The organism is Paenibacillus glucanolyticus, assembly GCF_037333485.1.
GTDB lineage: Bacteria > Bacillota > Bacilli > Paenibacillales > Paenibacillaceae > Paenibacillus_AQ > Paenibacillus_AQ glucanolyticus.
On sequence record NZ_CP147845.1, the window covers coordinates 6,211,541 to 6,269,211 of the forward strand.

At 51.5% G+C, this 57,671-nt stretch carries 47 protein-coding genes and 2 pseudogenes (2 of these 49 running past the window's edge); 21 read left to right on the forward strand and 28 right to left on the reverse strand.

Going from position 1 to position 57,671, the window contains the following annotated elements; all coding sequences use genetic code 11:
- From WDY75_RS28635 to WDY75_RS28665, 8 genes and pseudogenes are all read right to left on the reverse strand, one after another.
- Positions 1-122, reverse strand: the 5' end (the start) of a protein-coding gene (locus tag WDY75_RS28635; RefSeq protein ID WP_331000338.1) for a metallophosphoesterase. Its footprint begins 802 nt before the window's first position; only the first 122 of its 924 coding nucleotides appear in the window; its start codon is at positions 120-122; its stop codon lies beyond the left edge, outside the window.
- A gap of 234 nt (positions 123-356) precedes the next feature.
- A complete protein-coding gene (locus tag WDY75_RS28640) occupies positions 357-1,778 on the reverse strand; it encodes a sensor histidine kinase (RefSeq protein WP_063478392.1) in 1,422 nt (473 codons plus the stop codon).
- A pseudogene (locus WDY75_RS30840) lies at positions 1,775-1,981 on the reverse strand (helix-turn-helix domain-containing protein); the annotation flags it as partial. The gene WDY75_RS28640 and the pseudogene WDY75_RS30840, both read right to left, overlap by 4 nt.
- A 92-nt stretch (positions 1,982-2,073) precedes the next feature.
- Positions 2,074-2,419 (reverse strand): annotated as a pseudogene (locus WDY75_RS30845) (response regulator transcription factor); the annotation flags it as partial.
- Positions 2,420-2,491: 72 nt separating this feature from the next.
- Positions 2,492-3,811, reverse strand: a complete 1,320-nt coding sequence (locus tag WDY75_RS28650) for an FtsW/RodA/SpoVE family cell cycle protein (RefSeq protein WP_063478390.1) — start codon at positions 3,809-3,811, stop codon at positions 2,492-2,494.
- A gap of 252 nt (positions 3,812-4,063) precedes the next feature.
- Positions 4,064-5,386 carry an FtsW/RodA/SpoVE family cell cycle protein gene (locus WDY75_RS28655; RefSeq protein WP_063478389.1) on the reverse strand — a complete coding sequence of 441 codons (1,323 nt, stop codon included), beginning with the start codon at positions 5,384-5,386 and terminating at the stop codon, positions 4,064-4,066.
- Between the two features lies 1 nt (position 5,387).
- Entirely contained in the window at positions 5,388-5,717 is a 330-nt protein-coding gene (locus tag WDY75_RS28660) for a PadR family transcriptional regulator (RefSeq protein ID WP_063478388.1), read from the reverse strand.
- A gap of 458 nt (positions 5,718-6,175) precedes the next feature.
- Complete coding sequence (locus tag WDY75_RS28665; RefSeq protein WP_063478387.1) at positions 6,176-6,712, reverse strand: NAD(P)H-dependent oxidoreductase; 537 nt, start codon at positions 6,710-6,712, stop codon at positions 6,176-6,178.
- A gap of 168 nt (positions 6,713-6,880) precedes the next feature.
- On the opposite strand from WDY75_RS28665, the gene WDY75_RS28670 reads away from it, so the two are divergent.
- The 8 genes from WDY75_RS28670 (at position 6,881) to WDY75_RS28705 (ending at position 15,617) form a co-directional block, all read left to right on the forward strand.
- Positions 6,881-7,582, forward strand: coding sequence for a dihydroorotate dehydrogenase electron transfer subunit (locus WDY75_RS28670; RefSeq protein ID WP_063478386.1), 702 nt, complete (start codon positions 6,881-6,883; stop codon positions 7,580-7,582).
- Positions 7,563-8,495, forward strand: coding sequence for a dihydroorotate dehydrogenase (locus tag WDY75_RS28675; protein WP_063478385.1), 933 nt, complete (start codon positions 7,563-7,565; stop codon positions 8,493-8,495). The genes WDY75_RS28670 and WDY75_RS28675 overlap by 20 nt, the downstream gene beginning before the upstream one ends.
- Positions 8,496-8,653: 158 nt before the next feature.
- A complete protein-coding gene (locus tag WDY75_RS28680; protein ID WP_063478384.1) occupies positions 8,654-9,565 on the forward strand; it encodes an FMN-binding protein in 912 nt (303 codons plus the stop codon).
- Positions 9,566-9,615: 50 nt separating this feature from the next.
- Positions 9,616-11,490 carry an FAD-dependent oxidoreductase gene (locus WDY75_RS28685; protein ID WP_063478383.1) on the forward strand — a complete coding sequence of 625 codons (1,875 nt, stop codon included), beginning with the start codon at positions 9,616-9,618 and terminating at the stop codon, positions 11,488-11,490.
- A 251-nt stretch (positions 11,491-11,741) separates the two neighbouring features.
- Positions 11,742-12,182 carry a hypothetical protein gene (locus WDY75_RS28690; RefSeq protein ID WP_006207770.1) on the forward strand — a complete coding sequence of 147 codons (441 nt, stop codon included), beginning with the start codon at positions 11,742-11,744 and terminating at the stop codon, positions 12,180-12,182.
- A gap of 34 nt (positions 12,183-12,216) precedes the next feature.
- The gene (locus WDY75_RS28695; protein WP_063478382.1) at positions 12,217-13,221 is read left to right on the forward strand and encodes a polyprenyl synthetase family protein; all 1,005 of its coding nucleotides are present in this window, start codon (positions 12,217-12,219) and stop codon (positions 13,219-13,221) included.
- An 85-nt stretch (positions 13,222-13,306) separates the two neighbouring features.
- Positions 13,307-14,491 (forward strand): PCYCGC motif-containing (lipo)protein, encoded by a 1,185-nt coding sequence (locus tag WDY75_RS28700; protein ID WP_006207767.1) that lies wholly within the window; start codon positions 13,307-13,309, stop codon positions 14,489-14,491.
- A 193-nt stretch (positions 14,492-14,684) separates the two neighbouring features.
- Positions 14,685-15,617 (forward strand): hypothetical protein, encoded by a 933-nt coding sequence (locus tag WDY75_RS28705; RefSeq protein ID WP_063478381.1) that lies wholly within the window; start codon positions 14,685-14,687, stop codon positions 15,615-15,617.
- Positions 15,618-15,667: 50 nt separating this feature from the next.
- Here WDY75_RS28705 and WDY75_RS28710 read toward each other — a convergent pair whose 3' ends face one another.
- From WDY75_RS28710 to WDY75_RS28730, 5 genes are read right to left on the reverse strand one after another with little or no spacing between them, the layout of a single operon-like run.
- Entirely contained in the window at positions 15,668-16,459 is a 792-nt protein-coding gene (locus WDY75_RS28710) for an energy-coupling factor transporter transmembrane component T family protein (protein ID WP_063478380.1), read from the reverse strand.
- Between the two features lie 24 nt (positions 16,460-16,483).
- Positions 16,484-17,347: an ATP-binding cassette domain-containing protein gene (locus WDY75_RS28715; RefSeq protein WP_036644104.1), complete on the reverse strand. Its 864-nt coding sequence runs from the start codon at positions 17,345-17,347 to the stop codon at positions 16,484-16,486.
- Positions 17,296-18,168 (reverse strand): ATP-binding cassette domain-containing protein, encoded by an 873-nt coding sequence (locus WDY75_RS28720; RefSeq protein ID WP_063478379.1) that lies wholly within the window; start codon positions 18,166-18,168, stop codon positions 17,296-17,298. Before WDY75_RS28720 ends, WDY75_RS28715 begins: the two co-directional genes overlap by 52 nt.
- A gap of 16 nt (positions 18,169-18,184) precedes the next feature.
- Entirely contained in the window at positions 18,185-18,730 is a 546-nt protein-coding gene (locus WDY75_RS28725) for a Gx transporter family protein (protein ID WP_006207762.1), read from the reverse strand.
- The gene (locus WDY75_RS28730) at positions 18,714-19,094 is read right to left on the reverse strand and encodes a NusG domain II-containing protein (protein WP_063478378.1); all 381 of its coding nucleotides are present in this window, start codon (positions 19,092-19,094) and stop codon (positions 18,714-18,716) included. Before WDY75_RS28730 ends, WDY75_RS28725 begins: the two co-directional genes overlap by 17 nt.
- A gap of 137 nt (positions 19,095-19,231) precedes the next feature.
- Between WDY75_RS28730 and WDY75_RS28735 the strand changes: the two genes are divergently transcribed.
- From WDY75_RS28735 to WDY75_RS28770, 8 genes are all read left to right on the forward strand, one after another.
- The gene (locus tag WDY75_RS28735) at positions 19,232-20,299 is read left to right on the forward strand and encodes an FAD:protein FMN transferase (RefSeq protein WP_063478377.1); all 1,068 of its coding nucleotides are present in this window, start codon (positions 19,232-19,234) and stop codon (positions 20,297-20,299) included.
- Between the two features lie 22 nt (positions 20,300-20,321).
- The gene (locus WDY75_RS28740; RefSeq protein WP_006207759.1) at positions 20,322-21,071 is read left to right on the forward strand and encodes a Crp/Fnr family transcriptional regulator; all 750 of its coding nucleotides are present in this window, start codon (positions 20,322-20,324) and stop codon (positions 21,069-21,071) included.
- Between the two features lie 1,979 nt (positions 21,072-23,050).
- Positions 23,051-28,615, forward strand: a complete 5,565-nt coding sequence (locus WDY75_RS28745) for a hypothetical protein (protein WP_409348312.1) — start codon at positions 23,051-23,053, stop codon at positions 28,613-28,615.
- Between the two features lie 43 nt (positions 28,616-28,658).
- On the forward strand, positions 28,659-29,465 hold the full coding sequence (locus WDY75_RS28750; RefSeq protein WP_231887980.1) for a glycoside hydrolase family 3 C-terminal domain-containing protein: 807 nt from the start codon (positions 28,659-28,661) through the stop codon (positions 29,463-29,465).
- Positions 29,419-29,946, forward strand: coding sequence for a carbohydrate-binding protein (locus tag WDY75_RS28755; protein ID WP_231887979.1), 528 nt, complete (start codon positions 29,419-29,421; stop codon positions 29,944-29,946). Before WDY75_RS28750 ends, WDY75_RS28755 begins: the two co-directional genes overlap by 47 nt.
- A 237-nt stretch (positions 29,947-30,183) precedes the next feature.
- Entirely contained in the window at positions 30,184-30,717 is a 534-nt protein-coding gene (locus WDY75_RS28760; RefSeq protein WP_036636487.1) for an RNA polymerase sigma factor, read from the forward strand.
- Positions 30,704-32,353 (forward strand): DUF4179 domain-containing protein, encoded by a 1,650-nt coding sequence (locus WDY75_RS28765; RefSeq protein ID WP_063478376.1) that lies wholly within the window; start codon positions 30,704-30,706, stop codon positions 32,351-32,353. Before WDY75_RS28760 ends, WDY75_RS28765 begins: the two co-directional genes overlap by 14 nt.
- Before the next feature lie 234 nt (positions 32,354-32,587).
- Complete coding sequence (locus WDY75_RS28770; RefSeq protein ID WP_006207754.1) at positions 32,588-33,034, forward strand: carboxymuconolactone decarboxylase family protein; 447 nt, start codon at positions 32,588-32,590, stop codon at positions 33,032-33,034.
- Here the strand turns inward: WDY75_RS28770 and WDY75_RS28775 are convergent.
- Complete coding sequence (locus WDY75_RS28775; RefSeq protein ID WP_063478375.1) at positions 33,003-33,902, reverse strand: sigma-70 family RNA polymerase sigma factor; 900 nt, start codon at positions 33,900-33,902, stop codon at positions 33,003-33,005. The genes WDY75_RS28770 and WDY75_RS28775 overlap by 32 nt on opposite strands.
- Positions 33,903-34,354: 452 nt before the next feature.
- On the opposite strand from WDY75_RS28775, the gene WDY75_RS28780 reads away from it, so the two are divergent.
- Both WDY75_RS28780 and WDY75_RS28785 read left to right on the forward strand, forming a co-directional pair.
- On the forward strand, positions 34,355-35,230 hold the full coding sequence (locus WDY75_RS28780) for a GGDEF domain-containing protein (protein WP_006207752.1): 876 nt from the start codon (positions 34,355-34,357) through the stop codon (positions 35,228-35,230).
- Between the two features lie 174 nt (positions 35,231-35,404).
- The gene (locus WDY75_RS28785) at positions 35,405-36,700 is read left to right on the forward strand and encodes a glycosyltransferase family 2 protein (protein WP_006207750.1); all 1,296 of its coding nucleotides are present in this window, start codon (positions 35,405-35,407) and stop codon (positions 36,698-36,700) included.
- A gap of 98 nt (positions 36,701-36,798) precedes the next feature.
- On the opposite strand, the gene WDY75_RS28790 is transcribed toward WDY75_RS28785, so the two are convergent.
- The 3 genes from WDY75_RS28790 to WDY75_RS28800 all read right to left on the reverse strand — a co-directional run bounded on the left by WDY75_RS28790 (position 36,799) and on the right by WDY75_RS28800 (position 38,906).
- On the reverse strand, positions 36,799-37,881 hold the full coding sequence (locus WDY75_RS28790) for a DUF4179 domain-containing protein (RefSeq protein WP_063478374.1): 1,083 nt from the start codon (positions 37,879-37,881) through the stop codon (positions 36,799-36,801).
- Entirely contained in the window at positions 37,878-38,411 is a 534-nt protein-coding gene (locus WDY75_RS28795; protein ID WP_006207748.1) for a sigma-70 family RNA polymerase sigma factor, read from the reverse strand. Before WDY75_RS28795 ends, WDY75_RS28790 begins: the two co-directional genes overlap by 4 nt.
- 267 nt (positions 38,412-38,678) lie before the next feature.
- Positions 38,679-38,906 carry a DUF896 domain-containing protein gene (locus WDY75_RS28800; protein WP_063478373.1) on the reverse strand — a complete coding sequence of 76 codons (228 nt, stop codon included), beginning with the start codon at positions 38,904-38,906 and terminating at the stop codon, positions 38,679-38,681.
- 328 nt (positions 38,907-39,234) lie between these two features.
- On the opposite strand from WDY75_RS28800, the gene WDY75_RS28805 reads away from it, so the two are divergent.
- Positions 39,235-40,587 (forward strand): sodium-dependent transporter, encoded by a 1,353-nt coding sequence (locus tag WDY75_RS28805; RefSeq protein ID WP_063478372.1) that lies wholly within the window; start codon positions 39,235-39,237, stop codon positions 40,585-40,587.
- A gap of 161 nt (positions 40,588-40,748) precedes the next feature.
- The gene (locus WDY75_RS28810; protein ID WP_006207745.1) at positions 40,749-41,996 is read left to right on the forward strand and encodes a glycosyltransferase family 2 protein; all 1,248 of its coding nucleotides are present in this window, start codon (positions 40,749-40,751) and stop codon (positions 41,994-41,996) included.
- Positions 41,997-42,373: 377 nt separating this feature from the next.
- Here WDY75_RS28810 and WDY75_RS28815 read toward each other — a convergent pair whose 3' ends face one another.
- The 9 genes from WDY75_RS28815 to WDY75_RS28855 all read right to left on the reverse strand — a co-directional run bounded on the left by WDY75_RS28815 (position 42,374) and on the right by WDY75_RS28855 (position 53,810).
- Entirely contained in the window at positions 42,374-43,027 is a 654-nt protein-coding gene (locus tag WDY75_RS28815; protein WP_063478371.1) for a response regulator, read from the reverse strand.
- Positions 43,006-43,731, reverse strand: a complete 726-nt coding sequence (locus WDY75_RS28820; protein ID WP_063478370.1) for a sensor histidine kinase — start codon at positions 43,729-43,731, stop codon at positions 43,006-43,008. Before WDY75_RS28820 ends, WDY75_RS28815 begins: the two co-directional genes overlap by 22 nt.
- Positions 43,728-43,859: a GAF domain-containing protein gene (locus tag WDY75_RS28825; RefSeq protein ID WP_338841472.1), complete on the reverse strand. Its 132-nt coding sequence runs from the start codon at positions 43,857-43,859 to the stop codon at positions 43,728-43,730. Before WDY75_RS28825 ends, WDY75_RS28820 begins: the two co-directional genes overlap by 4 nt.
- Before the next feature lie 1,081 nt (positions 43,860-44,940).
- Complete coding sequence (locus WDY75_RS28830) at positions 44,941-47,172, reverse strand: family 78 glycoside hydrolase catalytic domain (protein WP_063478369.1); 2,232 nt, start codon at positions 47,170-47,172, stop codon at positions 44,941-44,943.
- Between the two features lie 26 nt (positions 47,173-47,198).
- Positions 47,199-48,038, reverse strand: coding sequence for a carbohydrate ABC transporter permease (locus tag WDY75_RS28835; protein WP_006207740.1), 840 nt, complete (start codon positions 48,036-48,038; stop codon positions 47,199-47,201).
- Between the two features lie 14 nt (positions 48,039-48,052).
- Complete coding sequence (locus tag WDY75_RS28840) at positions 48,053-48,949, reverse strand: carbohydrate ABC transporter permease (RefSeq protein ID WP_100086460.1); 897 nt, start codon at positions 48,947-48,949, stop codon at positions 48,053-48,055.
- 57 nt (positions 48,950-49,006) lie between these two features.
- Positions 49,007-50,302 carry an ABC transporter substrate-binding protein gene (locus tag WDY75_RS28845; protein ID WP_063478368.1) on the reverse strand — a complete coding sequence of 432 codons (1,296 nt, stop codon included), beginning with the start codon at positions 50,300-50,302 and terminating at the stop codon, positions 49,007-49,009.
- Positions 50,303-50,322: 20 nt separating this feature from the next.
- Complete coding sequence (locus WDY75_RS28850) at positions 50,323-52,653, reverse strand: glycoside hydrolase family 65 protein (protein WP_063478367.1); 2,331 nt, start codon at positions 52,651-52,653, stop codon at positions 50,323-50,325.
- Positions 52,654-52,799: 146 nt separating this feature from the next.
- Positions 52,800-53,810, reverse strand: a complete 1,011-nt coding sequence (locus WDY75_RS28855) for a LacI family DNA-binding transcriptional regulator (RefSeq protein ID WP_006207736.1) — start codon at positions 53,808-53,810, stop codon at positions 52,800-52,802.
- Between the two features lie 215 nt (positions 53,811-54,025).
- Between WDY75_RS28855 and splB the strand changes: the two genes are divergently transcribed.
- Positions 54,026-55,051 (forward strand): spore photoproduct lyase, encoded by a 1,026-nt coding sequence (gene splB / locus WDY75_RS28860; RefSeq protein ID WP_082834282.1) that lies wholly within the window; start codon positions 54,026-54,028, stop codon positions 55,049-55,051.
- Between the two features lie 126 nt (positions 55,052-55,177).
- On the opposite strand, the gene WDY75_RS28865 is transcribed toward splB, so the two are convergent.
- Entirely contained in the window at positions 55,178-57,199 is a 2,022-nt protein-coding gene (locus WDY75_RS28865; protein WP_063478365.1) for a bifunctional diguanylate cyclase/phosphodiesterase, read from the reverse strand.
- Between the two features lie 372 nt (positions 57,200-57,571).
- Positions 57,572-57,671, reverse strand: the final stretch of a protein-coding gene (locus WDY75_RS28870) for a winged helix-turn-helix transcriptional regulator (protein ID WP_051449079.1). The gene runs 209 nt beyond the window's last position; the window shows 100 of its 309 coding nt (coding positions 210-309); its start codon lies off the right edge, out of view; it ends in the stop codon at positions 57,572-57,574.

Sequence of the window (57,671 nt, forward strand, 5' to 3'; positions counted from 1 at the left end):
CCGGCAGTCAGCAGGAGCATTCCGATTACAATCCAAACGATGACACGGAGTGGGCGAGGTGATTTGCCCATTCCCGCTGCAGCAGCTTTTGCCTGCACTCCGTCGTGATCCAGCATTCTCATATCAGCCTCTTCCTCTCTTTATCCCAGAACTCGGTGCCCCACATACAGCAGCAGCACCACTAGCAGGAAAAACAGGCTCAGCAGCAGACTCGGCAGTTTATGAATCATGGGTGTCATCCCTTTCTCTCGGTGATGACTACATCTTAGGTCCCCTCTGTTACATCAATGTGACAGCAGCAAAAAAAGCCAATACAACAGCCTCACGGCTGATGCATTGGCTCTAATCGATCCTCCTCACGAACGAACGATTTCAGGATCGCTATGATGATCCATGAACGGCAGGGAAAAATAGAAGGTCACCTCATCTGCGTCAGGACGGACCCCATAGATGGCATGATGCTTCTCCAGAATCGTCCGTACAATCGACAGGCCTAGGCCTGTGCCGCTGTATAACTTGCTGCGCGAGGATTCCATCACATAAAACGGCTCCCATACGTGATCCCAATCGACTGGAGATCTTGCAGACGGTCCTACTGCGTTGGTGATTTCGAAATGAAAAACACCCACCCTGCGCTCTGCCCTAACCCGGATGGTTTCATCCGCGGTATACTTCATGGCATTTGTCAGCAGATTGTGAAACACCGAGGCCAGCTTGGCCTCGTCGGCCATCACCATGCCGCCCTCTGGCGGCAGCAAATCCTCAAACTGCACGCTTAAACCCTGCTGTTCAAAGGATAAGCGGTACGTATCCAATATCCCGGTTAGCAGCTGACGAATCTCAACAGGAGCATGCGTATACGGCTCGACCTGCAGCTTGGAGAATAACAGGAGACGATCAACCATCTCCGTCATGTCATCGGTTTTGTTTCGTATAATTTCCGTATAGGTTCCGTCGTCAAGTCCATCCTGAATGCCTGTCGCATACGCCTTGATCAAGGCTAACGGTGTCCTTAGCTCATGTGAAATATCGGCAATAAACCTGCGCAGCTCCTCATTCTTCCCCTCAAGTGTCACATGGGCACTCTCCAGCTTGGTACTCATTGAGTTAATCCGCTCGGCCAGCTCCTCCACCTCATCACCGGTGCGAATGTCCGCTTTTGTAAAGGTCAGGTTGGAAATCGCTTCGGCGGTTTCATTCAGCTTCGCCAGCGGCTTGACGATTCGCGTCGTAAACAGCACGGACAGCAGGATCAGCACCACCAGGGCCCCGCTCCAAATATACACATTAAACTGATTAACCATCGAGATGGTGTCAGACGTATACGGAATGGACTCTCCAACGGCAACAACATTCCCTTCCATTGGCAAAAAATTGACGAGGAAGTTCGATTTTAATTTGGGTTGGTCGTATATTTTGTTAACCCTTCCGCCTTCCCGCAACGTATCGATGTTGTCCGTAGTCAGCCAAAAGCGGCTGAGCGTAATCCGCTTCTCATTCAGCCGCGTCTTGAGGCGGTCATTCAACTGATCTTCGCTCTCCGCCAGATCCGCATAAACGATCGTAACCCGGTAGGTCTGCTCCAGCTCCGCTATTTCCTCCAAGAGCCGCTTCTTTTCCATCGACAGCACATGGGAGCTCACTTCCGCGAGCTTCTGCTTCTGTTGGTATAACACGTATTTCGGGAGAAAATACGTATTTAAGGCAAGAGACACGATGAATACGGCGGAGAGCACCAGCGTAATGCGGATGATCAGCTTTTTGCTTAATTTGCTCATAGGCGATCATCCAGACTGTATCCCATCCCGCGGTGGGTCTGAATGCATGACTCGCCGATCTTTTCCCTAAGCCGCCGGATGTGGGTATCCACGGTGCGCTCATCGCCAAAATAATCAAAGCCCCATACGTGATCCAGCAGCATTTTTCTCGACAGAATCCGGCCTTTGTTCGCCAGAAAATATTTCATGAGTTCGAACTCTTTATGCGTAGCCATCACGTCCTGTTCCCCGCGGTAAATCCGCTGCTCCTCCAAATCCACGGTCACGTTCCCGATCACGACCTTGGCGTTCAAATGCAGCAGCTTCTTGGCACGCAGCAGCAGAATACGGGGATCAAACGGCTTCCGTACATAATCATCCGCACCGGACTGCAAAGCCGCAAACTCATCGTCCGCCTCGCCTTTAGCGGTTAACAGCAGAACTTTCGTATGGCCAAGCTGTTTAATGGTTCTGCATACTTCAATCCCGCTCCGCTTGGGCATCATCCAATCGAGAATGACCAGATCCATCTTATGATGATAAAAGAGGTCGACCGCCTCTTCCCCGTCCCGGGCAAGAAAGACAGTAAACCCCTCTTTTTCGAAATAAGCTTTCAAAATATGAAGCATGTGCTGTTCGTCATCTGCTATTAACAGGTTCATATACGTCTCCTTTTAACCTCATCGTGAGTATATATGCCCATCAGTATAACAAAAGACGATCTTCCACAGCAATTACGCCGCCTTCACAGAAGGCGCATCCCCCGCTTCGCTTGGAATCATGTTCTTCCGTCTGTAGATGGAGAGAAGCAGGCCGACCGCAGCGAGGTCCATGATTTGGTTCATCCCGCTATAGGAGATGAATGGCGGTTCTAATGTAACTTTTGGAAAAACACCCAATCCCATTAACATAGGCCAGAGCAAGCGGAATCCAAAAACAACGATCAGTAACGAAGAGATGTGTTTAGCATAAATGTCTTGGTGGACCGCAGAAATGTTCCATATCCTCATGAGGAATAGAAGAATCAGCACTCCTGTCGCAATCCCGAACATCCACCCGAAACAATAGATCAGATAAGGAAACACGTTTTCATACAGGACATAAGGGATCTTCGGTGTAACTTCACCAAATCCTTGTCCAAACCAGCCCGCTGCCTGGATCGTCTCAGCGTTATTCCCCATGTACCACAATTCCTTGGCTGACGGATTCACGAACTCTCTCCACCTGAGCAGTAAATGATCCATGCGAGTGAAGAGAAAAATGGATAACCCCGCAAGAGGCATCACAGAAATCAAGGCAAATTGTTTTCGGCTTCTGCTCGTTCTCCAAGTTAATACAAGAAACCCGACCGTATAAATGTACGTGTATATAATCGAGCTGCTTATGCTGTACAGAACTACTGGCAGAACCCCGCGATACAAGATGTTCAGTACCGTCTCCCACCGTCCCCACTGGCTGGCAGGCTTCATGCCTGCTAAGGCGATCAGAAGCGGCAGCAGCGAGAACGTGATGATATTGACGCCGATGAAACCTATATTGATATAAGGAGTTCTCATATCGTATAACTGCCCATATAACAGCGAGAAGGCTAATAGAAGGACGACGAAGAAAAACACAGGTGCCGAGTACTTTCTCAATTGCCGATAATCCAGAAAATAAAAAACGGTCATACATAGAACACCGATTCCGAGGTAGAGCAACTTTCTCTCTGCAAGGACGATGGAATACCTTTCGTCTCCGTAATACACACTCAACATGCCAACCAGCCCTATAATCAAAAGAAGCCCCAGCATCACCAGCAGCTTCCAATCCATCTGGGGCCGATGGGCCATGTGCAGGCTCTTGCCGATATCCTCCGGGACCCCCATCTGTTTTACCGCATCCTCCACGGCCGATTCTTCCGTATTCCCCTCCCGCATCAAAAACTCGACCCGATCTTCGATATGACTGAGCAGTTCCTCCCGAATCTCTATATGCATTTGTCTTGTGCGAACTTGTTTGCACACACGGTCCAAAAATTGCCGAACAATCTGATACTCCTCCATTTGCCGCATGTGGTTCCTCCTTGACAGAATATAATTCAGCATTAGCTTCCAGAAGTTTAATGACATCACGCCATAATAATCTTGCATATATAGGCAGGTTACATTAGCTAAATGATGAATACTTTTACAATAGTTAATTTAAAAAAAGATAACTCTCCCTAAACTTCGAAAAGAGTTATCTAATCATGATGGGCTAAAACAGTAGAAGTTGTACGATAAACCTGTTCGATATAACATAAGCTGGCTACATCAGCATTGCAATTACGCCGCCCTCATAGGAGGCGCATCCCCCGCTTCGCTTGGAATCATGTTCTTCCGTCTGTAGATGGAGAGAAGCATACCGACCGCAGCGAGGTCCAGCATGTTGTTTGTGCCGCCATAAGAGATGAATGGAAAATCCAGACTCACAACCGGTACCACGCCAAGTCCCATAATGATCGGCATGAGCAGGCGCAGGCCCAACACGACAATGACACCGGTCACGATATTTTTCCCGTAGGAATCGTGAAGTACATTGGATATGCTCCACATTCTGGCGAGGAACAAAAGAACGACCATCCCGACCACAATGCCAAACATCCAGCCGAAGCAATAGATCAGATAGGGATATATGGAGTCGCTGTAAACGAACGGGATCCCCGGATTCGGCGTTGCAAAACCTTGACCAAACCAGCCGGCAGAAGAAACGGCATCGGCGATGGTCCGCATGAAGTAGCCCCCGGCTCCTTCTCGATCTGCAACCCCCTCCAGTCTCCACATGAGATAATTCCTTTTTGTAAACAGGACAACCGCCAATCCAGCAAACGGCAGCAGGGTCAATACTGCAAATTGTTTACTATTCTTTTTGGTAGTCCAAGTCAGTACCAGGAACGCCAGCAAGTAGATGAACATATACACCATGGATCCACTCAGACTGTACAGCACGATAGGCAGCACACCCCGATACAGGATGTGAAATACCCCCTCCCATGGTCCCCATTGGCTAGCAGGCTTCATGCCTGCCGCAGCAAATAGGAGAAGGAAGACGGAAACCGTTCCCAGCATGGGAATCACAATAGGCCCGAAGTGAAGATATAGGTTTGCCCCATTCACATTTGAGCCGAAAAATTCCGTCATCGCCATGAGGCACAGCGTGATGAAAAATAAAAATCCTGAATATTTTTTAAGCTTTTTGTAATCCAGGAAATAGAGGGCGATGAGAAGGATGAATCCTATACTCAGAAACAGGGCTTTTCTTGCGAATATATCTGTGACGTGTTCCGTACCGGCATAGTCCACGCTCAGCGCGCCGAACAGTCCAATAATCGAGAGCAGGGCCAGCAGGACCAGCAGCTTCCAATCCATCTGAGGCCGATGGGCCAGATGCAGGCTCTTGCCGATATCCTCCGGGACCCCCATCTGTTTTACCGCATCCTCCACCGCAGGCCCTTCGGCATTCCCCTCCAGCATCAGCAGCTCCGTACGCTCCTCAATATGCCCGAGCAGCTCTTCGCGGATTTCCGGATGCATGGCTCTGGCACGCACCTGCCTGCACACGCGGCCCAGAAAATCTTGCACCACCTTGTATTCTTCGATCGGTCGCATGCTAACCACCCTCCCCGATCACGGTGTCTACCGCCGTGCGGAACCTGACCCATTCCTTGGTCTTCTCACGGAGCTGGTCCTTCCCAAGCTCGGTAATCCGGTAATATTTACGCTTTCGGCCATCATGCTGACTCCAAGAGGATTCAAGCCACCCTTCCGCTTCAAGCGTGTGCAGAATCGGATATAACGTGCCTTCCTTCATCAGGAATACCCCCTCCGAGCTTTGCTCGATCTCCTTGATCAGCTCATAACCGTACATTTCCCGCTTGTTCAGCACGGTAAGCAATAAAATGACGGTGCTGCCCTTAAGCAGCTCTTTGTTAATGCTCATTCTCTTATCACTCCAATACCTAGATAATCTATGTATCGTAAATCTATGTATACGAGTATAAAATAAGCTTCCCCATATTGCAACGGTAACTTCTCAAGTAATTAGATGCTCCATGTCCTTGTCGATCACAAATGATTCGTGCCTGCGCATCTGTGCCCCACGCTAAAAATAAAATCACAGCAGCTCCAGTAAAGCCTCTCCTTACCGCACGCTGTATGACTCCACAGCGAATAGCCCGGAAGCTTCAGCTGTCCGGCTATTCCAACAGTTTTCAATTATTCAAACAGCTATTCCATCCATTAATTAAACAGCTCTTCATTTCTTCCTATCCAAACGGCCACGGAACCTCAACAGGCCGTAGTTTCAAGTATGGGCAACGACCATTTGGCCTTCCTCGCTGTTCGTAAAACCGTAAAAGATCGCTACGCAGGAATCCGCACGCTTTTTGTGTACCTTCCTTATCGGGACCGCACCACATTTGTTACATGCTGGGCAAAATCCTCCGCATAACGCCGCAGCTCTTCATCCGTCAGCTGCATGGCATTATGGACGGTAAATACCGGCAAGTACGCCGCGCCTACCAGACTGGCCGTCACTTCATACGGCCGTGTCAGCTCCTCCACCGTATAACGGTTGTATCCCCCGCTGCCATACGCTTCTTCGGCTCCGCCGGTCGTCACGGCCACGCCCCACTCTTTCCCCCGAAGCTTGTCGCCGCCCGGACCGTACGCCCATCCGAAGGTCAGCACCTGGTCGAACCAATGCTTCAGAAGGGGCGGTGAGCTGTACCACCAGAAGGGAAATTGAAACACGATTCGGTCATGCTGAAGCAGCAATTGCTGCTCTGCCGCGATATCGATGCATCCACCCGGATACTGTTGATACAGGTCATGCACCGTCACATCTTCCATAGATCTCACCGTCTCGGTTAGTTCCCGATTGATCCGTGATCCCGTTTGCAGACTCGGATGTGCAACGATTACCAGTGTTCTCATGTAGGATCCCCACCCTTTTCTAGGTCTAGTGTTATGTATACAAAAGGTATCAATCCCGACCGACGCCCGAATATGAGAAATGTCACAGGTAGCGTTATCCGTCTGTGATACTGTAGCAAGGAACATTGCGGGCGAAAATAAAGTACGCCAAGGGAGGAGAATGAGAACGTGGCCCTTGTTATTCAAAATGTCAAACTGGCTCATCGCATCTATCGACTTACCATTCAAGGCAGCTATTCGGCACGAATGGGGCAGTTCTTCATGCTTCGCTGCTGGGATACCTATCCCGTGCTGTCACGACCGATCAGCGTTCATAACCTGACGGAGGACTCCGTTTCCTTCTTGTATCGCGTGCATGGAACAGGCACATGGCTGCTATCGGCGCTTCAAGCGGGTGACAAGATTCAGCTGGAGGGGCCTTTCGGGCAAGGATTTCCTGAGCCCCAAGGCCGGACGGCACTGGTAGGAGGCGGCATTGGAGCAGCCCCACTGCTGCTGGCAGCTAAGGAAATACCTGATGCCAGCGTATATCTGGGATACACCAGCGTCCCTTTCGGACTCACCGGATTCCACGAGATCAGCCGCAATGTCACCGTCAAATCCGGCGGCACCATTGTTGATGCAGTGGACCCAAGCCGCTATGACACGATATTCGCATGCGGACCGGTTGGCATGATGCACAGTCTGGCCCAAAAAACGGAGAGTACTAACGCCGAGCTTCACATCTCCGTCGAGAAGCGAATGGGCTGCGGCATCGGGGTATGCAACAGCTGTACGGTGACTTCCGCAGGCAAGAGCCGCAAAGTATGCACCGATGGTCCTGTCTTCCCGGCGAAGGAGGTGAATTGGAATGATCTCCATCGATTGTGAACTGGCAGGCGTGCCGCTATCGAATCCGATACTGGCGGCATCAGGCACCTTCGGATTTGGCAAACCGTATGCGGATCTGTATCCGCTTCGCAAGCTCGGAGGCATCGTTTCCAAGGGACTGACCTTGAATCCTCGCCCCGGCAATACAGGTACGCGGCTCTATGAAACGCCATCCGGCATCATGAACAGCATTGGCCTTGAGAATCCGGGGATCCGGGCTTTTCTGGATTCGGAATTATCCGAAATGGCCTCGCATGGGACCGCGGTCATCGTCAATCTTGGCGGCGGTACCTTACGTGAATATACGGAGGGCGCCGAGCTGCTTACGGAAGCCAGCCTCAAGCTACAGGCAGCAGGCAAGCGTGCCATCGATATGATCGAGCTTAACATCTCCTGCCCCAACATCAAGGAAGGCGGACTTGCCTTCGGCGTTGAGAACGAACAGGCACAAGCGGTGGTCCGGGCTGTCCGCAGAGCTACTGCGCTGCCTCTGCTCGTCAAGCTCTCTCCCGGAGCACGGGATTTGAAGGAAATGGCACGAATGTGCGAAGCCGAAGGCGCTGACGGGCTTTCCCTTATCAATACGATTCAAGCGATGGCGATTGATATCCGGGAACGGCGAAGCGTATTTGACAGGGCTTATGCCGGATTATCGGGGCCGGCGATTAAACCGATTGCACTTCGCATGGTTCATCAGGTAGCCCGATCCGTATCCATCCCGGTCGTTGGGATCGGCGGAATCAGCTGTGCCGAGGACATCCTCGAATTCATCATGGCAGGTGCGGCAGCCGTGCAGATCGGCACCTTCAACTTCATCAACCTGCGAGCCGGCGATACCCTGGCTGAAGAGCTGATTCAGCTGATGGATCGTGAAGGGATCCCTTCGCTGGATGATATTCGAGGCATCATCTAGCCTAATAGCCCTCATCGGGAGTCATTCAAGTGGTCCCACACCCGGAGCATTATTGCTATTTGTGATTTTTTTCACCGATAACTATTCTTTTTAAGAATAAAATGAACTCAAGAACAACATTTGTGAAGTAATTCACAAAATTATAGGAGGAAACCAGAATGAAAAGGACACTCTCTCTATCCCTCTCCATTATGTTAATGTTTGCGCTGCTCGTTGGCTGCGGGGGCAACGGAGACCAAGAGCCTGCCACCACGGACAAACCGGCAGAGAGCCAAAACACGGATAATGGCGGAACTACGGAGCAACCGGCACAAGAAGGAACAGCCCTGCAAGACGGCTTGTATTACGCTGAAGGCGAGTTTGCCGAAGATTCCGGCTGGAAGGAGCTCGTAGCCATTCAAGTCGAAGGCGGAAAAATCGTCAGCGCCAACTGGAACGGACTTCACAAGGACGGCGGCTTGGACAAAAAGACTTTTTCCGAGAAGGGTTTCTATGGCATGAAGGAAAAAGGCGGCGCTCAAGCGGAATGGCATGAGCAGGCAGCCAAAATGGAGGAATACCTCGTGGCTCAGCAGTCTGTCGATGGCTTGACCTTGAACGATGAAGGCCGCACGGATGCCGTTTCCGGGGTATCCATCCACGTCAACGGATTTACCGAACTGGCAGCAAAAGCCCTCGCGGCAGGACCTGTCGAAGCAGGACCATACAAAGACGGCAGCTACCATGCGGAAGCGGCTGACTTTGATGCCAACTCCGGCTGGAAGGAAGCCGTTGACGTAACTGTCATCAATGGCAAGATCGCAGCCGTTAGCTGGAATGGTATTCACAAAGACGGCGGTACCGACAAAGTGACCCGTTCCAAATCCGGGGAGTACGGCATGAAGAAAGGCGGCGCTCAGTCTGAATGGCATGAGCAGGCTTATCAAGCCGAGCAGTACTTGATCGAAAAACAAGATCCGCAAGCAATCGTTACGGCCGAAGACGGCAAAACCGATGCCATTTCCGGTGTATCCATCCACGTCAACGGATTCGTAGAACTGGCAGCCAAAGCACTCGAAGGCGCTAAATAAGCAGCAAGAGCGATAGAAACAAGACAACTATTCCTTGAGGGGAGATTCGCATGAAACAGATTATCGTGCTGGGCGGCGGATATGGCGGCATACTCACGGCCAAGAAGCTGGCTAAACGACTGCGTAAACAGAAGGATTTGCGGATAACACTCATCGACCGCAAGCCGTATCATACACTGCTGACCGAACTGCATGAAGTAGCCGCTAACCGGGTAGAGGAAGATTCCATTAAGGTGGATCTCAAAAAAGTGTTTGCCGGATTCCGCAACGTGGATGTCGTGCTTGATGAGATCGGCGATATCGATTTTGACAACCAGAGACTCCGCGGTGAGAAACAAACCTATAACTACGACTATCTTGTCATCGGAACAGGCAGCAAGCCGACCTTCTTCGGCATACCGGGCGCGGATCAACACGCCTTTACCCTGTGGTCCTATGATGATGCGGTTCGCTTGAAGGAACACACACTGAACATGTTCCGCAAAGCGGTACTTGAGCGCGACCCGCAGGTTCGCAAAGAAATGCTGACCTTCGTTGTGGTCGGCGGCGGATTTACCGGCGTTGAGATGATCGGTGAACTGGCTGAATTTACTAAAGAGCTCTGCAAGGAGTTCCATGTAGAGCCAAGCAAGGTAACTCTTCATGTTGCCGATATGGTCGACAAGATCCTCCCAATCCTGCCCGAGCCGCTAATACGCAAAGCCGAGAAGCGGCTGCGCAAAATGGACGTCAACATCATTACAGGCTCCAAGATTACAGAGGTTAAAGCGGACGGCGTTACCGTCGGCGGCAGCGACATTAAATCCCGTACGGTGATCTGGACCGCAGGAGTCGAAGGCTCGGACGTGGTTGGCAGCATGGATGTTGAGCAAAAAGGCCGCAAGCGGATTTTGACCAACGACAAGCTGCAAATCCCTGCCCATCCTAACGTGTACGTTGTAGGCGACAATATATTCTACATTCCTGAGGGCGCAGCTGCACCTGTCCCGCAGATGGTAGAAAACGCGGAGCTGGCAGCCCCGGTCATCGCATTTAACATCGTGGCCGAGCTGTTGAACAAACCGATGAAGTCCTACAAACCGACGTTCCACGGCACGATGGTCTGTATCGGCAGCCGTTACGGGGTAGCCAATGTGGGGGTTCCGGGCCACATGTTCAAGCTCAGCGGCTTCCTGGCTATGGCAGTCAAGCATCTGATCAACATGGTGTATTTGTTCCAGGTGTGCGGCTTCAACAAGGTATACCATTACCTGCTGCATGAGTTCTTCCATGTCCGGAACAACCGCAGCTTTCTGGGGGGACATTTTGCGAAACGGTCGCCGAATTTCTGGCTCGTTCCGCTGCGGATTTTTGCCGGATGGATGTGGCTCTCCCAAGGCTGGGATAAGATTCACAAAATTATCGACGATCCGGATAAAGTGTTCCTGATTCCGGCCAAAGCAGCCGACGGCGTAAGCGCGGCCTCTGCTGCAGGCGCTGACGCCGCCGGAGCCGGAGCGGCAGATGCGGTGTCCGCCGCCTCCGCTTACACGGCTGAAGCGGTCTCGGCACTGCCGGTGCCGGATTTCATAAAATCGATGGTGGACTGGTCGATGGACCTCATGTTCTATACCGGCGACGGCGGTTATACTTCGCTTGCTTATGTGTTTCAGACCTCGATGGTACTGGCTGAGCTGATCGTTGGCATCCTGCTGATTGTCGGTTTGTTCACGGCTCCTGCAGCCATAGCCAGTGTTGCTATGGGCGCCATGGTCTGGGTATCGGGCATGGCACCTAACGAAATGCTGTGGTACCTCGCAGCAGGGATCGCCTTGATCGGCGGATCGGGCAGCACGTTGGGTCTGGACTATTACGTGTACCCTTGGCTCAAAAAGGTATGGAAACGAATACCGCTGGTAAGGCGATGGTACGTGTACACGGACTAATCCCTTTCACTGTTATGAGAATAACCGTCACCATGCACGGCTGATTCATCTCATAAGCCGCTTCTGCGTCGGTATTTGGAACCCCATGATCAGACCTCAGAGCCGCGCATGTGTCCAGAGCGTAAGTTGCGTTCCCTTGTCGTTGCGATGCCGCCGCGGATTCTGCCCTGGTCCCCGGCGGTAACGGACGATTAAATGAACGTCCTGCGCTCTCTAATCAACACGAGCCTTCCGGAAGGAGTCAATCAACGATGGATATGAAGCTTTTACAAGATACAATCGACATGCTTCGGTCGCATATCGATTCCGGAACGGATATCGATTGGACAGATATGGATAACAGGCCGGTGAGGGACATTGCCGATATGCTGGACGCTTATGAACTGGCCCATTCCCGCAAAATGACGGTACTGGCATGCTGCATCCTGATTCAATCCGCGCTCAGCAAGCACGGCAAGCTGCAAACACAGGATAACGAGAGATTGACGAGGATGCTGCTCGACGGCGATTATTTGACCGGACTCATGTACCGGATTGCCGTCAAACGGAAGGAGTGGAAGCTGCTGTCCCGGCTCCTGCCTTTTCACAAACGCATGCAGCTGACCCTGCTGAAGAAGAATGCATCACCTGAAGTCCTGCTGAGCGAGCTGAAACGTGAAATCCGCAGCTACCTGGAACAACGGAGCGCATAAGGAGCCCTTAAGGGAAAAAGGAGCGATTATTCAGATGAATATTCATAAACAAATAGGAGTGGATCTCGCTTCCTTCGACCGCCTGCTCCGGGAGGTGGTCATTTCAGACCGTGACCTCTCCCCTCCATCCGTTGTGCTGGAGAGCGTCGTGAATCTCATCAACTCCGGTGGCAAGCGGCTGCGGCCGCTGATGGTCATGCTCGGCAGCCGTTTCGGGGTAAGCGGGCATGAGTCCGCCGTCATGAAAACCGCCGTGCTGCTTGAATATCTACACATGGCTTCACTGGTGCATGATGACATCATCGATCAATCCGATATGCGGCGCGGCATGCCAACCCTGCATGAAACAACGGATGTTCAGACGGCCGTGCACATTGGCAACTACATGATCGCCCGTGCGATCGAGTGGGCTGCTGGCCATCCGGGCGAGGAATCAGACGGGGCCAGCGAAGCTGTCTCCGAGGAGGATGCTTACCGTTTGGCAGAGCTTGCCGCTCTCGTGACGGAGCTCTGTATGGGGGAGTACGACCAGCTGCATCACCGCTTTAACTATGATCTGACGATGGAGCAGTACTTGGAGAAGACACGCTGCAAAACCGCCCTGCTCATGGCTCACTGCCTGAAAGCGGGCGCTGAGGCGGCCAAAGCAGATGCCAGAACCGCTGAATTGCTCTTTCAATTCGGCGAAGCGCTGGGGATGGCGTTTCAGATCCGGGATGACCTGCTCGATTTCACGCAGTCCAAGGAGACCATCGGCAAACCCGCAGGCGCCGATCTGCGTAACGGCAACATTACGCTGCCCGTGATCTATGCCCTGAACGAACCTGCCCTTGCAGCGAAGATCAGGCAGCTCGGCCCAGGCTCAGCGGATGCTGACATGGATGAAGTGATACTCCGCATCGCGGGAAGCAGCGCAACCGAGCAGAGCGAAGAACTTGCACGCTCCTACGCGGAGCAAGTTCAGCTCATGATCGGTGAATTGGCCGATCATCCGGCCCGGTGTGATTTACAGGCTTTGCTCCATTATTTTCTGCCCTAAAGACATGAACTCATATATTCCAACTTGAACAGGGATCGTCCAATACGGGCGCATCCCTGTTCGGTATGAAAGGATGTTCAAGCACATGAATCACAAACAAATATGGAGGTGGAGAGCAGCGCTGATCACCTTCCTGATCCTGCTTGTCGCCGGAGGTTTCATGCTGTTCAAGTCCTCTCCCCTTGCCGATGGGGCTGCAGGCGACACACAGGTGAAATCCATTGCTGTTTTTGCTCTTAAGGGCTGCGGCAGCTGTTCCATAGCACTGGATGCCATGGAACAGCTGGAAGCAGAAACCCCTGCCTACCGCTTCCAGTACTTCAGCATTTCGGAGGATACGGAAGCCGTTAACCGGTACGGGATCATCCAGCATCCCACCATCCTGTTTCTGAACGCTCAGGACGAGGAAGTCGGCAGATTGACGGCAGATATTTCGAGCGAACGGATTATGCGCGAGCTGGAGACCCTCGCCGAAGACCCGGAGCGCGTGAGCCCGGCTCAAAGCACGATTATATCCGCCGTTCCCAGCACCATGCCCAGCGTAACTCTCCATGCCTATGACCCGCACAGCGGTTTATTCACGCCCGTGTCCCAGTATGTTCAGGCGGATACCGCTGTCCGTTATGCCAAGGTCAGTGCCATGACGATGCTGACCCAGCTTGGGGATCTGCTTCCACCTGAACTTGAGAGCGCCATTCCAGCAGGCGTAACCTTCGTGGAGATCCGAACCGAGAATGGGACAACCGTGGTTGAATTATCCACCTCCTTCCGTGATTTTGCCGCCTCGGAGGAAGGACAACGGGCAGAGCAGGCTATCGCTTTGACACTGCATACGTTCGAAGGTGTACATGGCGTTCAAGTGGTAAGCGGTTCGTATCGGGGGAGCGTGCTGCAGGCGGAGGATCTGGTCGGCCGATCGGACGGAAAAAGCGACTATCTGCTGAACCCGGCTTCGCCCCTTCCCCATATAACCAGTGTAAAGGAATACAATACGGCGATTCTTCACGCCAGCCACTTAGCCTTTATGCCCTGCTTCTGCGGGTGCGGTGATGCCGGCCACAGCAGCAATCTCAATTGCTATTATGCCAGGGGAGACGATGGCCGGCTCACGCCAACCACCCACGCAAAATTCTGCCAAACCTGCCTCGACATCACGAATATGTATCTGGACGGCAGGCAGCAGGGCCTTGACCTGAAGGACATCCGGCAGTCCGTTGATCAGGCCTATCAGGGGATCGAACCGACGGACACCCCTTTGCCGTTAGATTAATAGGGAGCACAGGGCTGCAAGATGATCTCACCAAAATAATCGTTCAGTCTTCCAATTCATACGTATTATTACCATTTTATAACTTTACGCCTAATATGAATCTAGTCTATGATTTGACTGGGTAAATCATCCATGGATCGTATACATCGGGCAGTGAAAATCGACGGATTCAGAAGAGGGGACTTATTGAAGAGTGCGCAAAAAATACCTGAGTTTTATGACAGTAGCCTTACTATTTCTCTTGTTTGCCCATGAAGAGATCAGGGCTTCAAGCCAGAAAATGAATTTGACTATTTCTAACGGAGTAACCTATTACGGGGAATTGAAGAATAACAAGCCCCACGGGAAAGGCACCATGAGATGGGGACCCTACAAAGTGTACAGCGGGGATTGGTACAATGGTCAAAGATCCGGCTTTGGCAAGTACATATCGGATAGAGTCTCTGATCATACGATCATCGTCTATGAAGGTGAATGGAAAAACGATCGTCCGAATGGAAGCGGGATTCGCAAAGAAAGCAACCCCGAACTAGAATTCTATAGCATCTCAAAGGGTCTGTTTCAAGATGATGTCTTTACATCAGGTCATTCCATTGTGCAATCGATCGGCGAGATTTGGTTTGAATATCAAAATGGGAACACCTACTTGGAATTTTCAGTCATGGATAACGAGGATGCTGCTGTAATGCATTCCGAACTGGCAGACGGTACCATTGAAATTCTGAAATATTACAAAAGAATAAAGTCAACGCCTGACTTCAAAGGGTTCGAATATGCAAGGAGCGTAGAGGATTTCGGCAGTTCCTCCAGCGAAGGCATATACAGGCCCGGTGATTATGATCTGATGGAAATCTATACGGGGGTCCATCAATATTACGCTGGCGGGAAGTATTATAGAGCAGAGAATTATAAGAGCGGGAAACTGCTTTCAGCCAAAGACGTACTGGAGAAGGGACAGTTCGATGCGAGCCTCCAAAAGAAAATCAAAGATCATAAACATGTCTTGCTACCCTATCTGAGCGAATTCTCAACACTGTTGAAGGAGATTGAAAATGTCCCGGAGTCAACAGGCTGTCGCAATACCTCCACAAGCATATGCGGTTCCTTTCCGATTAAATTCGAGTAACCAACCGCAGTCCCTTAGGGACTGCGGTTATCTCCATGTTCATGACATACCTACAGCAGTGCAGCAGCGGCCACAGGCAGCAGGAACGCCCCAACAAACAGCGTGTCTGCCCGTTTCCATACGAAGGCCCTGAATCGGCTTCTCGGCGCCCCCAGACGGTATCCTCGCGCTTCCATGGAATCGGCTAGCCCGATAGCGCGGCGGAATGCGCCTGTCGTTACAGGCACCAGCAGGGCAATGATCAGCCGCGCCTTCTCTCTCAGCGGCCGGGACGACAAGTCGAGTCCCCGGGATTGCTGCGCCTTCCACAGCCGTTCCGCCTCCTCGAAGATAGTCGGAATGAACCGAAGCGCAATGCCAAGCATCAGTACCAGGCGATCAGTCGGCAGACCGATACAGGTCAGCGGCTTCAGCAAGCTGCCGAGCCCCTGGGCCAGCTGCTCCGGTTGTGTCGTAAAGGTCAGCACCGCAGCCAGCATGATGAAGAGCGCCATCCGCGATGCGGATACGATGCCTTTTTCCAGTCCGCCCGCATACACCTTGAACGCACCCGCATCCAGCAGCTTGCTGCCCCCTGCATCATACAAAAGATGAAATACCAGAATGAACAACATCAGGAACATAAGCGGCTTCATGGCTCGTATGAAGTAGCGGTACGGAATTCCGGTACCTCGGATCACCGCGAGAGTAAACAGCAGCAGCGCGAGTGCACCCATGTACCCGTCCACCATAAACACGGCCACCATAAACAGCGGCATGGCCGCCATCTTAGCACGGGGATCCAGCCGATGGACCCAGGAATCGCCTTCCATGTATCGCCCCAGAATGATTTTTCGTTTCATGACTGCCCCTCCCTTCGCTTATGCCTATGATTGTGATTCGAGAAGCCCCGCATACCAGGCCGCCAGGGCTGCTGCATCCGGCAGCATCTCCGGTGTCTCTATTCCCAGCTGCGCTGCAAGAGTACCTGCTATCCGTACCGAAGACGGAGCCATCAGACCCGCCTCCTCCAGTACCTCCTGCTTGTGCACCAGTTCCCGGGCCGTGCCTTGAAAAATAACCCGTCCGCCCTTGATTACCACGAAATCATCCGCATAGGATACAAGCTCCTCCAACCTGTGAGTAACAACGATCACCGTCTTCCCCTCCGCCTTGGTCAACCCATGCAGCCGCTGCATCAGATCCTCGCGGCTCGCAGGATCAAGGGATGCCGTAGGCTCATCCAGGGCCAGGATATCAGGATCAGCCGCCAATACAGCCGCCACGGCCGCCTTCCGCATCTGCCCGGAGCTTAACTTGAAGGGACTCTGTGCCAGCAGTGCCTCATCCAGCCCGACGAAGAAGGCTGCCCGGCGGACCGCTTCGGCGGCTTCCGCTTCACTCCATCCGAAATTAAGCGGCCCGAACAGCAAATCCTTCTCCACCGTATCCTCAAACAGCTGCTGCTCCGGATATTGAAACACCAGCCCCACTCTTTGCCGAAGCTTGGGAGGGATCTTCCTGCTGTCGCCTGATTCAAGGTTGAAATCCAGAATGCGAACCAGCCCCTCATCTGCCCGCATCAATCCGTTCATATGCTGAAGCATCGTGGATTTTCCCGAACCCGGTGCGCCGAGGACAGCAATCATTCGTCCTTCTTCCAGCTCCAGATTCAGCCCGTCCAGTCCAAGAATCGGGGTCATCCCCCGGTCCCGGTAGCGGTAAGATACCTCTTCGAATGATATAACCATAACGCCTCCTGCACCTCCTTCTCCCTGACAAGCTCACCGATATCGATCCCACGCTCTTTCAGCTCCCTGCACAGCTGAAGAGCAAATGGAGCCTTCAGCCTGCACCGCTGGAGCAGGTCCTCTCGCAGAAGCAGCTCCCTCGGACTGCCGTCTGCTGTGACCATTCCGCCATCCAATACGATCAACCGGTCGGCTTCAGCCATCTCCTCCACATCATGGGTGATGGAGATCAGGGTATACCGGCCATCTGCATGCATCGCTCTCATGGAATCCAGCAACTCGTTCTTGGACTTCTCATCCAGCATGGAAGCCGCCTCGTCCAGGACCAGTATGGAAGGCTCCATGGCCAGTACAGCAGCAATGGCGGACCGCTGCTTCTGTCCGCCGGACAGGGTTGCCGGATGGCGTTTTAACAGATGGACGATATCCAGCCGTTCCGCATAGGTCTGAATTCGATGCTGCATCTCTTCCCGGCTCAGACACAGATTTTCCAGGCCGAACGCGATATCGTCCTCCACGGTCAGGCCGACAAATTGATCGTCGGGATTGGCGAATACCATGCCGATATGGCGCCGAATGTCGCCCAGCATACGGCCGCTTTGCTCCAGACCATCGATGAGAATGCGCCCGCGGCTCATGAGAAGCAGGCCGTTTAACAGCCGGATGAGCGTGGACTTCCCGGCCCCGTTCCTTCCGGCGATACAAACCCACTGCCCATGTGGAATAGCCAGCGAGACGTCCTTGAGCACATTCGTGCAGCCTTGTCCGTAGTACACATGCTCCAACAGGACGGCATGCTTTGATTTATCGATTGTGCCCATGCCCTTCGCCCCCTCCTTAGCTTTCCGCATGAAACATGCCAAACGGATCAATCCGTCTCAGGGATTCAATCAGATGTTTAGCAGCCCATCCGACAAAAATCCCCGTTACCACCCCTGCCCCGAGCAGGAACGGCAGGTAAAAGTATATTTTCGTTGTACCCAGTACGAGCGAGGCTGCCGTCAATTGGCCGATATTATGAGCTACACCTCCCGCGATGCTCACGCCGGTCAGACTGAAATTGCTTCCGCCGAGCCGGAGCATGACATACATCACCAGGAAACTGCCCAGAGCCCCAAACATGCTGAACATAAATGTCGAGAAACTTCCCAGTATAAAGGCGGTCAACAAGGTTTTTAGAACAATGAGCCACAGGGCATCCTTCCCCCCAAGGCAGACCAGACAAGTCAGTACGAGAATATTGCCAAGTCCCAGCTTGGCACCGGGTATCGTAACCGCGAACGGAATCAATGCTTCCACGATGCCAAGCACCACCGATAATGAAGCACAAATGGCGATCACGATCAGTTTGCGCAGCGCATAGGGATCAGGAGACAACGGCATCGGGCTCACTTCCTTCAGCTTGATCTCCGGTTACTTCCACAAACACGCGATTGGGCAAGCAGACAATGGTGTCATGGACATCATGGACGTGACCGAAGCCAACGCAGAGCTGGTCCGGACAATCCGACTCAACCATCTCGATTCCCTCGTGCGATATTCTCAGAAGGTTATGCCCCCGCTCTGTACGGATTTCTATATCCTGCGGTTCCTCCGTAAGTACCACCGTATCATAATGCTTGCCGTTCACCTCGATCATGGCATAGGTTCCTTTCGCCGTTCCGTCTTCTCCCATAAACCTGGACAATCCAAACCAGGCGACAACGGCTATCAGTACGAGCGCTATTCCAATATCTCCGCGTTTCATCAGCATCTCTCCACTCCGCTTTGCTTATCTTCATTATCAGGCCAACACCAAGTGCCAGAAATGATTTTTCTCACATTCAGCACGATAAGGGTCTGATACGCTGGAATCATCAGAATCGAAGAGGAGGAGGCCCTGCCATGTACCGCACGTTTTTTTCCTTCGGCAGTAAACTGGTCATGTCCGCCATCCTGTTAATAGGTTTAATAGGATGTGTGTCCACAACGGATCGGAAGGAAGCAGCCGTAAGCACTGCACCAGCAACCGAACGTTATTTTATATTCGACACGATTGTAAGCCTGCGTGTTTATGACGAACGGATGACATCCCAGCATTTCGATGAGGTGCGCGGACTGCTGGAGCAAATCGACCAACGAATGAACCGTCTGCTTGCAGGCAGCGAGATTGATCAGGTCAATCAGGCAGCAGGGGCTTCTGCTGTAAGCGTCTCAGAGGAAACCTTCAAGGTTGTTCAGACAGCCGTTGATTACGCAGCAGCTTCTGGCGGGCATTTCGACCCGACCATCGGACCGATCGTCGATCTATGGGGAATAGGCAGCGAGCATGCGGCCGTGCCAGAGGATCGTAAATTGACTGCGGCAATGCAGAAAATTGACTACAAGAATGTGACCTTGGAACCGTCCTCACACGCCATCATGCTGAAGAAAAAAGGCATGTCGCTTGATCTCGGCGCAATCGCCAAGGGCTATGCCGCCGATGTGATCGCGGATTATTTGCAGCAGCAGGATTTCAAATCCGCCATTATCGATCTAGGGGGCAATGTCCTCGCGATGGGTGCAAAACCGAACGGTTCCCCCTGGAATATCGGTATTCAGGACCCCGGGGAACAACGCGGACAGCACCTGGGCACCCTTGAGGTCGTGAATAAAACCATTGTCACCTCCGGTGTATATGAACGGTTCTTCGAATCTGAGGGAAACGTGTATCACCATATTCTGAGCCCCTTCACCGGCTATCCGGTTGATAATGACCTGCTCAGTGTAACGATTGTGACCGAGACGTCCATGGACGCGGACGCCATGTCAACTTCCGTCTTCTCGCTCGGTCTTGCGGAAGGACGGCGGTTCATTGAGAGCCGGGACGATGCTGAGGCTATTTTTGTCACCAAGGACCATCAAATCTATCTCACCTCAGGCCTTACCGAAACATTCAATCGGACCAACGACGATTATCAGCTTGCCGAATAAGCTTACGGAAGGAGAAGATCGTATGAAACAGAATAGGGGCACCAGGTCCGATTCAAGGGATGGAGGGTTGTTTCCCGCGGGCACTTCCCTCGTCTACTCACCGCCGCATCTCGCTTTAATCCGAGAGATTGCGGAGCCTGTCCGATTGTTGGCCGGCGATTATTTATATCAGGAGAACGATCCTGCTGACCAGCTGTATTTTGTTCATCGGGGAAGCTTGAAAGTGTCCAAGCTGCTTGAAGGAGGACTGTCAGCGACATTGTCCCTTCATATCCCCGGCGATCTGTTCGGTGAACCCGACCCGTTCGGGCGAGCCGTCCATCAATTCGAAGCCAAGGCGCTGGAGGATAGCGAGGTTGGGGTAGTACCGCAGACGGAGCTGGATAAAATCATCCGCACCAACGGCGACTTTGCCCTGGAATTCATGGGCTGGATGGCGCTTATGCACCGCACGACACAGAGCAAATTGCGTGATCTGCTGCTGCATGGTAAATCCGGCGCATTATGCTCTCTGCTGCTCCGTCTGTACAATATGTACGGCACGAATGGAGCAGGCAAGGACAGCAGAGCCATAATCAGCAAGCGGATAACGAATCTGGAAATGGCGGAGATGATCGGTTCAACCCGTGAAAGCGTCAATCGCATATTGAACGAGCTCAAGGAACTGGGCGTAATTTCAACCGAACGGGGACGCATTGTTCTGAATGATCCCGAGTATTTGCGAAATATTTGCCACTGCGAGGAATGCCCCAAGGAAATATGCCGAATGTAACAGAATAGCCTGAATGCCAGATTGGCAGCGATACCACCAACAAACCGGCGCTTCCTCGTGAAGCTGCCGGTTTGTTGTCATTGTCATGATAGCGGAATGAAATTTCCACATGAAAACAACGCTAATTAGTGATGTATTCTGACTCTTCCCTCGCACGCTATGATAGAATGGGTCCACAACAGCAGCTAGCAGATCAGAACCTGCCCTGTGTATTTCTGATAGCGTTTCCAATTCAATTATGCATAGAAATGAGGTTTTGCCCCATGACGTATCCATTTCAAAATCCGGACCTTCCGCTGGAAGAGAGGGTGAATAGGATCAACCTGAACTGCATAGCAAGAATTCATCAGATGTGCTTATTTCCCGGCTCAATCACCAGATTATTTTGGAAGTATAAGACTTCTAATCATTCGTATGGTTATGAAAGATAAAAGCCGTCATCAATGGCCTGCCTATGAGCGCCAGATACAATCTGGTGGTCTTTTTAGTTTTTGCACTAGGAAGGTTTACATATTTACAAAATACAAAAAACACATTAGATTTCTTCCATCAGTATTTTATTAAAAATAACCCGTTGGAATTGATCATCAGCGGGTTTTCAAAATTCAATTTTTTAACATATAGATCAACCGATTTGACATACCAGGAAGATGACCGTCATTTGCTAAAACAGTCTTACATAAAATAAGACCCACCCACGCATTCACGTGACAGTAGGTCTTATTTCGAGTTTAGAGGAATTTCATCTATTAGTTCCGACCCCGTATTCTTAACGTTTCCTACTGCAGCAGAAACGGGGTAGGAACGCATTTAAGCTGCAGGGAAAGGAGATAACAGTTCTTGCCCTTACCCTTATGCTGCAGAATATTAAAAGCGACATAGATTAGTCCTGGTGTTCGATCCATTTTTAGGATTTGATAAAAATCTGGCCATCGTTGCATCAAAGTCTGGTTTACCGGTAGTTATATCACACGCCACAAATTCTCTGTCCAGAGTCGTTCCTTTACCAGTTGCTCTGGCAGCTGCTTGAGTAATTTGCTGGTATCGGATAACTCACATCATTTTGATGCCGTGTATATAATAACTTGCTCCTCTATATCTAAGATTCCCCTAATACCATCTATTTTCAATTCGGCAATGTGATCCTTTGCAGGTTCATTTAAAATAAGTCCGTGTTAAGAAAGAGGAACTGCCTCAATAATACGTGTGGGGAAGTTCTGAATTTGTTGCTCTAGGATGCCAAGCGTCGTATTCGTCACTGGAGAAAATTGCACTCCCTTTTTTATTCAATATGAGGTTGTACAAATATAGAATTTATCAAATGTCGATGAGTCACCTCATACATATTACAAGTAAGATGTTAAAAGCGTGGAGGTGAGAAAAGTCTGAAAAAAATCAAAGCAATCCGGCGCACATGGCCGAATATCAGGCTGATTCAGAAAAAAATCAAACTTAATCGTAGGTTGATTCGGAATTTGAAGCGTGCGTTGTATCAAAACCGAAGGCATGCAGTTTTTAAAAGAAATAGGGATAAAGCAATAAGAAAAAGGAGGTTTTCAAATAAAAGAAAACAATGCAATCTTGTTCGCAATAAAAAATACATTAGAGGACCAATCGGTTTTCCTGGAGCCATCGGAGCAACGGGACCTACAGGTATAAGCGGTCAGCAGGAGGGAATAGGTTCAACTGGGGCACAAGGTACTAGAGGTGCGACAGGTGCGACAGGCATTGGACTCAGCGGGATTGTTCTCTTTGATCCTGCTACAAGTGGACTGTATTCCCAAGGACAAGTGGTCACTTATAACGGAAGCACCTATATTGCAAACGTTTCTTCACCTATAGGGATACCATCAGAATCGCCAGATTATTCCTTGATTGCAGAAGCAGGTGTCGGACTCAATGGAGTAATTCCATTTGATCCTGCATTAAGTAATAGTTATCCAGCGGACCAGGTGATTACGTTTAATGGAAGTACTTATTTGACGAATGTTGCCGATCCCGAAGGTTTACCCGGAATGTCTCCAGATTATATGCTACTCGCAGCAAGAGGAGATACGGGCATAACCGGGGCAACCGGCGCGACTGGCGTTACCGGAGCCGCGGGCGTTACCGGAGCCACGGGTATAACCGGGCCTACAGGTGCAACGGGAGCTGCGGGCACAATTGGGGCCACGGGCGTAACGGGAGCTACGGGCTCAACCGGAGCCACAGGTGCAACTGGAGCGACTGGCGTTACCGGGGCCACGGGCGTTACCGGAGCCACGGGCGTTACCGGGGCCACGGGCGTTACCGGGGCTACTGGCGTAACGGGAGCTACGGGCGTTACGGGAGCCACGGGCGTTACCGGAGTCACAGGTGCAACTGGAGCGACTGGCGTAGCCGGGGCCACAGGTGCTACTGGAGCCACAGGCGTAACGGGAGCTACGGGCACATCCGGAGCCACGGGCGTTACCGGAGCCACGGGCGTTACGGGAGCCACGGGCGTTACGGGAGCCACGGGCGTTACCGGAGCCACGGGCGTTACCGGAGCCACCGGCGTTACCGGAGTCACGGGCGTAACGGGAGCTACGGGCGTAACGGGAGCCACGGGCGTTACCGGAGTCACAGGTGCAACTGGAGTGACTGGCGTAACTGGAGCTACGGGCATATCGGGAGCTACAGGTGCAACTGGAGCGACTGGCGTTACCGGGGCCACGGGCGTTACCGGGGCTACTGGCGTTACCGGAGCCACGGGCGTTACCGGAGCTACGGGCACAACCGGCGCCACGGGCATAACCGGAGCCACGGGCATAACCGGAGCCACGGGCATAACCGGAGCCACGGGCGTAACCGGAGCCACGGGTGCAACTGGAGTCACGGGCGTAACGGGAGCGACTGGCGTAACCGGGGCCACGGGCGTTACCGGAGCCACGGGCGTTACCGGGGCTACTGGTGCAACGGGAGGCACGGGCGTAACGGGAGCCACGGGCGTTACCGGAGCCACTGGTGCAACTGGAGTCACGGGCATAACCGGCGCCACGGGCGCAACGGGAGCCACGGGCGTTACCGGAGTCACAGGTGCAACTGGAGTGACTGGCGTAACTGGAGCTACGGGCATATCGGGAGCCACAGGTGCAACTGGAGCGACTGGCGTTACCGGGGCCACGGGCGTTACCGGAGCCACGGGCGTTACCGGAGTCACAGGTGCAACTGGAGTGACTGGCGTAACTGGAGCTACGGGCATATCGGGAGCCACAGGTGCAACTGGAGCGACTGGCGTAGCCGGGGCCACAGGTGCTACTGGAGCCACAGGCGTAACGGGAGCTACGGGCACATCCGGAGCCACGGGCGTTACCGGAGCCACGGGCGTTACGGGAGCCACGGGCGTTACGGGAGCCACGGGCGTTACCGGAGCCACGGGCGTTACCGGAGCCACGGGCGTTACCGGAGCCACGGGCGTTACCGGAGTCACGGGCGTAACGGGAGCTACGGGCGTAACGGGAGCCACGGGCGTTACCGGAGTCACAGGTGCAACTGGAGTGACTGGCGTAACTGGAGCTACGGGCATATCGGGAGCCACAGGTGCAACTGGAGCGACTGGCGTAGCCGGGGCCACAGGTGCTACTGGAGCCACAGGCGTAACGGGAGCTACGGGCACATCCGGAGCCACGGGCGTTACCGGAGCCACGGGCGTTACGGGAGCCACGGGCGTTACGGGAGCCACGGGCGTTACGGGAGCCACGGGCGTTACCGGAGCCACGGGCGTTACCGGAGCCACGGGCGTTACCGGAGCCACGGGCGTTACCGGAGTCACGGGCGTAACGGGAGCTACGGGCGTAACGGGAGCCACGGGCGTTACCGGAGTCACAGGTGCAACTGGAGTGACTGGCGTAACCGGGGCCACGGGCATAACCGGAGCCACGGGCGTTACCGGAGCTACGGGCACAACCGGCGCCACGGGTACAACCGGAGCCACGGGCATAACCGGCGCCACGGGCGCAACCGGGGCTACGGGCACAATCGGGGCCACGGGCGTTACCGGAGCCACTGGTGCAACGGGAGCGACTGGCGTTACCGGAGTCACAGGTGCAACCGGCGCCACGGGCGTAACGGGAGCTACGGGCGTAACGGGAGCCACGGGCGTTACCGGAGTCACGGGCGTTACCGGGGCTACTGGCGTTACGGGAGCTACGGGCGTTACGGGAGCCACGGGCGTTACCGGAGTCACAGGTGCAACTGGAGTGACTGGCGTAACTGGAGCTACGGGCATATCGGGAGCCACAGGTGCAACTGGAGCGACTGGCGTAGCCGGGGCCACAGGTGCTACTGGAGCCACTGGCGTAACGGGAGCTACGGGCACATCCGGAGCCACGGGCGTTACCGGAGCCACGGGCGTTACGGGAGCCACGGGCGTTACGGGAGCCACGGGCGTTACCGGAGCCACGGGCGTTACCGGAGCCACCGGCGTTACCGGAGTCACGGGCGTAACGGGAGCTACGGGCGTTACGGGAGCCACGGGCGTTACCGGAGTCACAGGTGCAACTGGAGTGACTGGCGTAACTGGAGCTACGGGCATATCGGGAGCTACAGGTGCAACTGGAGCGACTGGCGTTACCGGGGCCACGGGCGTTACCGGGGCTACTGGCGTTACCGGAGCCACGGGCGTTACCGGAGCTACGGGCACAACCGGCGCCACGGGCATAACCGGAGCCACGGGCATAACCGGAGCCACGGGCATAACCGGAGCCACGGGCGTAACCGGAGCCACGGGTGCAACTGGAGTCACGGGCGTAACGGGAGCGACTGGCGTAACCGGGGCCACGGGCGTTACCGGAGCCACGGGCGTTACCGGGGCTACTGGTGCAACGGGAGGCACGGGCGTAACGGGAGCCACGGGCGTTACCGGAGCCACTGGTGCAACTGGAGTCACGGGCATAACCGGCGCCACGGGCGCAACGGGAGCCACGGGCGTTACCGGAGTCACAGGTGCAACTGGAGTGACTGGCGTAACTGGAGCTACGGGCATATCGGGAGCCACAGGTGCAACTGGAGCGACTGGCGTTACCGGGGCCACGGGCGTTACCGGAGCCACGGGCGTTACCGGAGTCACAGGTGCAACTGGAGTGACTGGCGTAACTGGAGCTACGGGCATATCGGGAGCCACAGGTGCAACTGGAGCGACTGGCGTAGCCGGGGCCACAGGTGCTACTGGAGCCACAGGCGTAACGGGAGCTACGGGCACATCCGGAGCCACGGGCGTTACCGGAGCCACGGGCGTTACGGGAGCCACGGGCGTTACGGGAGCCACGGGCGTTACCGGAGCCACGGGCGTTACCGGAGCCACGGGCGTTACCGGAGCCACGGGCGTTACCGGAGTCACGGGCGTAACGGGAGCTACGGGCGTAACGGGAGCCACGGGCGTTACCGGAGTCACAGGTGCAACTGGAGTGACTGGCGTAACTGGAGCTACGGGCATATCGGGAGCCACAGGTGCAACTGGAGCGACTGGCGTAGCCGGGGCCACAGGTGCTACTGGAGCCACAGGCGTAACGGGAGCTACGGGCACATCCGGAGCCACGGGCGTTACCGGAGCCACGGGCGTTACGGGAGCCACGGGCGTTACGGGAGCCACGGGCGTTACGGGAGCCACGGGCGTTACCGGAGCCACGGGCGTTACCGGAGCCACGGGCGTTACCGGAGCCACGGGCGTTACCGGAGTCACGGGCGTAACGGGAGCTACGGGCGTAACGGGAGCCACGGGCGTTACCGGAGTCACAGGTGCAACTGGAGTGACTGGCGTAACCGGGGCCACGGGCATAACCGGAGCCACGGGCGTTACCGGAGCTACGGGCACAACCGGCGCCACGGGTACAACCGGAGCCACGGGCATAACCGGCGCCACGGGCGCAACCGGGGCTACGGGCACAATCGGGGCCACGGGCGTTACCGGAGCCACTGGTGCAACGGGAGCGACTGGCGTTACCGGAGTCACAGGTGCAACCGGCGCCACGGGCGTAACGGGAGCTACGGGCGTAACGGGAGCCACGGGCGTTACCGGAGTCACGGGCGTTACCGGGGCTACTGGCGTTACGGGAGCTACGGGCGTTACGGGAGCCACGGGCGTTACCGGAGTCACAGGTGCAACTGGAGTGACTGGCGTAACTGGAGCTACGGGCATATCGGGAGCCACAGGTGCAACTGGAGCGACTGGCGTAGCCGGGGCCACAGGTGCTACTGGAGCCACTGGCGTAACGGGAGCTACGGGCACATCCGGAGCCACGGGCGTTACCGGAGCCACGGGCGTTACCGGAGCCACGGGCGTTACGGGAGCCACGGGCGTTACCGGAGCCACGGGCGTTACCGGAGCCACTGGCGTTACCGGAGTCACGGGCGTAACGGGAGCTACGGGCGTAACGGGAGCCACGGGCGTTACCGGAGTCACAGGTGCAACTGGAGTGACTGGCGTAACTGGAGCTACGGGCATATCGGGAGCTACAGGTGCAACTGGAGCGACTGGCGTTACCGGGGCCACGGGCGTTACCGGAGTTACCGGGGTCACTGGTGCAACGGGAGCTACGGGCACAATCGGGGCCACTGGTGCAACGGGAGCTACAGGCGTAACGGGAGCCACAGGTGCTACTGGAGCCACGGGCGTTACGGGAGCTACGGGCATATCGGGAGCCACTGGTGCAACGGGAGCGACTGGCGTTACCGGAGCCACGGGCGTTACGGGAGCCACGGGCGTTACCGGGGTCACTGGTGCAACGGGAGCTACAGGCGTAACGGGGGCTACGGGCACAATCGGGGCCACTGGCGTAACCGGAGCCACGGGCATAACCGGAGCCACGGGCATAACCGGAGCCACGGGCATAACCGGAGCCACGGGCGTAGCCGGAGCCACAGGTGCTACTGGAGCCACGGGCGTAACGGGAGCTACGGGCATATCGGGAGCCACAGGTGCTACTGGAGCGACTGGCGTTACCGGGGCCACGGGCGTTACCGGGGCCACGGGCGTTACCGGGGCCACGGGCGTTACCGGAGCCACGGGCGTTACCGGGGTCACTGGTGCAACGGGAGCGACTGGCGTTACCGGAGCTACGGGCACAACCGGCGCCACGGGCGTTACCGGGGCGACTGGCGTAACCGGAGCCACAGGTGCAACGGGAGCTACAGGAGTATTCCAGCAATTTCAAGTATCCGTGAATACTCCTAACACCTCTGGGAGCTCTGCAATTTTGCTAACTGCAGCACCGACAACGCTTAAAACAATTACCGTTACGTCCATTCCTGCAGGGAGCAGGGTATGGTTAACAGGAATAGTTGGTTGGGAGGCGACTGCAGGAACCTCTTCTATTCAGTTACAGATTCTTCGTGGAGCAACTGTTATCTTCAGTACGAATGCCCATGCTGCAGCCAATAGTGCGTTTGCAACAACAAACGTTAACCACGTAGATACAACACCAGGGACTGGAAATGTCACGTATTCATTAATTGCTGTAATGTTAGTGGGAACCGGTACGGCAGTAGGCGGAATAACTTTTACAGGCTCTTTAATCAATCCTTAACAAAGTGAACAAGGAGATTGTTTTGGGCATTGAGTGATGGTTTATGAAAATTGCTTGTGAAACAGCTTACGCTTCAGCGGTAACAGCAGCAGTGGCAACAGCTCTGCAAGAGATGAATGCAATTATAGATGCAAAGACAGATGTTAACCATTTTGAGTTTAATCGTTTTATCGTTCAAGAAGGTCGTCTGACAGAAGCATTCCGCTTCGAAACTCAGCCTGGCGGTACTGCCATCATGAAGTCCTGGGAAGTAAATCAGCAAGCTTTAATTCGGGCGGTGCATGCAGCCAATCCGAATACGGTAGTCGTCATCGTCGGCGGGTACCCGTTTGCCGTGAACTGGGAGCAGGAGCATGTGCCGTCCATCGTCTTTACGTCCCATGCCGGTCAGGAGCTGGGGTATGCGGTCGCCGACGTGCTGTACGGGGATTACAATCCGGGTGGACGCTTGAATATGACGTGGTACCAATCCAGCGAGCAGCTTCCGGATATAATGGATTACGACATCATCAAAGGAAAACGGACCTATCAATATTTCGAGGGGAATGTGTTGTACCCGTTCGGTCACGGTCTCAGCTACTCCCACTTCAGCTATAGCGGCCTGGCGTTAAGCCAATCGAACATCCGGGCCGATGGCCAAGTGACCGTCACGCTGGTTGTGAAGAATGAAGGTCATCTGCCCGGCGATGAGGTCGTTCAGCTGTACGTAAAGGCTGATTCCTCTCGTGTCATCCGACCTCTCAAAACCCTGAAAGGCTTCCCCCGCATTCACCTCCAGCCAAACGCTTCGGAAACGGTAAGCTTTGAGCTTAAAGCGGGGGGACCTGGCCTTCTGGGATGTCACCCGTGATCGCTACTGTGTGGAGAGCGGCAGCTACACCCTCATGGTCGGACCGTCCTCCGGTCAAGTAGCTGAGACGGCCGTTCTTCAAATCGCAGGTGAAACCATTCCACCACGTTCCCTGCTGGAGCCCGTTCGAGCCGTGAATTATGATGACTATCAAAATGTCTTCATAGACGAATGCCGTGAAGGCGGCGAAAGCATACGTATGGCTGGTGATTCGGGATGGATCGCTTTCCATGACGTGAGCTTCGATGAAGCCTTCACCGCATTTGAGGCCAGGGTGAGCGGACACATCAAGGGCGGCGAAGTCATCGTAAGAACAGGCAGCCCCGACGGTCCCGAGGCCGGGAGCTGCAGGGTCCCTCCTACCGGAGGACGCCAAGCCTGGACAACCGTCAAGGCTCCTCTGACAGGATTAGCGGGAAGGCACAACGTATTTCTTGCCTTCACCGGCGAGGTACAGATCAGTTGGTTCCGTATAACATAGACTGTAAAAAATGGTAGCGGTAATTCACCCAGCATGCATATAACCAGTCCTGCTAACATGACATAGTTATCGGCTGATATCTAAAGAACATCTGATCCTCTTTTTTATAAGGGGGCAGGTGTTCTTTTTTGTTAGAATGAAATAATTCTGTATCCATAGAAGCAATTCAAAAAATATGAACCCTTTGCAACGGTCATTTGTTTATATAACATAACGCGAAGAAAGGAGTGCCTTGGATTGACGGAACGCGAGTTATTCGATGCTTATAACAAGGACGTGTACCGCACCTGCTACTACATGCTGCGGAACGCACAGGATGCGGAAGATCTCTGCCACGACGTGTTTGTCACCGTATTTCGTCAGGAATGGAGAAACGTTGAGCATACACGCGCCTGGATCATGCGTATCACGATGAACCACTGCCTGAATTTACTTAGAAGGAATCAGACACAGCGGGAAAAACAAAGCCAGGTTCAATGGCTTCACGAGCAGACCACCGCATCGGTTAAATCCGTAGACACCATCGTATTGGAAAAAGCGGCAACAGCCGAATGGGAGAAACTGCTGAATCAGCTTCCGGACAAGCTGATGGCCGTCATTACGCTCCGCTACATCGGCGAGCTGTCGATGACGGAAATCGCCGAAACCCTGAAGATTCCTGTAGGAACAGTTAAATCAAGGCTTCACAAAGCACTGAAAATCATGCGTAAAAAACTCGAACAAAATCACAGCATTTGGTTGAAGGGAGAGAAACAATATGGAACGCATTGAGAACAATCTGAAAGAACAAATGAAAGCAGAGAAGACCACGCCCTACCCGGATTTTGACCGGATGTGGAGCAGTATTCAACAGGATGAGCTGCGGGTCGCAGCCCGTGATACGGCTGCACTTCGCCCTCGAAAGCGAAAGCAAATCGCCATCGTGGCAGGGATATCCGTTGCATTGATGGCTACGCCGGTATATGCAGCCCTGTCCTACGATTGGTCCAGCCTGCTCTCCTATCGAGCAGGTATCACAAACGCCCTGGAGCAGGGCCTTGGTCAGACGATTGAGCAATCCGTTACGAAGGATGGCGTAACCTTAACCGTGCACACGGCGTTTATCGATGACAACCGGACTTTCCTGCTCTACAGTCTGGATCCCGGATCATCACGGATGGGAGTGCAAGCAGGGTTTGATCATATCGGGATGAAGGATCACATGGGCAACCCCATTGAAGGTAATTATTCCCACCAGTGGAATGAGGAGCTTGGTGTATTCCAGGGTTATTTTGAGACCGATTGGGTTGCGGATGGGAAGACGGCTGACGTTGAATTTTCACTGGATAATATCCGCTTTACGGGTGACGGGATGCATTCCATCAGCTTCGACCCGAACAACCCCAATACGCAGGAGTTCCAGGTTCAGAAGGACGGTATTGGCAGTATGACCCTGCAGTCTTTCGATCAATCCGGTGGAAATATGCTCCTGAAATCAGCCATTACGTTCACGGATCCTGAGATGAGGCACCGAAGCTGGGTGCGGATTCAAGCCCTTAATGACAAGAACGAGCCTATTAAGGAAGCCGAGACCCCTGTCTTCGGGACACCTGGTGCTTCTGGAGAATACTTGAGTCAACAAATATTCAAGTCGAACTCCATACGCGCTCAGGGTGTCCAGTTCCAGCTGGCTTACGACCGCACGCTAGGAACCGCTGAAGGCACATGGAGCTTGAATTTGGCCCTGTCCAAAAAACAATTAGAAAACGGATCATTTAAGGAGACTCTGAATATCCCGCTGGATCAGGTGCCTGGCGGAACGAAGATTCATGAAATGATTGTCACGCCAACGCAAGTGCGATTGATCTTGACCCACAAAGAGAAGTACACCCGCGTTCCTTATATGGATTATCAGCTGGATGTTGGCGGGACACTGCTCAACGGAGGTATATGGTATAAGTCCGGTTCATCCAACCAAACGGAGCTGCGGTTTGAAATGACCGGACTGGATGCAGCCTCTCTTACTAAACAACCTGTGTCCTTGATCGCCAAGCACCGTGTCGACGAATTTGCCGGCGACAAGAATCCGATCAAACTGACCGGCATCTCAGCGGAACATCAAAGCTTGACCACCACTATCGCGGGGTATCCGATCACATGGACCTACTACATGAAGGAGAATCATCTCTATGTGGAATCCTTGAGCTCCGATCCGGCGTTTGGCGGTATCAATCAAACCTATTATTTGGATGGTAAAGACCGGAGCTATGGGATGCCGGCCATGATCGGGATGCTTGGCAATGAGAGCAATAAACATATGGACGTGTATGAGAATTTCGATCAGACTGAGCTCGATATTTACATTTCGAACTACACAACCCACAATCGAAACGACGCGCTGCGCGTTCCACTTAAGGCTGGGCAATAACCTATATAGCACACGTTATCGATGAGAAAATAACAAGACAAAGAAACCCGCTTAGATGGACTTGAGCCGTACCCCGCAGCGAAAGGCGATTCTGTGAAGAAGTGCTTTGCCCCGGGGGCTCGTTCTTGACTCCAAAGGGGTTTCTTTTTTTTCTTATAATCCACGTCACAATCCTGCCCGGTGAACTGTCATATGGTTGAACATCAAATTTTATACCGTAAAGGGGAACTGAACATGGAACTGCGAATGAATTACCGAACGGCCAATCCCGATGCCTTCAAGACGCTGCTAGCCCTTGAACAAGCCGTGCAAAAGAACGGGCTGGATCACAAACTGTACGAGATCATTAAACTCCGCGCATCCCAGATCAACGGCTGCTCCTTCTGTGCAGATATGCATTCCAAGGATCTGCTGGCCATGGGTGAGAGCGTGGATCGGCTGCTTCTGCTGCCGATGTGGCGAGAGGTTCCGATTTACTCCGAAGCGGAGCGTGCGGTCATCGAATTGACGGAATATGTGACCAAGCTGTCTGAGGCAGGGGTTCCCGCCGAGGTGTACGAACGTGTGCGGAAGCATTTTGACGAGAAGCAATACGTCGATTTAATTATGGCGATCACAACGATTAATGCCTGGAACCGGATCGGCGTTGCTACGGGCCTGTTCCCGGGCTGTTTTGATTAAACAGCCGCAATTTGTCGGGATTGACCACCAGAAAAATCTGGCGGATCCGGGATAGGTCGGGCTCCCAATCGACTGTAAGCACCATGGAAACCCTGCCATTCCGTCTCAGCAGCAAACCGGGCTCTCCGTTGACGGAAACGGGTTCAAACCCCTCCCGGAATGAGCCCTTGGCGTACAATCCTTCGAAAAAAGCACATACCCGTTTCACACCCAATATCGGATTGAGGGCTGCCCTGGTCTTGCCACCTCCATCCGAGAGCAGGGTAACCTCTTCTTTCAGCAATGAAAGCAGCGGCTTAAATTGGCCCATATCGGACGCTCGCAGGAACGCTTCAACGAAGCGTTCCTGCATTTCTGTCCGGGGTCCAGCGCCGGCTGGATCCTCGCGGGCAGGCCCCATCTTCTGCCGCGCCCGGCTGAAGGTCTTGCGGCAGCTTACCTCCGTCTTTCCCAGCATTTCCGCTATGTCCTCATATTCGAGGCCCAGCGTTTCCTTGGCGATATAAATGGCTCGCTCCAGCGGCGTTAATCGCTGTAGCAGCACAAGGTACGCATACCCAATATTCTCGCGGCGTTCCGCAGGATCGGCACGTGTCAGCATATCATAGTCAGGCATCGGCTCCGGCAGCCAGGGACCTGTATACGTTTCGCGCTGCCGTCTGGAGGATTTCAGCAGATTGATACAGCGGTTGGTTGTCATTTTTGCCAAATAGGCCTTCTCGTTCACAATGTCTCCCCGGTCCAGCCCCATAAAATGTGAAAAAACATCCTGCACGATGTCCTCCGCATCCGCTGCATTTCCCAGCATCCGGTAAGCAAGGCCAAACATCATCGGCTTGTACTGCGCATAGATCTGATCCAATAACATAAGGCACACCTTCTCACTCTGTATATTATGGCATGAACACCAATACCAACATGACAGATGAACGCCGCGATCTGTGACATCTTGACGTTCTTCATCGGAGTAGTTTGGCTCACATGTGGATGCAAACCTTATCTGTAATAATCCGCCGCGATCGAGTGAACACAAGATGATCTTCGGATAATATCGCAGTCAGTCCCCTCTTTTTGCATATAGCGTCACCTTTTCTATATAGTATACGAAAACTTAAACCCTACTCTATGCGTATTCCCTGATCCATGAAAGGGGCCAGTTTGTCAGAGAATTTCAAGGTCAGTGGAGGCGAGGGACCATTATCCAATATGTACATTGTGACAACCATCGATAAATCTATCGACATTTGGGTAATTTTTAAATAACATATGTGATGACTCATCACAGCGTACAGGTTTATGAGCTTAGAAAGTAGGTTAGATATGAAAAACTCCACCCCCTTACGCCGCGTTGAACTCGGATATTTCCTGCTGATTGCTCTTGCCATGGTCCAGCAACTGATGATTTACTGGAACATTTACGTAAACCAAACGTTTACTTTCACGGAATTCATGTTCAGCATTGGCACCCTTGCCGCCCTGTTGATCGGTTTTTTTCTTCCGGTAGGGGTTTCGACGGTTACGGTCTTTGTGTTTCTTGTCACTTATTTTGTATGGCTATCCACCTTGGCACCCGTCAATGCACTCACGCTGTCCTGGATTCTGCTCCTGCCCGCCAATACCGCTGTTGCGATTCTCATCAAGCTGGCCCTTGTCCGAAGCCGGAGGTTTATTAAACGTCTGGAGCAATTAAGAAAAACCAACCCGGATATCGATATTGACACTTCCCTGGGAAGTAAAGATGCATTCGAGGACACACTAATGAAACAAGCCAATTTGGCCAATCGGTATTCGGATCAATACGGATTTTGCATCGTGATGTTCAAACTCGATTTTCTCCCCTTAACCAGGGAATCCGTCGGCTCACACCGCTTTGCCAAACTGATTATGGAGTTATCCCGCACCATTCAGAAGCAGATTCGCTACGAGGACTATAAATTCTCCATTGGTGAAGGGCGTTTTATCATCCTGTGCCCCCTCACCAAGCCAGAGTACCTCAAAAGCTTGATGGAACGCATCAAAATCGCCATGATGAACGTGCCCTTCCGCGATAAAAAAGGAATGTCGCTCAAGCTGGTGGTTCGCGCCGGTGGCCTCGTATTCCAGAAGGAACAATTCAGCAGGTACGAAAACATCGATGACATTATCTCCGCATTAGAACGAAATACGGAAACCGACCTGATCGGGGAGTATATTTAACCCGTTTACAACATGATTATAAGGAGGCCTACGATCCGATGGCGTACACCAGCTGGTTTATCCCTCTATGCATCGGGGTCAGTATCGTTTTCTTCATTTCCATCCTTCTTCTTACGGTGGCGACCTTAAGCTTCCGGTCAAAAATCAAACGAAAGTACGATCGGGGGAGGTTCAGTGACTGACTTTTTGCTGGTCATCTCGATCATCAGTATATGGGTTGCCGTTCTGGAATCCATCATTATTATGGCCGGCGCGATTCTGTTCATTCATAAACAAAGCCGTCAGAAGCTGGTCAACCCCAGCAATCTGGAGGATTTCCCAACCGTAACGGTTATGGTGCCCGCGCATAACGAGGAGCTGGTCATCCAAGCAACGGTCGAGCACATTCTGCAGATGAATTACCCTCATCACAAAATGCAGCTGATTGTCATTGCCGACAATTGCAAAGATCATACGGCCGAGCGCTTACGCGCATTAAAAGCCAATGAGCGCTACCGGGACCGCAACTTTATCATCTTGGAGAGAACCGGAACCGGCGGCAAGTCGGGGGCCTTGAACGATGCGCTCAAGCAGGCCACAGGCGAATGGATCTGTGTCTATGATGCGGATGCCGCGCCTGAGAAGAATGCGCTGCTGTTCCTGACGCAGAAGGCGATGGAGGAGCCTGAACGCTATGGTGCGGTCTTCGGACGCAACAAAGCGCGAAATCGCGGACAGAATTTTCTGTCCCGCTGCATCAATCTGGAGCTGGTTACCATTCAGCGCGTGCACCATACCGGTCTATGGCAGCTTTTTAAGCTGGGTACCATTCCGGGCACGAACTTTATCGTGAAGACTGGGCTGATCCGGGAAATCGGCGGATGGGACGAACATGCGATTACAGAGGATACCGCTATATCGTTCGAGATTCTGACACGAGGACAGCTGATTGCGCTGGCTCCGCAAGCTGAGGCTTATCAGCAGGAGCCCGAGGATCTGAAGGTCTACATGAAGCAGCGCGAACGCTGGGCCAAAGGAAACTACAGCGTGGTTACCGATAATATTCATCACCTGTTTGACCGGACAAGCTGGCGGATCAAGCTGCACGTGCTGTATTACGCGGCCAGCTACTTCTGGTTCATGATTGCCATCATCATCTCGGATATCATCTTCGTCGCAAACATCGTGTACCAGATCATCGCGCTGTTTAATCCGGCTGTGGTCTCTCCCTTCCGGTTTGAGGGGGACGTGTACATGTACCTGATCATTGCATGGGCGTTAATGTATTATATCTACGTCCTCCAGATCAACCTGGCGCTCGCCACGGACATTGGTCAGAGCAACACACGCAACTTCATTCTATCCTGCGTATCGTATTTCACCTACGCCCAGCTGTTTCTGGTTATATCCATCAAAGCCTTTGTCTCCATGATGAGGGACAAGATCACGGGCAGAGAGTCCAAATGGTATAAAACCGAGCGGTTTGGATGATTAGGCGTATGCTGATCATGAAGAAGAGCGAGTTAGTGGGGCATTCCCCTCCTGACTCGCTCTTTTTCCCGTGCATTTTAACTCCGTATTAGACATGTTTATTCTTCAACAGGCAGGTTGAATTCCAGTTCAGGTATATATTTTTTTTTATGCTCTGAACTATACACATAAGGTCTGACCGTGATGGATTTCGGTTTGGTTGGGAACGGTTCGTACATGAACGTGAATGTAAGATGGCTGCCGGAGCCGCTGCCCATGGCACCAAGGGATTTGGCTATTTCCCCCTTCTCGTTCATCACCTCATAATCAATATTTATGAAATCTTCCACTTTATATTGATCAGGAACAGATTCAATGAACTCCTTAAGATCCTGGCCTGGCTTACCCGTGATGCTAACTATCATTTGCATTGTGGCAGGGGTAATTTTAAAGCTCCTGATCTCCATATGGATATTGTCATGTATTTTAGGCTCCTCCGATTTAAGGACCGCACGATCCGCAGCGCTATTTTTCACCGGAATGCTGAATCTAAACGGCTCCGATACGCTGATGCCTCGAATAACGACCTCTAATGTGAACTCGTCGGGCAGTCCCTCTGGCGACAAGGTCACGATATCCGAATTCGGCGCGCCATCCCCTACTCCTGTAATGCTGTAACCGTAATTCCCCAGTTCCTCCCCATCCACGTAAAATTGGACCCCATTCACGTCCCCGCGCTGACTGGCCTTACTGCCTAATTGACCAAACGATTCATTCTTGCCATCGATGGTCTGCCGGGTCAATACCATTGAAATACGACTTCCGTCATACATCAATTCTGATATGCTTATCGTAATCCCATCATGGGCAACACTCTGTTGAACTTCCGTTATCATGCCCTGTCGGCTAGCTGTTTTTAACCCTTCATCCCCGTCATTCAGAAAAATGCTACCTAAAACCGGTATGTTTTTTATAGCTTCGGCCATGACCGGGGAGATGAAACCCGATCCGATAATCAGTAACCCCGACGCCGCCACAGCCACCAACAAACCAGTCCAATATCGCTTTTTTCGAACAGGAGGACTATTCTCTATAATCCGATAAGTATGGTCTAAACGCATACGGATCGTATCCGGCAACTGCTGAACTTCCCCTGCTTCATCCTTCGCCTGTTCAAGTTCGTGATTAAGGTCATGGTTCATACGTTAACCTCCCCTTCTTTATGATTGGTAAGCCATTCTGATAATGTAACCCGAGCCCGGTGAAGACGCGTCTTAACAGCACCTTCGTTCAAATCGAGCATTTCCGCAATCTGTCGTAAAGGTAAATCCCGAAAATAATGCAGGATAATGATGGTGCGAGACACCTCCTTCAGTCTGTACACGGCTTCGCGCAGATCGATCCTAACCTCCGGGTTTGGTGCATCATATTGGGCTTCATCCAGGTTTAACAAGGGAATCATGCTGCTTCTTCTTCGGATGATAGTGTTGCATTCATTGATCAGGATGCGAAACAGCCATGTTTTGAAGAAGGACGGTTGCCTTAAACTCGGGAGCGATTTATAAGCTTTCAATATGGCTTCCTGCATGGCATCTGCACAATCCTCATCGTGTCGGAGAATGGCCTTCGCTATGCTGTACATTTGCAATTCTAACGGTTTAATCAGATTAATAAATGCCTCATGATTTCCATTCTTGGCGAGTTTAATCTCTGAATCTTGCTCCAATTCCAAAGCATAACCTCCCTTCAGAGCATCTTCGTTAACCAGATTTATGTTGGATGATTTCAATGATTAGATGTCCGGGGCTTTCAAAAGGTTACACCCATGCTGTATGTATTATATCGGAGCCACACCAAAAACTCCCGCAAGTTCAGTGAACCTGCGGGAGCTGTTATCTTAGGATATAAAAGTCTTTAAGGGGCTAAAAGTACGCAATAACACTTCGGATTGATAACTCACAGCCAGTAGTCCTTCTTTCAAAAAACCAGCTGCCGCAGTTCAATTATCTTTTAACTGCTTCTGCTTATCACGAAGCTTCTCGGGCGTTACATCGTTTCCGGCGGGATCCACGATGCTTAATCCCGAGAAGGTGCTGAGTACTTGTCCGCGAATCTCAAGCAAATATTCTTGGCGCAGGACCTGTTGCTCGTCTTTTTCCGCTGACGTGAGTGTGCCCTCCCGCTGTTTTTGGGCCAATTGATTAATCCGGATTAAGCTTTGAATCATGAATATCGCCTCTTTTCCGTTGAATTCATTTCGTATTATATCTTAATATAAAGATATAATATTTTAAGGCATTTGTCAATACTCTCCCCCTTTCCCACTCCCACTTCATAGTCGCCCGATTCCTTGATCGACAGCGCTGTCCTGGCTCAAACTTTATATTTCGGGTTTATTCATTTGCCATTCGTGGTTAATGTTAGTAGTGAAAACTTGGTTTTCGCAGCATACTAACAAACAGGTCCTTTATCCCTTAGGAAAAATTACTTATTCCTTTCTGGTGAACTTGCAATATAATAGAAGAACTTAACTCTAAACTACTGGGGGACCGTCTATGAAATCTACGCAAAACATCCCGGCAACGGGGAAAAACGACCGTTTTTCTTCAGCTGGTTTTATTCTGGCCGCGATCGGGAGCTCTGTCGGTCTCGGTAATATGTGGAAGTTCCCCTATATTACAGGCGAAAATGGCGGGGCAGCTTTCTTCCTGCTCTTCATCATCTGTCTCATCGTCATTGGTTTGCCTGTTCTGCTGGCAGAGCTCGCCATCGGACGAGCCGGCCGGGGAAGTGCAGCCACTTCCTTCGTGAAAGCCGGCGGTCCCAAAGCTTTCGGGCGTCTGGGACTGCTCCAGGTTATTGCTCCGTTTCTCATTCTGACTTTCTACGTTATCGTGGCTGGCTGGACGCTTCATTACGCAGTGATGTCCTTTAGCGGCAGCCTGTACAGCAATACGGACTTCGGTGGTCAGTTCAGCTCATTTACGGAGGGCTACATGCCGATTGTATGGCAGGTGGTTGCTATTGCAATCACAGCATGGGTCGTGGCAAAAGGCATCTCCGGAGGCATTGAGAAATTCAACAAGGTGCTGATCCCTGGCCTTATCATTCTCCTGGTTGTGTTGATGATTCGGGCGGTGACCTTGCCGGGAGCCGGGGAAGGCGTATCCTTCTTCCTGAATCCTGACTTCTCGAAGCTGAGTCCGGAAGCGGCACTGGTCGCGTTAGGACATGCCTTCTTCTCGCTATCGCTGGGTATGGGGATTCTGCTGACGTATGGAGCTTACGTGGATAAGCGGCAATCGCTAGGTCCGGCAACCCTTGCCATCGGTGCAGGTGACCTGATCTATGCGTTTATTGCGGGTCTCATTATTTTCCCGACTACCGCTTCCTTCGGTATCGAGCCGGATTCCGGACCTTCGCTTGTCTTTATTGCACTGCCGGCTGCCTTCTCGGCCATGCCATTGGGTGCTTTTTTCGGAGGGTTATTCTTTGTCCTTCTAGCTATTGCCGCACTGACCTCCTCTGTATCCCTGCTGGAGGTGCCTACCTCTTACGTCATGGACCGCTGGGGTTGGGGACGGACCAAATCCGTCATGATCATCGGTGCGTTGGTTATGCTGGCTGGTCTTCCCTCCGCGCTATCATTCGGCATCTTACCAGGACTAACCAATATAGGCGGCAAAAGCTTCTTTGATTGGCTGGATTTCATCACAGCTAATATCCTGCTTCCTGTCGGGGGATTAATTACGACGATCTTCGCGGGTTATTTCTGGAAGAGGGCTGCCGATGCCGCTGGTCTGAAGGCTGGCTGGTTCCGGGTATGGCTGTTCATGCTCCGTTATATTGCGCCAGTGCTTGTACTTCTGGTGCTGCTCCATACAACGGGTCTTATCAAGTTTGAATAGGTTGACCACAAGGCAATCTCTTAGCCTCTTGCGGGCGAACGAGGTTGCCTTTTTTATTCCCTTGCCCCAGGTTTACGAATTGAGAGTGTTCTGAAAACGACATTATCGATATCAACTTGATGGGTATCAGAAAATTCCAGTAAAAAAAGGTGGAGCAAGTCATGAATTTTGAGTATGTATTTGGTGTTGGATTAACCTTAATTCAGTACCTCCTGCTGTTCTTCTGGGCCTATTGGATGCTTATCAGTCTCTTTGGCTTTGGCAAACCGAAGAGACTGAAAGAACATGAGCCTGAGAAACGATTCCTTCTTTTGGTTCCAGCGCACAACGAAGAAGCGGTAATTGGACACCTGGTAGAGAATCTTCACAACATGGATTACCCGAGGGATCTCTATGAAGTGTGTGTTATTGCTGATGGATGCAAGGATAGAACAAGTGAAATCGCTAGAAAACTCGGTGCAACCGTTATTGAACATACATACCTGCCAGGAGAGCAAAAGGGAAAACCATATGGAATCAAATATGCGATTGAGCAGTATGGAGATCGGTTAATCCATGAGTTTGACGGTATCGCTTTCTTTGATGCTGACAACCTCGTTTCGTTAAACTATTTAAGGGAAATGAATAACCACTTGTTGAACGGGGATAAATTAATACAATGTTACCTGGATTCCAAGAATCCGAATGACAACTGGGTGACCATAGGCTACTCCGTAAGCTACATTTTCATGAACCGCTCCTGGCAGCTTGCCAAGTCCCGGTTAGGCTTAGGAAATGCCATCGGCGGAACGGGGTTCTGCGTAGATACGACCCTATTCCAAACGATCGGCTGGACTGCTCGTTCCTTAACGGAGGATCTTGAGTTTACGATGCAGTGCTTGCTTGAAGGCGTACCCGCTAGGTGGTGTCATTTTGCACGCGTGTACGATGAGAAGCCGGAGAGTTTCAGATCCTCCTGCATTCAACGTCTCCGTTGGGCAAGAGGGCACTGGGATGTCTGCTTCAAATACGCTCACAGATTAATGTGGCGATTCGTCACCAGACTGGACTTTAAAGCCTTTGATGGTTTGATGTACCTGATTAATCCTGGAAAAATTGTATTAAGTGCAACCACAAGTCTGCTTGTGTTCATATCTATGGCTACCGACTTATTAGATGCTCATCATTTGATTCCTTGGCAAGTATGGGTGATATGCTTGTTGTTCCAATTCATTTACGTAGGATACGCTCAGTTCCTCGATTCGAAGAATAAAGTCGGCATTTTCCGAAGCTATGTGTACCTGTACTTCTTCAATCTGACTTACGTACCGCTATTTCTTTGGTCACTCATCACCATGAAGAACGTCAACTGGAATCCAACAAAGCATACAAGAGCCCTTCAGTTGAGCGAGATTGAAGTGGATCAATAGCAATGTACATAGTGGATGAATATCACCAAAGCCGCAGGGAGCCTAGGCTCCCTGCGGCTTGCATTTCATCAGACCCATGACAAAGACTAGCAAACCAGGCTTTTAGCTCCAATACGCTAAGCGTGTGTTTCTCCTTTTTAAGCTGCTGAAACTACTATATATTTCGGACATTCCGCCAGCAATCGCTATTTCCCGAGAAATAATGACAAGCGCTCAGACCAATCTAAATTTATTATAAAATTAATTTTCATATTGAATGATAACTTACTAACATTTCCAGGATGAAGTAAAGAAACTATCGCCAAAAAAACCCGACACACTCTCAAATTGAAAGTCCATCGGGCTACCATTTACCATTATTCATCACCACTCGATTATTACAGCATCGCTTGCAGCCGGACGATCGCCTGTGCCCGATCCACCACTTCCAATTTGCTGTAGAGATTACTAATATAATTACGGGCAGTACCTTCGGCGATGTGCAGCATATCTGCGATTTCCCGGTTGTTCAGCCCCTGGACCATCAGTCTTGCCAATCCCTCTTCCCTTTCGGTCAATCGGATTCGATCCAGCCGGTTTCTCCGCATCACAGGATGGCCCTCCGTCATTTTGCTCATCCTTGCCGCCAATTTGGCTGCAACCGGAGCAGGAAGGATAAATTGGCCCGCGACCGTATCACGGATCGAGGCAATCATTTTATCTGCATCCATATCCTTCAACATATAACCGTTCGCTCCATGCGCCATTCCTTCTACAATGTAATCCGTCTCAATAAACGTAGTCAGAATGAGAATATAAATATCCGGATGGCTCTGCTTAATGTGCTTCAGGGCTTGAATGCCGTCCATGACGGGCATTTGAATATCGAGCAGCACGAGCCTGGGACGGAGTGTCTCCACCATTTCGCAAGCTTCTTCTCCGTTCTTGGCTGCACCGACCACCTCCATGTCATCTTCCAGATCCAGAATCGTCCGAAGGCCTTCCCGTGTTAACAGCTGGTCATCAGCAACTACAATCGTGATTTTTTCCATTCCTTTTCCCCAATCCATTGCATTTGGTAAGGCAAATCAATCCGCAGCATACAACCCTGTCCAGGTCTGGAATCGACCGACAAGCTGCCTCCCAGTTGTTCAACACGTTCTCTCATCGCTTTCAGTCCAAAACCCATCACAATCATGCGAGCTCCAATGCCATAATCCTGAAGCCTGAACTCCAGCCTATCTCCCACAGGCATCAGGCTAAAATGAAATTCCTTGCTTCCCCCATGACGGATTCCGTTAGTCAAGCCCTCCTGCAGCGCATGATAGATCGTCTTCTTGTAAGCCGTGGATAGCCACTCGGGCAGATCGTGGATAGCCGCATGAATGATGACGCCCGTATTTCGCTCCGTGTCCCGGATCAGCTCGTGGAGCATGTTGGCAAGGTCTGCATACTTGTCCTCCTTCAACATGTGCACGGAGCCCCGTATTTCATTCAGGCTGTGCCGAACCAGATCCTGTGCCTCATTCAGCCGCTGAACACCGCCCTGCATGTCCTTATAGAGCAGCCTCTTTCCGGCTTCAATCTGCAGAATTGTCGACGTAAGCGTGTGCCCAACAATATCATGAATTTCTTGAGCAATGCGATTCCGCTCCTCATAGACAGAGGCCTCTGCCAATGCAGCGGATGTTTCCCGCATCGAGCGCTCCAGGCTTCGCGTTCTCTCCTCCACTTGCTGCTCCAGATTCTCCTTCAAATATTGGATTCCGGTATATAACTAGCATTAGCAATCGAGATGGCGCATTGCGAGCCCAGCAGCTTCAGTACATCCAGCCGCTGTGGTGTAAATACGCTTCGTGACAGCTTGTTCTCCAAGTAGAGCACGCTGATCGACTTGCTGCTCTATATCAGATGAATAATGTAGCAGCACTTCCCTGCACTATGAAATCAAAAGATTCATCCCGTAATGGACAAAACGAATGGTGAAAACAGACCTCCTGTCAGAAGGTCTGTTTTCATGGCCTTGCATATTACTGCCAAGCATACCTTCCATTAGTTCCCCCATCTTCCGAAACAAACACCTCTTTCTATGTATTAATGATGTTTTTCATCGTTGTACCGAACACATATCATTTAATATAATGGAAGGGTCGTTCGACAAATAGTGAGTGCTGTCATCAAATTGTCATGTGACATTGATCCGTTTTTGGCGTGATGTAAGGTGTTTACCAAGTATTCGTGCCGCATCGTGCAGATTACTCAGGGTCAGGGGAAGTGCTTTCGGGTTTTTTCTTCTCTTGAGGAGCCTCTTCCAGTTTGAATTTATGGATGTCAATTCCTAGCTGAATACAAACGTCTTCTATTTTCAGATTAATAGTCATACATCACCCCAATGTACTCGCTATGACCTTACTTGTTATCCATCGATTGAAATCATGTTTCGTATCCAAAGCTAGGCGCCTTATGTCTCCTAAATATAATGCAAGGTCCGGTGACACCAATAGTGTGCGTTGTCATCAATATTGTCATATGACATCCACCTCGATTTGGTTAATAAGGAAATAAATGCAATAAAAGAACACTGATTATATTGCTCTTTTATTTATTTTCCACGCCATATTTCCAGTACGGCACCCGCTTTAGTCAGCATCATGCCGCTCGTTGCCAGCAATGAGTGAATTCCAGTTCCTAGTCAATCCCTCCCTCACCCAGCCGGTTCATCCCGTCCCACACAAACCCCGAATCTGAGTGTTGTCCCGAACCATGTCTGTTAGTCTTTGAATCGCCTCTATAAGTTCTGTAGTTGGAAATAACGAGTTTATCACAGATTTCGGAGAGGACTTTCCATTTGAGGGGAACGAAAAAGATCCCTCATCCGTTTTACACGGTATAAGGGATCCCTTCTATAATGTGTATCTGCATCCATCCGGGCAAAACCGCTCATGGACGGACATTCTATGGTAACTTACGCCTGAACCTCTGCTGCTTCCACTGCCCAGTTGATAAATGTATCTGTGCTCTCAAGGCGTTGACCGTCCAGCTCAATGACAATGTTCCAGCCCTGAGGATTGCGAACGGTCACGATCCGTCCAGCTCCCGCTTGCTGCGGTGCAATAGAGATATCCAGCGCGGCTTCACCTATCTTGAGACTGCTCAAGCTGCACTCACGATCCGACCAGGAGGTTGGAAGCTGAGGCTTGATATGGACCGTCTTCGCATGCGCACTTGGCGTCACGCCGAAGAAGTGGCGGATAACCGGAACCGTGAGGGCATACAGCGTCCATGCCTGTACCACGCAGCCGTAATCCGGGGACATCTCGGAAAAAGAGCCCGGGAGCACTTTCGAGAAGGACCCCAGCATTCTGCGCAGCAGTGCCAGCGCCTCGTCCGGATGGCCGTTGGCCGCTTCCGCTACCGCATGAACACCCGTCGAGATCGTCATGGTGCCTTGCTTATAGATCCCTGCAAGATAGGTGCCGTACTCTCCAATGAAGATGTCGGAACGCATAGTTTCAAGCGCCCGCTCGGCCTTCTCCGGATCGGCGATTCGGGTCTCCATCGGCGTCACGATGACCCAGTTCTTGTTAAGCAGCCATCCACGGTCAGCCTTCGCATCTTTGGCTTCCGTTAACATCTTCTCCAGGTACTTGCGATATCCCTGAATCCCTTCCCTCTCCGCCAGGGAAACCATATAATCGACCTTCGGTTCTATATCGCTTCTCGAAGCAACCGCATCTGCGTACAAACCTTCCGACTCGCACCAGTACACTTCGTTAATGGCGCGTACTGCCCGGTCTGCAAGCTCATTATACTTCTTCGCGTTCTCTTCCTCGCCCAGATACCTGCTCATGTCCACCATGGCCTGCAGAGCCTGCGCGGTATACACCGCACTGTCGATCAGTTCCATGTTAAGGCCTGCAATCTCAATGATGCCATAACCCGAAGGGAACAGGTCCCCGTCCGGATCCATTTCTTGCAGAAGCCAATCGATACCCTTCACGCAATAGCGGTAATGGCGCTGCAGCAGCTCTTCATCTCCCGTCCAGCGGAACAGCTCCCATACAAAAGCGATATAATGAGCCGTCTCCTGGGTATTCCCCGGGTTCGATACGGCGCCCATGGTCGTGATCTCATGCACGATTCTGCCGTTGCCGTTGGCTTCCTCCGATTTTTGCAGCAGAAGATTCAGCGTATCCTTCGCCAGCTGTGCATCCCCGATAGCAAGCACGCCTTGAAGGGAGTACGTATTGTCGCATCCAAACCACCACGGATAGGTAGGTCCCCCGGCAGTTAAGCCGCGTCCAATTCCATCCACCTTCTGCACCAGCCACTGATTGTTCCACTTGGCCCATTTAAAGGCTTCATTCAGCAGATCCTCACCGGCGATTTCCAGCTTCGCGCGGTTCTCCACTACTTCATACAGTGCCTTCTTCTCCTGAAGAAGCTCCTCATGCGAAGAGACAAGCTTGTTATATACCGCTGCACTCTCCTCCTGAGATTCGTAGGAGCCGGCAACAAACAAACGGAATTGCAGTGTCTCCTTCTCCTGAAGCTCGATCACTCCGCTCCGGAAGACGACACCCGTCCCGTTTCCGGCCGTAAACTCCGGCCCGTACACGGAGGCTCCCGTCTCTACCTCGGTCCCCGGTAAATCCGTACCGATCTGGACATACCAGTCATGGGCGCTGTCCTTCACCGCAACGGTTCGTTCGGAAGACAGGATGACTTCATCCTGTTCGCCGTCTATAATGCCGATTTCATCGGAGAACCAAACGGGACGAAGATCGGTACGAGCCAGCAGCTCCAGCTTCAGCCGCGTGGTTCCTTTTCCATAGGACAGCAGCTGGTAATCGGCCACCATTCCTTTTTCCAGCTCAGGGGCGAACTGAACACGCTCCAGCCGGACCGGAATATGGCCAAGGCCATGATCGTATTGGAACCGGCTGCCCCAAGGCTCACTCGTGAAGCTGTCCGAGCGGGACCAAACCGAAATGTTGCGGTCGATATCCGTGATTCTCAGCCAGAAGCCGTCCAGCAGCTTGATCGGGTGAAGCCATACACCGCCCATCTCGTTAGCGACATGGTGTCCGAAATCCGGGAAATAGCCATCCTGGGTTCCGCAGATTTTCATATACTCACCGGCGTTATAGTATAGATTGAAGGGGTGTCTGCTATTTAATCCTGATGTACCCTGCATGTCAGCCTCCTATGGCATCCATCCGGTCAACCTTTAATAGCTGAGGAGATGGATATGCCTTCGATGAAATATTTTTGTGCCAGGAAAAATACGATTAATGCCGGCAGCATAATCAGAATCGTAGCCGCCATCAGCATGTTCCATTCGACGTTATACAATCCCTTAAACATGGATAGACCCAGTGCCAGCGTATATTTATCACTGGAGTTCAGATAGATGAGCGGTCCCTGAAAATCATTCCAGACGCCCATGAAGGTAAAGATCGATACGGCAATCAGCGGTGCCACCGACAGCGGCAGAACGATCCGGGTAAAGATCTGGAACCGGTTGGCTCCATCCACAAAGGCGGACTCGTCCAGGTCCCGGGGAATGCCGCGCATGAACTGGCGGATCAGGAATATATTAAAGGCTCCGCCGCCAAAAAACGCAGGAATGATCAGCGGCAGGAAGGTATCCACCCAACCGATCTCCTTAAACATAATGAACATCGGAATCATCGTAACCTGGGAAGGCAGCATCATCGTTGCCAGCAGCACCAGGAACAGCGTTCGTTTGCCTTTGAAGTTAAATCTTGCGAATCCGTAAGCACAGATGGCCGAAGATAATACGGTTCCGATTAAGACCGGAATCAGAATCATGACGGTATTGCCCAGGAACTTGAAGAATGGTACGGCCTGCACGGCATCCCGGTAGTTGGTCCAATGCCACACGGTCGGGAAGAAGTTATCTTTGAACACCTCGGCCGGTGATTTCAGTGAGGTGAAGAAGGTCCACAGTAACGGCACAATGACGATAAGAGCCCCGGTAATGAGCGCCAGCATGGACAGGATATGCGGCAGGCTGATACGCTTGGCAGATTGATTCATGAATGACGCCTCCTTTAATCCTTATCATCGTCGCCCTGGTAATACACCCACATGGACGAGCTTCGAATGACGATCAGAGTAAATACAAGAATGATGACAAACAAGATCCAGGATAATGCCGAGGCATAACCCATCTCATAATCCTGAAATGCCTTGTTATAAAGATACAGGTTATAGAACAATGTAGAATTGAGCGGACCTCCGTTGGTCATGACAAAAGCTTGGGTAAAGTATTGGAACCCGCCGATAATCCCCATGATCAGGTTGAAGAATACCGTTGGCGATATCATCGGCAGCGTGATGCTGAAGAACCTCCGAATACGTCCGGCACCGTCCAGTTCGGCTGCTTCATGCATATCCTCCGGCACGCTTTGCAAGCCGGACAGATAAATAATGATGGTATTGCCGACACCCCAGATTCCCATTACAATGAGTGCTCCAAGCGCATAGGACGGGTCTTGAAGCCAAGCCGGGCCCTGGATGCCGAACCATCCAAGCGCTTTGTTCAATATTCCGTATTCGGGATTGAAGATCATCACCCACATCATCGATACGGCAACGGCCGGAATGACGGACGGCATGAAATAAATCAAGCGGAATACGTTCATGCCGCGGCTGCGCATATTGAGCAGCACCGCGATCAACAAGGACACGATTTGGTAGAGCGGCACCGATACCAGTGCAAATATAAAGGTTACCTTTAGCGATTGATAGAACAATTCGTCATGGAAAATCGCCTTGAAGTTGTCCAGCCCAACCCACTCGATCGATTGCACGCCCGTGATGATGTCCCACTTGCTGAAGGCTAGCAGCAGTGAGAACAGCATCGGGCCAATCGTAAACAGCAGAAGTCCCAGAAGCCATGGCATGATGTACAAGTAGCCGGCCCAATCCGATTTTGACTTTCGCATAACAGCCTCCTTGATGAAGCAGGTGAAGCGCATGAGCATGCGCTTCACCTGTCATTTTTACTTGATTTTGCTATCCACGTTTTTCGCGGCTTCATCCAAAGCGCCTTTCACATCCTGCTGCTTCAGCAAAATCTTCTCCATGGCTTTGGTGAATTCTTCAACAAAAATCGGGCCATGGGTAGAGCGCAAGGTGACTGGCTTCTTCGCATAATCCATCATTTCAATAACCGGCTTGTCCGCAACTTCGTTAGCTTTCACTTCTTCCAGTTCCGTTACGGTTGCTGGAAGAACCTTGCCGTTCTCGGAGCGAAGCTTCTGGGCTTCGGTACCAGACAACCATTTCAACAGCTCATAAGCTTCCTGTTTGTGTTTGCCGTTCGCATTGATCGCCCAACCTGCACTAGCGATAATGCTGGTGCGTGTTCCGTCCTCACCGGTCGGAATCAGGGCTGAGCCGTATTCCACGTCCGATTTGTCCAGATCCGTCTTCACCCAGCGGCCTGTCACCATCATGGCCAATTTATCCGTCATGAACATAGAGGAGTCACCGCCAAGCGTCTCGGCATCCTGAGGGGTAGGCGATACGCGGTCTTCGCCTTGCGACAGCGCCACATATTTTTCAATAGCGGCTACCGTCTTCTCACCGTTCATGAACCCTTCGGCTTGCGTTCCATCTTCATTGGCTATATCTGTTCCATGATCCCAGAGGTACGTGTAAATCGGATATTCCCACTTGCCGGCATTGAAGCCGAATTCGGTATATTTATTGCCTTCCTTCTTGGTCAGTTTCTTGGAAGTTTCGATCAATTGGTCCCATGTCCAGTCATTGGACGGGTATTCCAGGCCAGCTTCATCAAACATGCGTTTGTTGTACCAGAGCGCCAGCGGATTGAAATCCTTCGGCAGATAGTACTGCTTGCCGTTGATGTTCATATTGTCGATCAGATCCTTCTGGAAGATATCCAGACTGAAATCACTATCCTTGCTCAAGTAGTCATCGAGCGGTTCCACAACACCTTTTTCAACATATTTGAAGTAATCGCCTTCGCCGATCAGGAACACGTCGGGTGCTTGTCCGGCTGCAAGTGAAGTTGTCAATTTCGTGCCATAGCCTTCACTTGGAATCGGCTCGAATTTCACCTGAATATTCGGGTGAGCTTTATTGAATTCATCAGCAAGCTTCTGCTCATTCGCGCTGGCGTTCACATCCCCCCATACGGTAAACGTCAGGTTAACCTTCTCGCCTGCAGCCCCGTTGCCAGACTCCCCGCTCTTACCGCCGCAAGCGGATAATGCCAAAGCCGCGATGATGACCATACTAAGCATTGTTGACCATTTCCAATTCTTTTTCATTGAATGACCCTCCTGAATGTTCAATATTGGATTTGAAGCTCTGTTGAGAACTTGATAGGGTTGCCGTGAATGACCAGCTGCACTTCCTGATCCGAATTTGCGGTCAGCGTCAAGGTCTCCCGGTTGATATGGACCTCCAAACGCTGCCCCTGCCAGTACAGCGGGAAGGAAAGCTCATCCCATGCCTTGGGCAGATTCGGATTCATATGCAGCTCTCCGCCAAGCATGCGGACTCCTGCGAACCCCAGCACGACGCATTCCCATATGCCGCCAAGTGAAGCGGAGTGAATACCGGCATCAGAAGAATACATGTACGGCCCCAGATCGATTTGCGAAGCCCGTTCAAACAGCTGATAGGCCAGATCCCGATCACCAAAGTCATTCGCCAGAATGCTGTGCGTTGACATGGAGAGGGAGGAATCATGAAGCGTTTTCGGCTCATAGTAGTCATAATTCGCTCGCTTCACTTCTGGCGTGAATTGATCCTCCAGCAGAAAGAACAGCATCATAATATCAGCCTGCTTGGATACCTGCATTTCCCCAACCTGATCCAGGTTATAGTCGTCGAAGATGCTGCCTACCTTGCTCTGCAACTTATATGGTGTTAAATCGATGAGTTTCTTCTGTAAGTACGTGTCATCCTGCGGGATAATCCCATCCTGGTTTGGCTGTGGCAAATAGATTTGCTCAATCTTGCTCTGCCACTCGTTCATAGCTTCCTCCAGTTCCAGCTTCCCGTTCAGCGATTGGAACAAGTCAGCATTCGAATTCTGGAGACTGTGATAGTATTCCATAGCCAGTCGAATATTAAAGGAAGCCATATAATTCGTGAATGCGTTATTGTCCACATGCTCCTTGTACTCATCCGGGCCCACTACCTCATTGATTTCATATACACCCTTGGCTTCGTTCCACTCCAGACGGCTGGCCCAGAATTTAGCGGTATCAAATATCATCTCGTAGCCGTATCGGTCCATAAAGTCCTGGTCGCCTGTCGCTTTGTAATAGTGCCATACCGCATAAGCAACATCGGATGTAATATGCTGTTCAATGAAACCGGACCAAATCTTAATCTGCTTGCCGGTTACGATATCCACCTGTCCCCACTCCGGCGTGACTTCGCCATCGCTTGGCCAAGCGGCCTCCCAAGGATACATCGCGCCTGTGAAGCCGTTCTCAATCGCTTTTGCTCTGGCGCCTTCTAGACCAAGATAGCGATACTCAAGCAAAGAGCGGGCGACCTCGGGATGGGTATAGATGTAGAATGGCAGGATGAAAATTTCCGTATCCCAGAAGGAATGACCCTTGTACCCCTCTCCGCTGAGCCCCTTGGCGCCGATGCCCATTCGCCGGTCATGTGCCGGTGTCATGATCACCAGATGATATATGGCAAACCGGACAGCCAGCTGATCGAAGGAGTTCGAAGATTGAATGGATACGTTGTATTGCTCCCAAACCTTGCTCCAGGCTAATTGATGTTCTGCAAAAAGCGGATCGTAACCAGCAGAATGGAACGCTTTCAATTCAGCCAGTGCATGCTGCCGAATATCGTCAAGGCTGGTTCCTTCAGCAAATTCACGGTCACGGCTTGTGAATACGGTTGCCATCTTCTCGAATTCGAGACAATCGCCCGCCGCTACATCAAATGCATAGGATACGGCCACTTTACGACGATCGATATCCATCTTGGGGGCTGTATCAATCTCTTGTTGATTTAACCGGAGTCGATGCGCCGCACCATGGACGAAATCCACCTTGGACTCGGTTGTCGTCTGAATCAGCTCAAGGAAGGTTTTATCGTAAATTCGCTTCTCACCCTCGTGGAAATGCTGACTGCCGCTGTTGCTGACCTGCCCGTCGATACCGGAGTTAATTACCAGTGTTATGCCCTCGTTCAGAGGAGTTATGCTAACCTTCAAACCGATCTGGTGCAGCTTGGCTAATGAGACAAAGCGCCTGAACTCAAATCGGATTTTCTTGCCCTCGTATTCCCAGATAAAACTTCGCACGAGCTCTGCATCGCGAATGTTCAGCATTCGCTCATACTGGGTCACCGTTCCCCGCTCCAGCGAGAACCTTGTACCGTCTATCCGGATGTCAAGTCGCGTAATATCCGCCGTATTCGGAAGCTCCGTCACCTCGAATTCATCGAATTTATTAAATGTGCCGTTAACGAACAGGTTCCTCTTCTCCCCGATATACGACTCTTCCGCAGCTGATCGGAGACCCATATATCCATTCCCAAGCGACATAATCGCTTCACACTTGCCTAAAGCCAGCGGATTGAAATGCACCTCGGCAAATGACCATTTATTCAAATCTTCAGACTGTACCTCGTTGTAGCTCAGCATGGTTGTCATCCTCTCCAACTGTTTTTTCTCTATTTTTTGTAAGCGATACCTAAATCGTTTTCGATATTTTAAAAAAAAGACCGAAAACGATTTCGAAATGAGCCTAAAATAAAAGCTTTCTTCACGCGAAAACGTTTTCGATAACATTATTGCACCATTATTGTCTCTCTGTCAACAATTTCGAAAGAAAGAATTTTATGATATCCTGGCGTTTGATTCTCCAGCATCTTGATGACTTCCTCAAATGCCGAATAGCCGATTCTTGTGAAGTCCTGCCTGACCGTTGACAACCTGGGAGTCGTATAACTGGAGAGTACGATATCGTCAAAGCCCATGATGGAGATATCCTCCGGAATTCTAATGTTCAGCTCGCGGCAGCGCGTCATAAATCCGATGGCCATCAGATCACTGGATATAAAAACTGCGGTCAGATTCGGATGCCTCTCCAAGTACGGCTCGGTAGCCTCATACGCTACTTGCTCGCTGAAATCCGCTTCGATTACCCGCTTCGGATCATATACGAGTCCCGCCTCTTCAAGTGCTTCCCGGTATCCCTGAAGACGCTGTACGCTAACCGCTGCAAAATTGTGCCCATTGATCATACCGATCTCACGGTGCCCTTTATCAATTAAATACTCCACGGCTTTTCTGGCGGCGCCTACGTTGTCCGTAATGACAGATCCGGTATGGGGACCGACAATGTCTGCATCCACTACCATGCATGGAAACTCACTGTTCACCAGCTCGTCAAAATATGGATCCGTTGTACGTAATCCGGAAATCACAACGCCGGCAATTTTGTTTTCCTTACAGAACTGCCAGTACGATTTATCCTGCTGTTCAGACAAACTACGCGTATAGATCACCACTTCATATTGATAATGCTGTGCTGCGGCATAGACGCCGGTCATGATTTGGAACATAACGCCATCCTTGCCGTTTGCCTGTTCAAAGTTCGATATGATCAGCGCAATGGTCTTGGTGACCTTGTGCTTAAGGTTTTTGGCAAGGCGATTCGGGAAATAGTTCAGCTCCTGCGCAGCCTTCATAACCTTTTCTTTGGTGGTTTCGCTTACATCGGAATAGCCGTTCAGAGTCTTGGAAACGGCTGAAATCGATACATTTGCCAGCTTGGCCACATCTTTGATTGACACCATTTATATCACCACTACCATTCGTTAGATTCACATACTATTGTATCCGTTACCAGTAAAATAGCAACAAAACGGATAAATTAGGAAGAAAAAAACGGTTCAATATCATACAAAAAGTGTAAATAATTTCAGCCTTTTCGGGGCTCTGTGGATGCATGATCGCATCTTCCATTGCAAATCCTATACCTGGATTTATTACTAGTATGGGAGGAATTCAATTGGAGCGTTTCGACCCGGAACTGGTCTTCTTCGAGCCGGCCGCTTTGGAGTATCCGCTTGGCAAGAAGCTTCATGCATGGTTTGAAGAGTTAGGCACTCCCATCAAATTGACCACTTCCCATAATCGGGTAACCGGCATTCCGGGGGAGACCGAAACTGAAAAATACCGCAACGCCAAACGCACCCTCGTTGTCGGGATTCGAAAAACTCTGGAATTTGACACGTCCAAGCCGTCTGCGGAGTATGCCATCCCGCTTACTACGGGATGTGCAGGACATTGTCATTACTGCTACCTCCAAACCACCATGAGCTCGAAGCCTTATGTTCGGATTTACGTCAATCTGGATGAAATTCTGGATCGGGCGAAGCAGTATATCACAGAACGTTCACCGGAAATTACCCGGTTCGAGGCGGCTTGCACCGGAGATCCCGTATCCCTGGAGCATCTGACCGGAGCACTGGCATATTACATTGAATTCATGGCTAAGCAAGAACATGGACGGCTCCGATTCGTGACCAAATTCGCCAACATTGATTCCTTGCTGAACGTCGAGCACGGCGGACATACCCGGGTCCGATTCTCCATCAATTCCGATTATGTCATTCGGTATTTCGAGCCCGGAACCTCTTCCTTTGAAGAACGGATCGAAGCAGCGGGCAAAATTGCGGAAGCCGGGTATCCGCTGGGTTTCATCATCGCTCCGATTGTCAAGTATGACGGATGGCAAGAGGGCTATTGGCATCTGCTAGAGAAGCTTCACGAGCGGTTAAGCCACGTAGAGGTAAAGGATCTAACATTTGAACTCATTCAACATCGGTTTACCAAAACAGCCAAAAACACCATTTTGAAGCGTTATCCGAAAACCAAGCTGGACATGGAAGAAGAAGACCGGCAGCTTAAATGGGGAAGATACGGAAAATTTAAATATGTCTATAAAGCAGAGACCGTTGAAGAATTCCAGCAGCTGTTCGAAAAGGGAATCAAGGAATATTTTCCAAAAGCGGAAATTGCGTATTTCGTGTAATCGGGTACACGCACCCAGCCCTGATCCGAAACTTTATTCTCCGCTCAACATGATAACGGACACCTCACGGTGCCCGTTATTTTCCGATATGTTTCTATTGATCTATCGTTAATCTAAGACCTTCCTCTATCCCATAACCTCGATCGTTTCGGCCTTGTGATCTTGCTCGTACATCCAGACATCAATCTCATCAATATCCATCGGTTTGCCGTAATAATACCCCTGCATGACATGACAGCCGAGTCCGGTCAGAAAGTCGATATGCTCTTTATTCTCCACACCCTCGGCAATCACATCCAGATTTAAATTCTCTGCCATGAGAACGATGGCGTTGATAATCGCCCGTTTACTGGGCGTATCTAAATCGTTGGTGAAGAGGCGGTCCAGCTTCAGTGCATCGATCGGAATCCGGTCGAGCAGCCCGATCGAGGAATAACCGGTTCCGAAATCATCCATGGACACTTTAACCCCTAAAGCTCTGATGTTCTCAAGCTGTCGAATAATGTCGTTCACATCGTGCAGCACCATGGACTCTGTAATCTCAAGCTCTAACAGATGCGGGTCCAGCTCCGCCTTGTCCAGCACATTCCGAACAAGCTCCAGCAGATTATCGCCGTGAAACAGCCGAATGGACAAGTTCACCGAGACGGGCTGAACGATTCCTCTATCCTTCCATGCCCTGCACTGCTTGCAAGCCTCCTCAAGCGTCCATCGGGTCATCGGTATAATGAGCCCCGTCTCTTCGGCAATCGGAATAAATTCAAGCGGCGATATTATACCCAAGCGGGGATGATTCCAGCGAATCAACGCTTCAAACCCGACCAACCGGTTGCTTTTCACATTCCATTTCGGCTGATAGACGATGAAAAATTCCTTAAGCTCAAGCGCTCTCTGCAAATCCTTCTCCAATTCCATTTTGCGGACCTCTTGAACGCCCATCTCCTCGGTGTAGAGGCATTGCTGATTCTTGCCGAGTCCCTTCGCCTTATACATCGCCGTATCCGCATTCTTCAGCAGCGTGGACCTGTCCGAGCTATGAACAGAACCGATGCTGATTCCGATGCTTCCCGTAACGTACAATTCATTGCCATCGATAAAGTATACGTTTTTAATTTTTTGCAGAATATCTTCAGCCAGCCGCTGGGCATACATCGGATCGCTTTGCTTCAAAATGATGAGAAATTCGTCTCCGCCGATTCGGAATACCTGCTGGTAGCCTTGAATGAATTGACGCAGTCGATTCCCCACCTCCTGAACGAGCATATCCCCAACATGATGACCGAGTGTATCGTTGATGGCTTTAAATTGATCCAGATCCAGAAACAAAACACTGATCTTCTCCGTTTCGGAATTACTTTCGAAGAAGCGGTTCATTTCATTGCGGTTAGGCAAACCCGTAATCGTATCCTGATAGGCCAGCTTTTCCAGCACATGCCGGTCAAAGAACATGGCCCCCCACGAAATCAACAGAATCGCAAAAATCGTAATGGTCACACAGTACAACAGAAAGAGATCCACAGACTGCGGCTCATGCTGAGTGATCATGCCGGAATGAGGCTCAAACCGTGCAGCCATCATTCCTGTATAGTGCATCCCGCATACGGCAAATCCCATAATGACCGCGGAGCCCCACTTCAGGAAGCTGGACTTGGAATGATTGCGAAAGCGGAGAAACAATATTAACGCTGCATAAGATGCAGCCAGTGCAATGATGGCAGACAATACCCAAATGACCGGGTCATAGCTTATTTCCGCGTGCATAATCATGGCTTCCATCCCCATGTAATGCATGGTCACGATTCCGCTGCCCATAATCAAACCACCGATGGCGATTTTGAACCAGTTGATGTCTCTGGGCATGGTAATGTAAAAAGCGATGAAGGAGGAGACCACACTCGCCAGCATTGACATGATCGTCAGAGCAACATCATACTTCACATTCATATTCATATGCAGGGCCAGCATGCCAACAAAATGCATCGACCAAATTCCGCTCCCCATCACCATTGCGCCGCCAAAAAGCCAAAAGAACCTGGATTTGCCGCTCGCATCTGAAATCTTGGACGTAATATTTAAAGCGGAATATGAAGCAAGTATAGCAATCACGATTGAAAGCCCAACAATATAAAAATTATAGCTGCCGTCCATCTGAGCTGTGCACACTCCTTTTTCGACTAATTCTTAAGTCCTATGATGATCATACGTTTCCTGTCGGACAACGTTCCTGTTTCATTCCGTATCTCAAACCTGTTCGTACCGGGAAAATGCCAAACTCTGATTATTTATTACAGCCTCCCTGCCCCCGCATCCTATTCCATGATAACCAAGTGAACTATTCAATTTCTCGACAAGCTCGGTATCGTTCAAAAGCAGCAAAATATGAATTGAGTCTAAAGAACTAGATATTCAACAAATCTCTGGGTATTCCCTCTATTACTTTAGAAATAATGGAAAATAAAGTGGTTACAGCAAAAAAATAAAAAAACTGCGGAACGCCATAGTTCGGTCCGCAGCTTGCTCTTATATATTGCCCTCAAGGGTGCTTACCTTCGTTTTTTCATTCAAATACTTCTCGCCCCAGTCGCAGATTTGATCCAGGATCGGCTGCAGCGAGTCTCCC

What these genes read in the sequence shown, in the direction of transcription:
- WDY75_RS28835 (WP_006207740.1), bottom strand. Translation starts at nt 48,038, where the DNA reads ATGAATCAATCTGCCAAGCGTATCAGCCTGCCGCATATCCTGTCCATG.
- WDY75_RS28865 (WP_063478365.1), bottom strand. Translation starts at nt 57,199, where the DNA reads ATGGACGGCAGCTATAATTTTTATATTGTTGGGCTTTCAATCGTGATT.
- WDY75_RS28655 (WP_063478389.1), bottom strand. Translation starts at nt 5,386, where the DNA reads ATGCGACCGATCGAAGAATACAAGGTGGTGCAAGATTTTCTGGGCCGC.
- WDY75_RS28660 (WP_063478388.1), bottom strand. Translation starts at nt 5,717, where the DNA reads ATGAGCATTAACAAAGAGCTGCTTAAGGGCAGCACCGTCATTTTATTG.
- WDY75_RS28665 (WP_063478387.1), bottom strand. Translation starts at nt 6,712, where the DNA reads ATGAGAACACTGGTAATCGTTGCACATCCGAGTCTGCAAACGGGATCA.
- WDY75_RS28800 (WP_063478373.1), bottom strand. Translation starts at nt 38,906, where the DNA reads ATGATTCAAAGCTTAATCCGGATTAATCAATTGGCCCAAAAACAGCGG.
- WDY75_RS28840 (WP_100086460.1), bottom strand. Translation starts at nt 48,949, where the DNA reads ATGCGAAAGTCAAAATCGGATTGGGCCGGCTACTTGTACATCATGCCA.
- WDY75_RS28650 (WP_063478390.1), bottom strand. Translation starts at nt 3,811, where the DNA reads ATGCGGCAAATGGAGGAGTATCAGATTGTTCGGCAATTTTTGGACCGT.
- WDY75_RS28735 (WP_063478377.1), top strand. Translation starts at nt 19,232, where the DNA reads ATGTACCGCACGTTTTTTTCCTTCGGCAGTAAACTGGTCATGTCCGCC.
- WDY75_RS28850 (WP_063478367.1), bottom strand. Translation starts at nt 52,653, where the DNA reads ATGCTGAGCTACAACGAGGTACAGTCTGAAGATTTGAATAAATGGTCA.
- WDY75_RS28700 (WP_006207767.1), top strand. Translation starts at nt 13,307, where the DNA reads ATGAATCACAAACAAATATGGAGGTGGAGAGCAGCGCTGATCACCTTC.
- WDY75_RS28740 (WP_006207759.1), top strand. Translation starts at nt 20,322, where the DNA reads ATGAAACAGAATAGGGGCACCAGGTCCGATTCAAGGGATGGAGGGTTG.
- WDY75_RS28680 (WP_063478384.1), top strand. Translation starts at nt 8,654, where the DNA reads ATGAAAAGGACACTCTCTCTATCCCTCTCCATTATGTTAATGTTTGCG.
- WDY75_RS28640 (WP_063478392.1), bottom strand. Translation starts at nt 1,778, where the DNA reads ATGAGCAAATTAAGCAAAAAGCTGATCATCCGCATTACGCTGGTGCTC.
- WDY75_RS28845 (WP_063478368.1), bottom strand. Translation starts at nt 50,302, where the DNA reads ATGAAAAAGAATTGGAAATGGTCAACAATGCTTAGTATGGTCATCATC.
- WDY75_RS28710 (WP_063478380.1), bottom strand. Translation starts at nt 16,459, where the DNA reads ATGAAACGAAAAATCATTCTGGGGCGATACATGGAAGGCGATTCCTGG.
- WDY75_RS28765 (WP_063478376.1), top strand. Translation starts at nt 30,704, where the DNA reads ATGGAACGCATTGAGAACAATCTGAAAGAACAAATGAAAGCAGAGAAG.
- WDY75_RS28720 (WP_063478379.1), bottom strand. Translation starts at nt 18,168, where the DNA reads ATGGGCACAATCGATAAATCAAAGCATGCCGTCCTGTTGGAGCATGTG.
- WDY75_RS28685 (WP_063478383.1), top strand. Translation starts at nt 9,616, where the DNA reads ATGAAACAGATTATCGTGCTGGGCGGCGGATATGGCGGCATACTCACG.
- WDY75_RS28790 (WP_063478374.1), bottom strand. Translation starts at nt 37,881, where the DNA reads ATGAACCATGACCTTAATCACGAACTTGAACAGGCGAAGGATGAAGCA.
- WDY75_RS28830 (WP_063478369.1), bottom strand. Translation starts at nt 47,172, where the DNA reads ATGCAGGGTACATCAGGATTAAATAGCAGACACCCCTTCAATCTATAC.
- WDY75_RS28815 (WP_063478371.1), bottom strand. Translation starts at nt 43,027, where the DNA reads ATGGAAAAAATCACGATTGTAGTTGCTGATGACCAGCTGTTAACACGG.
- WDY75_RS28770 (WP_006207754.1), top strand. Translation starts at nt 32,588, where the DNA reads ATGGAACTGCGAATGAATTACCGAACGGCCAATCCCGATGCCTTCAAG.
- WDY75_RS28810 (WP_006207745.1), top strand. Translation starts at nt 40,749, where the DNA reads ATGAATTTTGAGTATGTATTTGGTGTTGGATTAACCTTAATTCAGTAC.
- WDY75_RS28805 (WP_063478372.1), top strand. Translation starts at nt 39,235, where the DNA reads ATGAAATCTACGCAAAACATCCCGGCAACGGGGAAAAACGACCGTTTT.
- WDY75_RS28855 (WP_006207736.1), bottom strand. Translation starts at nt 53,810, where the DNA reads ATGGTGTCAATCAAAGATGTGGCCAAGCTGGCAAATGTATCGATTTCA.
- WDY75_RS28750 (WP_231887980.1), top strand. Translation starts at nt 28,659, where the DNA reads ATGAAAATTGCTTGTGAAACAGCTTACGCTTCAGCGGTAACAGCAGCA.
- WDY75_RS28780 (WP_006207752.1), top strand. Translation starts at nt 34,355, where the DNA reads ATGAAAAACTCCACCCCCTTACGCCGCGTTGAACTCGGATATTTCCTG.
- WDY75_RS28725 (WP_006207762.1), bottom strand. Translation starts at nt 18,730, where the DNA reads ATGCCGTTGTCTCCTGATCCCTATGCGCTGCGCAAACTGATCGTGATC.
- WDY75_RS28775 (WP_063478375.1), bottom strand. Translation starts at nt 33,902, where the DNA reads ATGTTATTGGATCAGATCTATGCGCAGTACAAGCCGATGATGTTTGGC.
- WDY75_RS28715 (WP_036644104.1), bottom strand. Translation starts at nt 17,347, where the DNA reads ATGGTTATATCATTCGAAGAGGTATCTTACCGCTACCGGGACCGGGGG.
- WDY75_RS28695 (WP_063478382.1), top strand. Translation starts at nt 12,217, where the DNA reads ATGAATATTCATAAACAAATAGGAGTGGATCTCGCTTCCTTCGACCGC.
- WDY75_RS28690 (WP_006207770.1), top strand. Translation starts at nt 11,742, where the DNA reads ATGGATATGAAGCTTTTACAAGATACAATCGACATGCTTCGGTCGCAT.
- WDY75_RS28730 (WP_063478378.1), bottom strand. Translation starts at nt 19,094, where the DNA reads ATGAAACGCGGAGATATTGGAATAGCGCTCGTACTGATAGCCGTTGTC.
- WDY75_RS28675 (WP_063478385.1), top strand. Translation starts at nt 7,563, where the DNA reads ATGATCTCCATCGATTGTGAACTGGCAGGCGTGCCGCTATCGAATCCG.